This is a genomic window from Rathayibacter sp. AY1H3, assembly GCF_002932015.1.
Map to the genome: position 1 here is coordinate 1 of NZ_PSUU01000027.1, position 53197 is coordinate 53197.

Sequence of the window (53197 nt, forward strand, 5' to 3'; positions counted from 1 at the left end):
ACTCCGCGCCGCAAGCCTCCTCGCCGTCGTCGCACTCGGAGCCGCCACCGCCGCTCCGATCGCCTCGGCCGCCCCTCCCGTCGAGAAGGACACGCCATGCCAGCAATCGTCATCACCGGCGCCCAGTGGGGCGACGAGGGCAAGGGACGCGCCACCGACCTCCTCGGCAGCCGCGTCGACTACGTCGTGAAGTTCAACGGCGGCAACAACGCCGGGCACACCGTCGTGGTGGGCGACGAGAAGTACGCCCTGCACCTGCTCCCCTCCGGCATCCTCACCCCGGGCGTCGTCCCGGTCATCGCGAACGGCGTCGTCGTCGACATCGAGGTGCTGTTCCACGAGCTCGAGGCGCTGAGCGCCCGCGGCGTCGACGTGTCGAAGCTGCTCGTCAGCGCCAACGCGCACGTCATCACCAGCTACCACCGCACCCTCGACAAGGTGACGGAGCGCTTCCTCGGCAAGCGCCAGATCGGCACCACCGGCCGCGGCATCGGCCCGGCGTACGCCGACAAGATCAACCGCGTCGGCATCCGCATCCAGGACCTCTTCGACGAGAACATCCTCCGCCAGAAGGTCGAGGGCGCCCTCGACCAGAAGAACCACCTGCTGGTGAAGGTCTACAACCGCCGCGCGATCCTGGTCGAGCAGGTGCTGGAGGACCTGCTGCAGTACACCGAGCGCCTGCGCCCGATGGTCGCCGACACGTCGCTGATCCTCTCGCAGGCGCTCGACGCCGGCAGGACGGTGCTGTTCGAGGCCGGCCAGGCCACGATGCTCGACGTCGACCACGGCACCTACCCGTTCGTCACCTCCTCCAACGCGACCTCGGGAGGAGCGGCCACCGGCTCCGGAGTCGCACCGAACCGCATCGACCGCGTCATCGCGGTCATCAAGGCGTACACGACCCGCGTCGGCGCCGGCCCGTTCCCGACCGAGCTCTTCGACGAGTGGGGCGAGTACCTCCGCCGGCAGGGCTTCGAGTTCGGCACCACGACCGGCCGCCCGCGCCGCTGCGGCTGGTACGACGCCCCGATCGCCCGCTACTCGGCGCGGATCAACGGGGTCACCGACTTCGTCCTCACCAAGCTCGACGTGCTCTCGGGCCTCGAGACCATCCCCGTCTGCGTCGCCTACGACGTCGACGGCGTGCGCCACGACGAGGTCCCGGTCTCGCAGAGCGACTTCCACCACGCGAAGCCGATCTACGAGGAGTTCCCCGGCTGGCAGGAGGACATCTCCGGCTGCCGCGAGTTCTCGGACCTGCCGCAGACCGCGCAGGACTACGTGCGCGCGCTCGAGGCGATGAGCGGTGCCCGGTTCTCGGCGATCGGCGTCGGGCCGGAGCGCGAGCAGGTCGTCGTGCTGCACGACCTGCTCGACTAGAAGCGGCGAGGAGCCGGGTCGGGCAGACCTCTCGGAGGCGGCCGACGTGGTCACAACGGAGGAAGAACGTCGGGGACCTCGCGGAGTGACGCGGATCCCGGGCCCTCTCGACGAATCCTTCCGCCGGTGTGGACACGCCCGCCGCCGAGCGCGCCGGATAATCGGCGCATGCAGATCTACGCCGACCTCCCGGCCGTCCGCGCGCGGCAGATCATGGCCGACGCCCTCGCTCTCGGCGTGGCCGTCGTGGCGATCGCCGCGGGGATCGCGGTCGGCTCGCTGATCGCCGGCCTGGCCGAGATCGGCCGGCGGCTCGAGAGCGCCGGCAGCGGCTTCGGCTCGACCATGAGCGACGCCGGGACCACCCTCGGCGGCATCCCCCTGCTCGGCGACGCCGTGCGCGCGCCGTTCGACGAGGCGAGCGGGGCCGGCTCCGTGCTGGCCGCCGCCGGACGCGACCAGCAGCAGCTCGCGAGCGCCCTGGCCGTGGTCGCCGGGCTCGCCGTCGGGGGCCTCCCGCTCCTGCTCCTGGCCGTGCTCTGGCTCCGGCCCCGGCTCCGCTTCGCCCGCCGGACCGCCGAGCTGCGCGCCCTCGGCTCGACCGGTGGCGGAACCGAGCTGCTGGCCCTTCGCGCGCTCACCCGGGCGTCCCCCCGCGACATCCTCGCCGCGCACCCGGAGGCCGCCGCGGGCTGGCGGACCGGTGACCCCGCCGTCACCGCCGCGCTGGCGGCCCTCGCCCTCCGCCGGGCGGGGCTCCGGCCCCGCTGACCCCGCAGGACCATCGCGGATCCGCCGGAGGGATGACGCGGCGAGCCACTGCGGACGACGCCGGCGACACGGGTGCCTCCGTAGCGTCGAGGACATGCAGAACCAGACCTCCTCCGTCGTGGCGCGCGTCGAGGGCGTGCGCAAGCTCTACGGCAGCACGCCGCCCGTCGTCGCCCTCGACGACGTCACGCTCTCGATCGAGCGGGGCGAGTTCACCGCGGTGATGGGCCCCAGCGGATCCGGCAAGTCGACGCTCATGCACGTCCTCGCCGGCCTCGACACCGCCTCCTCCGGCCGCGTGTTCCTCGGGGACGCCGAGATCACCTCGATGAGCGACGTCGAGCTGACCGTGCTCCGCCGCCGCAGCGTCGGCTTCGTCTTCCAGGCCTTCAACCTCGTCCCCACGCTCGACGTGCGCGGAAACATCCGCCTCCCGTTCGAGCTCGACGGCCGCTCCGTGACCGGCGACGAGGAGCAGTGGATCGCCCGGCTGATCGAGTCCCTCGGGCTCCGCGAGCGCCTCACGCACCGGCCCCACGAGCTCTCGGGCGGGCAGCAGCAGCGTGTGGCGATCGCCCGCGCCCTCGCCACCCGGCCGCAGCTGATCTTCGCCGACGAGCCCACCGGCAACCTGGACTCGCGCACCGGCCGCGAGGTCCTCAGCCTGCTCCGGGCCTCCACCCGCGAGTACGGCCAGTCGATCGCGATGGTCACCCACGACCCGATCGCGGCGGCCTACGCCGACCGCATCGTCTTCCTCCGCGACGGGGCCGTCGTCGACGACCGCCGCGGGATGAGCGCCGAGGAGATCTCGCGCGCGATGTTCACGATGGAGGGCGCGGCGTGAGCGGCGTGCGCACGGGCTCGAGCCAGGGCGGGGGCGCCATCGTCACCGTCGCCGCACTCGCCGCGGCGTTCGGCGCCGTGCTGGTGCAGGTCATCGCCGACATGGTCGCGGCCTTCGCGGCAGCGGGGATCGACGGCATCGGCCAGGTCGCCCTCATGCTCGGGATGGTCGGCGCCGTCTTCTTCGGCATCGCGGTGTTCGTGGGCGGGATCGTCACGGCCAACGCGGTCTCGACCGTCATCGCCGGGCGCACCCGCGAGATCGCCCTGCTGCGCCTGCTCGGCGCCTCCGGCCGGTCGCTGCGCAGCGGGATCGTCCGCACGGGCCTCCTGCAGGGGCTCCTCGGAGCGGCGATCGGCCTGGTCGCCGGCGTCGCTCTCGTGGCGCTCGCCGCGGAGCTCGCCATCCGGAGCGGCACCCTGCCCCGCTTCGACTACCCGCTCGTCTCGCCCGGCCTCGTGCTGCCGCTGATCGCCGTGGTCGCCTCGACGGTCATCGCCTCGTGGTCCGGATCGCGCCGCGTGCTCGCGGTCGCGCCGTCGCAGGCCGCCGGATCCCCCGCCGAGCCCCGCTACGAGGAGCTGCGCGGCCGCACCGCCCGCAACATCACGGCGATCGTCTTCGTCGTGGTCGGCGCGCTGCTGCTCGCCGGCGGCGTGGTGTTCGGGCTGGCCAACCCCGGCGGCGTCCTCCTCGGGCTGGTCGGAGGCATGGCGTCCTTCACCGGCGTGATCCTCGGGGCGCCCGTCCTGCTCCCTCCGCTCACGGCCCTCGTGGGCCGCGCCTTCGGCCGGGGCCCCGTCGCCCGCCTGGCGTCCGCCAACGCCGTCCGCAATCCGGCGCGCAGCGCCCGCGCCGTCATCGGACTGGTCATCGGAGTGTCGCTGGTCACGATGTTCGCGGTCGCCGCCGCCACCTTCGGCACGATCATGGAGCGCTCGGGCGAGACGAATCCCGAGGTGATCGCGGCGTTCGAGCAGTTCATCCAGGTGAGCACCGCGGTGATGAGCGTCCTGCTCGGCTTCTCGGTCGTCCTGGCCGCCGTCGGCATGGTCAACACGCTGTCGCTCAGCGTGCTGCAGCGCCGGCGCGAGCTGGGCCTGCTCCGCGCGCTCGGCTTCACCGGCTCGCAGGTGCGGTCGATGGTGGTGCTCGAGGCTGCGCAGATGATCATCGCTGCCGCGGTGCTCGGCATCGTGCTCGGGATCGTCTACGGCTGGTGCGGCGCGATCTCGGTGTTCGGCTCGCTGCCGGGCATCGGACTGATCCCGCCGACCGTCCCGGTGCCGATCCTGGTGGCGGTGCTCGTGGTGGGCGTCGTGATCACGGTCGTCTCGGCCGTGCTGCCCGCCCGCCGCGCCACGAAGGTGTCGCCGGTCGCCGCTCTCGCCGTGGCCTGAGAGCCGGCGCCGCGCAGAACCCGCAGCCGGAGGGCCGGCGCCCTCACCACGGAGGACCCGGTGGCCGAAGGGCCGGCGCCGCGCAGAACCCGCAGCCGGAGGGCCGGCGCCCTCACACCACCGAGAACCCCGCGGCGAGGGGCTCCCGCCCGCTCAGCGCGAGCAGGAGCTCCTCGCCGCGTCCGGCTCGAGCGGCCAGCCCACCGGTCAGCGCGATGCACGCCTCGACGGCCTCGGCGGGCAGCACGTGCGGGATCCCGGTGGCCCGCGAGAGGTCGAGCGTGTGCACGACCAGCTCGAGCAGCCGGGTCCGGAGGTACTCGTCCAGCTCGATCGCGTGGCCGCCCACGGCGACGAGGCGGCCGGGACGCTGGGCGGCGACCAGCTCGACCGCGCGGCCCGCCGCCTCCGCCAGCGCCTGAGCCGGCCTGTCGCCGAGCAGCAGCCCCGCCTCGACCCCGCGTCGCGCCACCGCCGCGGGGTCGGCGACGTTCCCGGCCAGCGCGGCGTAGTAGTCGAGCGCGTCCTCGATGGTCGGCTCGGGCGGCTCCGGAGCGAGGAGGTACGCCTCGACCGTCAGCACCGCTCGCGACGCATGGCCCGCGAGGCCGCGGACGTCCCAGACACCGAGCCCCGGCTGCTCCCACTGGTCCTCCCGCACCTGCGCGAGCAGGCCGATGAGGGCGGCGGCGGCGGACTCGAACAGCGCGGCGGTGCTCATGGAGCCATGCTGGCACGGTGCCCCACACTGATCGCATGAGCAGTCCCCGCCGCCCCGGTCCCGTCACGCTCGTCGGCCGCTCGATCGTCCTCGAGCCGCTCGCCGCCGAGCACGTCGAGCCGCTCGGGCGGGCGATCGGGCGTCCGGAGGTGTTCGCCGGCGGCTACGGAGGAGGACCCGCCGGCCTCCCCGGCACCCCGGAGGAGTTCCGCGCCTTCGTCGACCGCTACTACCCCTGGGGCACGGGCCTGCCGTTCGCTGTGCTGCAGGAGGGGCGCGTCGTCGGCACGACCTCGCTGGCCGACTTCGACGAGACGCGCGAGGCGGCCCACCTCGGCTGGACGGCCTACGCGCCCGAGACGTGGGGCACCGTCGTGAACCCGGAGGCGAAGCGGCTGGTGCTCGGGCTCGCCTTCGACAGCGGCTACGAGCGGGTGAAGCTCCAGGCGGATGCGGTGAACGCGCGCTCGCGGGCCGCGATCCTCCGCCTCGGCGCCGTGTTCGAGGGGGTGCTCCGCCACGACCAGCGGCGGGCCGACGGCTCGTGGCGCGACACGGCCGTCCACTCGATCCTCGCGGCCGAGTGGCCGGCCGTCCGCGACGCGCTCGACCGCCGGATCGACGCGGCGCTAGCGCTCCCTCCCTCGACCGCGCAACCGCTGACCGGGCGGCCGCCCGAGGAGTAGGAAGGAGGCATGGAACGCATCCACTACGCCGGCAGCTCCGTGCTGACGGGTACCGCCATCGCGCGGTCGCTGCTGGCCTACGCGGAGGCGCTGGCGCTCACCAAGGGGTCGATCACGGTCGACATCCCGATCCGCCAGGAGTCCGGCCGGCCCGGACGGGCGGCGCTGCTGATCGGACCGGCGAGCCAGCTGTTCTCGGAGTCCGAGGACGACGGAGCCGAGGAACTGCTCGACGAGGAGCTCGTCGAGCGCTTCACCCGCGAGACGGCCCGCCTGGGCGTCTCGCACCCCGTGGCCGAGGAGGACGGCGGCGCCGGGCCCCTCTCCGCCGTCGACACCGAGATCCCGCACTTCCACGGGGAGGACGACTCCTGGTGAGCATCCGGGGCGCCGGTAGGATCGACACTCACGACTCCGCCCGATCCTTCGCGGACGGGCGACTTCCCGAACGGAGAACCGCCTGATGGGGCGACTGATCTACGACTCGACCCTCGAGGCCGACTTCGACGACCGTCTGCTGGCGCACCTGCAGATCGTGATCGGCTCGAAGCTCGCGCGCAACGAGTCCTTCTACTTCTCGTGGAAGGACTCGCAGGCGGTCGGCGACGGACGCACCTCGATCTGGCTGCACCCCGCCATCCCGCTGCGCTTCAAGTACCACGGCGGCCGTGCCCCGAACATCAACCCGGACTGGATCCGCCAGCTGCTCGCCGACTCGCACACGGCGCACGGGCTGCGGATCAGCGAGGAGCCCCACGGGACCGCCCGTCAGAGCGAGGAGAGCATGCTGTGAAGCGCGTCGAGATCATCTACGGCGGAGCGCCGTTCAGCCTGAGCGAGACGTCGGCCGCGGAGGTGCGCGAGAGCATCGACCGCGCCCTGGACGGCTCCGCGTCGCGCTGGATCACGGTGAACCAGGGCGAGGGCGAGCCCCGCGAGACCTCGATCCTGATCACGCCGGGAGTGGCGTTCTCGGTCGCCGACGTCGCGCACTGAGGTCGACGCCGCGGTCACGGTGATCGCCGCCGCTCACGCCGCCGGCCCGGGCCGGGGCGCTCGCACCGCCGGCCCGCCTCGGAACGGCTGCCGACCTCAATGCACCCGCCCCGCTCAGCCCGCCAGCACGCGCGGGAACTCCCCCGGGATCTCGCTCGCGAGGTACCCGGCCGGGCCGATCCGCGCGGAGAGGCGCGAGTCCGCCTCCGTGTGCAGGAACGCGCCCCACGCGGCCGCGCCCATCGGATCGACGCCGCGCCCGCGCAGGCCCGCCGTCGCTCCGGCGAGCACGTCGCCGCTGCCCGCGGTGGCCAGCCCGGGGTGCTCGCCCTCGATCCGCACCGCGTCGCCGTCCGGCGAGGCGATGGTGTTGAACAGGCTCACCACCGCGCCGTAGCGCTCGGCGACCGCGAGGGCGGCCCGTTCGACGTCGTCGACCTCCTCGCCGAGGAGCCGGGACGCCTCCTCCGAGTTCGGGGTCAGCAGGAGCCGGCCCGCGAGCCTCCGCGCGAGACGGCGCTGCCCGGGCAGGACTCCGAGCGGGAAGGCGTCGAGGTGCACGGCCGGCACGTCGTCGAGGAGCGGAGCGAGGGCACGGAGGGTCGCGGCGGTCGCGCGCGGGTCGTCCAGGCCGGGTCCGATCAGGGCGACGTCGGCGGAGGAGAGCTCGCCGGCCAGGACGTCGAGCCCGCGGCCCGAGACGGAGCCGGTGCGCGTCTCCGCGAGCGGGACAACTCCGCACTCCGGCAGCGCGACCGCGGTGGCCGACGCGACCGACTCGGCGACGCAGAGCGTGATGCGACCCGCGCCGGTCCGCAGCGCGGCGATCCCCGCGAGGATCGCGGCGCCGGGCGTCTTGCGGGCGCCGCCGACGACGACCACGTCGCCGCGGGAGTGCTTCGAGCCTCCGGGCTCCGGGAGGGGCCAGCGCTGCTCGAGCAGGGCGCGGGAGACGAGGTCACTCATGAGGGTCTCCTTCTCCGGCTGCGCGGTCGTCGTGCCGGGTGACGGGGGCGCCGGAGCGCTCGAGGTGGGACGTGCGGTTGAAGAGCTCGAGGCGCCACGCGTCGCCGTCGCGGACGAGACGCGTGACGGAGCCGTTGGCGACGGGCGTCGAGGCGCCGATGTCGAGCAGCTCGTGCTCGGAGAGGCCCTCGAGGACGTAGCGGAGGACGAGGACGACCGCGTCGTGGCAGAAGAGGATCGCCGGCCCGGGAGGCGCGGCGACGGCGAGGTGGTCGACGAAGGCGCGGACGCGGAGCGCGAGGTCCGTCCAGGCCTCTCCTCCCGGCGGCCGGTAGTAGAACTTGCCGAGCCACTCGCGCCGCGCCGCCTCCTCGGGCATCCGGGCCCGCACGCCGGCGGAGGTGAGGCGGTCGGTGACGCCGAGGTCGCGGTCGCGCAGGCGCTCGTCGGGGCGCAGCCGCAGGTCGATGCCGGCCTCTCCGAGGGCGAGGCGCGCGGTCGCGGAGGCGCGGCGGTAGGGCGACGTCCAGGCGGAGGCGGGCCGCGCCTCCTCGGCCAGCCAGCGGCCGAGCGCGCGCGCCTGCTCCTCGCCGGCGGGGGAGAGCTCGACGTCGGGGTCGCGGCGGTCGACGGCGATCTCGTGCGCCCCCGAGGCCTCGGCGGCGCTCGCCGCGATGTTGGCGAGGCTCTCGCCGTGGCGGACGAGGAGGAGCTCGGTCGGGCCGGTGGAGGAGGCGGGCATGGCTCCACGCTCCGCCTCGCGGGCCGTAGGCGCCAGGGGGTTCCGCCGCGGCGACGCGGGTTGCTACGGAGTCGTCAGGGGTTCCGCCGCCGTCAGGGCGCCTCTCCGTCGGCGCGCTCCTCCGCAGAGACCGCCGTGACGACCGCGGTGAGCGTCTCGGGGTCGCTCAGGATGCGGAAGTGCCCGCCGGTCTCGATCCGGACGTTGACCGCGCCCTCGAGCATGCTGCCCTCGGGGATGTGCGGATCGAAGAGGCCGAACACGGAGGTGATCCGCGCGTTCGCTCCGGAGCGGCTCGACAGCAGCAGGGTCGTGGCGTCGCGCGGCGAGAAGGCGCGCAGGCTCCGGAGGACCAGGTAGGGCGCGTAGCGGGAGCCGCCGAACGGAGTCGCCACGGCGACCATCCGGTCGACCCGGCCGTCCGGGTCGAGCTCGGTCATCACGTACTTGCCGATCAGTCCGCCCTTGCTGTGGGCGACGATCACCACGTCGCGGAGCCCGTGCTCGGCGAGGTAGGCGGCCACGTCCTCCGCGGTCCGGGCGACCGGGCGGCCGTTGCGGCCGAGGCTCGTCAGCACGTGGAGAGGGTGCCCGCGCTCGTGCAGCGGATCGATGATCGGGCGGAGGAAGGACCAGGTCTCCCAGATCCCCGGCAGGACCACGACGGGCCGCCGGTCGCCGTCGAGGTAGTCGTCCGGGGCGCGGCGCGAGAGGACGCCGCGTACCTGCCAGGCGACGGCGTAGGCGTAGTCGCGGATCCACCAGACGGCGTCGCGCACCAGGCGCCGGAGCCGGCTCATGCGGCGGGCTCCGACCGGAGGGGCAGCGGGGCGGCGGGCCTCTCGCCGAGCGCAGCGGCGAAGCGGAGGATCTCGCGGGCGAGCGCTCCGGGCTCGGTGCGGGGGACGACGTGGCGCGAGCCGGCGAACTCGACGAGCCGCCCCTCGCGCGCGCGGGCCGTGAGCCGCTCGCACCAGTCACGGGTGGCGATCGGATCGTCGCGGCCGCGGGCGACGAGGACCGGCACCTCCAGTCGGGCGACGCGCTCCTGCACCGGATGCCTCAGCATCTCGGGCAGCTGGCGCAGGTACCAGCGCAGGCCGCCGCGCAGGTAGTCGGCCAGCAGGATCGCGTCGACGCCCACCGGCTCGCCGAGGCAGTCCCGCAGCAGCGCGAGCCCCTGGCGGACCGCTCCGGGCCGCTGCGGATCCACCACCGGCCCGATCAGCACCGCGCCGTCGACCAGGCCGGGCGCGCGCAGCCCCAGCTCGACCGCCACCTGCGACCCCATCGAGTGCCCGACGACGACCGCGCGCGAGACGCCCAGTCCGCGGAGGACCTGCTCGACCTGCCGCGCGTGGTCCTCGAGGCCGACCCTCCGCCGCGGTCGCCCGTTCGCGCCGAAGCCGGCGAGGTCGACGCCGATCACCCGGCCGTGCCGCTTCAGGCGGGCGGCGAGCGGCGAGAAGGTGTGGTGCGACATCCCGATCCCGTGGATCAGGACGAACACCGCGCCCGCTCCGGCCGGACCGGTGTCGACCGTCCGCAGCGTGACGCCCTCGACCTCGTGTCGCACGGGGAGGGCGCGGCGGGGCGGTGTCGGCAGCATCGTCCCAGGCTAGGGATCGGCGGCCGGCCGCGCGGGGGGATGCGCCCGCTCCCGCCGTGGTCTAGGCCGCATCCGCCCTGGGGAGGAGCGTTCACCCCGCCGGCCGCCGGCGGTCCCCGCCGAGCGTCCCGTCGTGCCCGCTGTCAAGCGGCTCCTCCGCGGCGGCGCCCCTGCCTAGCCTCGGAGGAGGGGGTCGGCGTACGCCGCTCCCGGAGGGATGACGCCATGCGGATCGCGATCGTCGGGGCGACCGGCAACCTGGGGACGGCGCTGCTGCGGCGCCTGCACGGCGAGGCCGGGGTGGAGGAGATCGTGGGCATCGCCCGCCGGGCCCCTCGGCTCCGCTCGGAGGAGTACCGCGACGTGCGCTGGGTCGAGATCGACCTCGCGTCGAGCGTCGCCCCGCGGCGGCTCCGCGAGGCCTTCGCCGGCGTCGACGCCGTCGTCCACCTCGCCTGGGCGCTGCAGCCCAGCCACGACGAGCCGTTCCAGCGGCTGGTCGACGTCGGAGGCACCGCGGCCGTGCTCGAGGCGGTCGCCGCCGCGGGAGTCGGCCAGGTCGCCGTCGCCTCGTCCGTGGGCGCCTACAGCGCCGCGCCGAAGTCGATCCGGGTGACCGAGGACTGGCCCACGGGCGGCCTGCACACCTCGACCTACAGCCGCCACAAGGCCGCGAACGAGCGGCAGCTCGACGCCTTCGAGGAGCGGCACCCCGAGATCGTCGTCACACGCCTGCGCCCGGGGCTCGTCTTCCAGCGCGGAGCGGCGACGGAGATCGCCGGGCTCTTCGCCGGTCCCCACTACCCGACGCGGTGGCTGAAGGCGGTCCGGATCCCGGTCCTGCCGCTGCCGCGGAGCATCGTCTTCCAGGGCGTGCACGCCGACGACGTGGCCGACGCCTTCTGGCGCGCGCTCGACCGGCGCGCCGGCGGGGCCTTCAACATCGCGGCCGAGCCGGTCCTCACTCCGGAGCGGCTGGCGCACGCCTTCGGCGCCCGCCTGGTCACGGTGCCGTTCGGGCTGCTCCGCTCCGTCGTCACCGCGACCTGGCACCTGCGCCTGCAGCGCACCGACGCGGGCTGGCTCGACATCGCGGGCAACGTCCCGGTGATGTCGACCGAGCGCGCCCGCGCCGAGCTCGGCTGGGCGCCGACCCGCACGGCCGAGGAGGCGCTCGCCGAGCTCGTGGCCGGCCTGGCCGACCGCTCGACCGTCCCGGGCTCGCCCCCGCTCCGGGGATGATCCGGCCGGGAGTCGATCAGAGGCGAGCCCTCCCGGTCAGTCGGCGACGCGGATGAGCACCTTTCCCGTCGTGCCCTGCTCGACCGCGTCGTGGGCGGCCGCGGTCTCCTCGAGCGGGAACCAGGTCAGCGGGAGGCCCGCCTCCTCGCCCACCGGGAGCGCGCCGTCGACGAGCGCCGCGGTGATGTCCTCGGCCGCGGCCTGCAGCGCCTCCTCGCCCACGGTGTAGAGCAGCAGGCCCTGCCAGCGGGCGTTCTTCGCGAAGCTCGCGACGATCGGCACGGTGAACTCGTCGCCGTTGTTGTTCGCGTAGTACCCGATGCTGCCGTGGTTGGCGAGCACCTCGACGTCGAGCGCGGCGTTCTGAGCCGGTGCGACCTCGACCACGTGCTGGACGCCCTCGGGGGCGAGCTCGCGGATCCGGTCGGCGAGCGCGTCGTCCGGGTACTGCAGCACGTGCTGCGCACCGGCCGCACGGGCGAGCCGCTCCTTGGAGTCGCTGCTCACCGTCGCGATGACGGTCGCCCCGGCCCAGACCGCGAGCTGGATCGCGGCGTGCCCGACGGCTCCGGCGCCGCCCTGGACCAGGACGGTGCGGCCGGCGAGGGCGCCGGGGGCGAGGCGGGAGGGGCCGTGCTCGTGCACGGTGAGGGCGCGGTGGGCGGTCATCGCGGGGACGCCGAGGCTCGCGGCGACGTCGGTGCCGACGCCCTCGGGCAGGCGCACGACGTGCTCAGCGGCGAGCACCGCCGACTCCTGCGCGGTGCCGGTGGGGCGGCGGTGCGCGGAGAGGTACATCCAGACCCGGTCGCCGACGGCCAGGCCCTCGACGCCCTCGCCGAGCGCCTCGACGACACCGGCGCCGTCCTGGTTCGGCACGACCTCGTCGAACGCGAGGTCGCCGTCGGCGCGCGCCTTCCAGTCGGTCGGATTCACGCCCGACGCCAGGACGCGGACGCGGACCTCGCCGGCGCCCGGCGCCCGCTCCTCCCGGTCGACGAGGGAGAGGACGGAGGAGTCACCGGTGCGGGAGTAGACGATCGATCGCATACGGAGGGCAAGGAGCGCGGGCGGCGGTGTATTCCCGGCGGCACGACGAAGGGCGGCGGGCCCGGAGGCCCACCGCCCTGTCAGCGCCGACGGATCAGTGCTGCACGTCCTCCTGGACGGCGTGCTTGGCCTCGCGGGCAGAGTCCTTCACGTCGTCGGTGGCGGAGGTGCCCGCCTCCTTGACGTTCTGCGCGGCGTCGGTCGCGGTCTCCTTGACGGAGGCGAAGGCCTGCTGCGCGGGCTCGCGGAGCTCGCTCGCCGCCTCCTTGGCCGCGTCGGTCACCTTGTCGACGACCGGCTGGGCCTGCTCCTTGACGCGGCTCGCCGCCTCCTTCTCCTTGCTGGAGGCGGGGATGAGCGAGGCGACGAGGAGTCCGGCGCCGAGGGCGATGAGCCCCACGGCGAACGGGTTGCCCTCGGCCTTGGCCTTCGCCGAGCCCGCACCGCTCGAGAGCGAGTCGGAGGCGTCGTGCGCCGAGCCCATCACGCGGTCGCGGACGGAGCCCACGGCCGACTTGACCTTGTCGGTCTGACGCTGCGCGATGGCGGACGGGCTGACCTTCTCGGCCAGCGCGTCGACGTCTCCGCCGAGCTCGAGGCGCGTGCGCTCGATGTCCGCCCGGATCTCCTCGGGTGTCTTGTTCTGTCCTGCGTCGTACGTCATCGTCCTGCCCCGTTCGGCTTGAGGGTGTCGGGAATCTTCTTGAGGGAGTCGACCGTCTCGGGAGCGCCGTCGACCTGCTTCAGGCTCTTGCGGCCCACCGCGTAGAGGATCGCGGCCACGATCGCCCAGATGACGGCCACGACCACTCCGGACCAGCCGTTGCCGATCAGAGTGCCCAGGCCCCACCAGAGGGCGATCGAGAGGAAGAGCACGGCCATCAGCGCGGCGTACCCCGCCCCGCCGAGGAGGCCCGCTCCCTTGCCCGCCTTGCCGGCGGACTCCTTGAGCTCGGCCTTGGCGAGGGCCATCTCCTGGCGGATCAGGGTGGAGAGGTCGCGCGAGACCTCGCCGAGCAGATCGCCCAGCGACGTCGACCCGGCCCGCTGGTCGGGCGTCTCCGTCGAGCGGTGGACGCCCGTCGGGTCGGTCACAGCCGGCCGCCGTTCGGGAAGCCGCCGTCGAGCGGGTCGGCGACGGGCTCGGTCGGCGCGTAGTCGCGCTCGAGGGAGCTCGATCCGACGGTGCCGTAGGCGGACGCGACGGGCGCGTCGTACGCGGAGGCGTCGGAGTACGCGGTGGTCGAGGCGGGGGCGTCGAACTCGGGCCCGTCGGTGCGGGTGCTCGTCGCCTCCTTCTCGTCCTTCGCCTCGGCGGTCAGGGCGCGGATGAGGCGCCCGCCGACGAGTCCCGTCGCCGCGGCGATGAGGATGAAGGCACCCGGGCGGCGGCGGGCGAACGCGCGGACGTCGTCGAGGAGCTCGGACGGGTCGCGGTTCTCGAGCCACGAGGCCACACCCTGCACGCGGGTGGCCGCCTGGGAGACGAGCTTCGCGGCGGCGTTGTCGCTGCCGCCCTCGCCGTTGGCCAGCGCGGTCAGGTCGTCGCTGAAGGCGCGGGCGCCCTTGGCGGCGTTCTCCTTCTGGGCGTGGGCCTGCTCGGTGAGCTGGGTGCGGCTCTGGTCGTAGAGGTCCTTGACCTGGACCTTGGCCTCCTGGACCACGTTGGCGGCCTCGTCCTTGCCGGTCGAGAGCACTTCGCTCGCGGCCTGCTTGGCGTCGCCGGCGACGGCGCCGGCCTGGTCCTTGGCGGTGCCCGCGGCGGCGCTCGCCTTCTCCTTCGCGGAGTCGGCCGTGCTGCCCGAGGAGGAGCCGGAGGAGGTGTCCGTGGAGGCGACGTGCGCCCCGCTGTCGATGGGGGTCTCGGTCGCGCCGAAGTTCGCGGCGCCGTCTCCGAACGGAGGTGAAGCGGGATCGATGTTCGACATCGTCTGTCCCTTCCAGGATCGAGTGGGGAATGAATGCGTGCCGGCGTCGCCAGTCTGTTCGGGCCCTCGAGTACCGGGAAGGGCATAGCGGCTGACCCCCCGATGGGGCTACCATCCCGCGCCCATGAGGGCGGGGCCCGAGAGCCCGTGGATCGACTGCTCCGCCACCGCGTCAAGCCCCTTCTGACCCGCGAACAGGGCTCCCTACCGTCGAGAGGACAGACATCGGACGTCCGCACCCGGATCCGCCCGGCTACCCCGGAAAGGCAACCAGTCATGTTCTTCCACCGTCAGGAACTCCAATTCACGTCCACGCCCTCGAAGCCCGACGCGGTCTTCGCCCGCCGCTTCCAGGAGGTGCTCGGCGGCCAGTACGGCGAGATCACCGTGGCGATGCAGTACGGCTTCCAGGCCTGGAACGCCCACGACCCGGGCAAGTACCGGGACCTGCTCTTCGGCATCGGCGCCGAGGAGTTCGGCCACGTCGAGATGATCGCCGTGATGATCGCCCAGCTGCTCGAGAAGGCCCCGGTCGAGCAGTCCGAGGACGCGATGAAGAAGGACCCCGTGCTCGCGGCGGTCATCGGCGGCTCCGACGTGCAGCACGCCATCGTGGCCGGCGCCGGCGCGCGCCCCGTCGACAGCATGGGCAACCCGTGGCAGGGCTCCTACATCACCGCCAGCGGCAACCTGCTGGCCGACTTCACCGCCAACGCGAACGCGGAGATGCAGGGCCGGCTCCAGGTCGCCCGGCTCTACCACATGACCGACGACCACGGCGTGCGCGACCTCCTGTCGTTCCTCCTGGCCCGCGACACCATGCACCAGAACCAGTGGATCGCGGCGGCCGCCGAGCTGCGCGCGGAGGGCCGGGAGGACCTGCCCGTGCCCTCGAACTTCCCGATCTCGAAGGAGGAGCGCTCCGTGTCGTACGAGTACATCAACTTCTCGGACGGAGCAGCGGCCTCCGAGGGCAGCTGGGCCTCGGGCCCGACCCCGGACGGCAAGGGAGAGTTCAGCTACCGTGTCGCGGAGCCCGGCGGCAACGTCCCGATGCCCCCGCCCACGCAGCCGGACGAGCGCCTCTACGGCACCGACCCGAAGCCGAACATCGTCGAGAAGGCAGTGGGGGCCGTCAAGGACGCGGTGACGGGCAAGTGAGCGCCGCACGGGTCCTCGGGGCGCTCGGCGCCTCCGCTCTGACGATCGGCCTGCTGGCCGGCTGCACCGGCGACGCCCAGACGCCGTACCAGTCGGGGAGCGCGGTGCCCACCAGCGCCGACGACGGATCGTCGCAGACGCCCACGAACGCGCCCTCGCAGTCCGCTCCGTCCGAGTCCGCCACCCCGGCGACCTGATCCCGCGCCCTCGGCCGGCCGGCCCCGGTCGAGGGCGCGAATCATCGCAGTCCAGCGGGCACCCGGGCAAGCCCCTTCCCGCTCCCAGGAAGCGGGCAGTTCCCGGTCCTACGGTCGTGCCAACGATCAGCGAAGGAGGCACCACCATGGGGCTCGATGACAAGATCAAGAACGCCGCTCAGGACATCGCCGGCAAGGCGAAGGAAGCCCTGGGCGACCACAAGAACGACGACAGCCTGAAGGCCGAAGGCCAGAAGGACCAGGCCGCGGCCTCGGCCAAGAAGGCCGGCGAGGACGTCAAGGACGTCTTCAAGTAGGTCTCGGCAGTACCGCGAAGGCGGCGCTCCCCTCGGGGGGCGCCGCCTTCGCTGTTCCCCGGCTAGGGGTGCAGGACGACCTTGATGCAGCCGTCCTCCTTCTTCTGGAAGGTCTCGTAGAGGGCCGGAGCGTCCTCGAGCGGCGCCCGGTGGGTCACGAGGTCCATCACGCCGAGCGGATCGGAGGAGTCCTCCACCAGCGGCAGCAGGTCGTCGATCCAGCGCTTCACGTTGCACTGGCCCATCCGCACCGTCACCTGCTTGTCGAACATCGACTTCAGCGGCATCGGGTCGGCCTCTCCGCCGTAGACCCCGCTCAGCGACACGGTGCCGCCGCGGCGCACCAGGTCGAGGGAGGCGTGCACTGCGGCGAGGCGGTCGACGCCGACCGTGTCCATCGCCTTGCGGGCGATCGGGTCGGGCAGGAGCCCCGCCATCGACTGCGCGAACGAGCCGACCGGCGAGCCGTGCGCCTCCATGCCGACCGCGTCGACGACGGAGTCGGGGCCGCGCCCGTCCGTGAGGTCGCGCAGCTGCGCGGCGATGTCGTCGGACAGGTCGAACGTCTCCACGCCGTACCGCTCGGCCATCGCGCGCCGCTCGGCGACGGGCTCCACGGCGAGGACGCGGTAGCCGCGGTGGGCGCCGATCCGCGCCGCGAACTGGCCGACAGGGCCGAGTCCGAAGACGACCAGGGTCCCGCCGTCGGGCACCTGCGCGTACTCCACGCCCTGCCACGCGGTGGGCACGATGTCGCTGAGGAAGAGGTAGCGCTCGTCCGGCAGGTCCGTGCCGACGACGATCGTGTTGTAGTCGGCCAGCGGCACGCGGAGCAGCTCGGCCTGCCCGCCGGGGACCTGGCCGTACATCTTCGTGTAGCCGAAGAGCGCCGCTCCCGAGCCGTACTCGGTGACCTGCGTCGTCTCGCACTGCGACTGCAGCCCTCGGCGGCACATGAAGCACTCGCCGCAGGCGATGGTGAAGGGCACGACGACCCGGTCGCCGGGCTTCAGGGTGGTGACTCCGGAGCCCACCTCCTCGACGACGCCCATGGGCTCGTGGCCGAGCACGTCCCCGCGGTCGATGTAGGGCCCGAGGAGGCGGTAGAGGTGCAGGTCGGAGCCGCAGATCGCGGTCGAGGTGATCCGGACGATCGCGTCGGTCGGCTGCTGGATGCGGGGGTCGGGGACGGTCTCGACCGAGACCTTCTCGATGCCCTGCCAGGTGAGTGCTCGCATGCTCGTGTCCGTTCTCCGGCTCGCGCCGGTCGGGGTCGGTGTCCCTCCACCGCACACCCGGAGGGCGCCGAGGGGGAGGGGCTTGACGCTCCCCGGAGCGTTCCCGAGGGGGATTCCCGGGAGAACGCACGGACGTGCATCCCGCGTTCACCCGACTCACGGCGGCCGAGTGGTGGGATGGGGGGATGGATGCTCTCTACACCGCCATCGCCCACGCCTCCGGTGGAGGACGCGACGGCCACGTCCGCACCGAGGACGACCGTCTCGACCTCGACACCCGCGCCCCGCAGGAGCTCGGCGGCTCCGGCGAGGGGACCAACCCCGAGCAGTTGTTCGCGGCCGGCTACTCCGCCTGCTTCCTCAGCGCCCTGCACGGAGCCGGTCGCCAGCTGAAGATCGACACGACCGACGCGGCCGTCTCGGCCAGCGTCTCGATCGGGAAGAACGACTCCGACGGCTTCGGCCTCTCGGTCGAGCTCGACGTCTACGTGCCGAAGGCGAGCTCCGAGGACGCGCAGAAGGTCGCCGACGCGGCGCACCAGCTCTGCCCGTACTCCAACGCCACCCGCGGCAACATCCCCGTGCAGATCAACCTGGTCGACTGACCGGGCCCTCTCGACGGCCCCTCCCGGACTCCGGGCAGGGGCCGTCGTCGTGTCCGGGGGCGGTCCGTTAGGGTCGGGGCATGACCGAGGAGCTGTCGCACGAGGAGCCGTCGCACGAGGAGTCCCTGGCGCGGGCCGAGCTCGTGCAGATCCGTCAGAGCATCGACAACATCGACGCGGCGCTGATCCACCTGCTCGCCGAGCGCTTCAAGTTCACGCAGAAGGTCGGCCGGCTGAAGGCCGCCCACGGGCTGCCCGCCGCGGACCTCGAGCGCGAGGCCCGCCAGATCGCGCGGCTGCGGGCGCTCGCCGAGGAGTCGCACCTCGACCCGGCGTTCGCCGAGAAGTTCCTCGGGTTCATCGTCGCCGAGGTCATCCACCACCACCAGCGCATCGCCGACGGCGCCGAGGACTGAGGCTCAGCCCTCGATCCGCAGCAGCCCCGCCGTGCGCTCGCGCAGCACGCCGAGCAGCAGCGGGTAGTCGGGGAAGAGCTGGTCGCGCCGCAGCGTCGGCACCCGCAGCCCGAGGGGGACCTCCGTGATGCGGCCGTTCGTCTCGGTGAGGGTCAGGCGGAGGCTATGGCTCCCCGTCGGGCTCGAGGCGACGACCGAGCGCAGAGCCTTGAGCGGGAAGATCAGCCCGTCGATCTGGATGGCCGACTCCGACACCACGATCGAGCCCGGCAGCCCGGGCCGCAGCGCCAGCCGCGCGGCGACCAGCCCGAGCGGGAGGGAGAGCGCCACGACGACCGCCCCCAGCGCGATCTGCGCGCGGTCGCCCGACGGGGATCCCGCGAGGGCGACGGCCAGGACGCCGGCGGCGAACGCCTCCGTGGCGACGACGACCAGGGCGACCGCCCGGCGCTGGAGCGGAGCGCGGTGCGGCCGGAAGCGGACGGCCGAGGCGGGCCCGGCCAGAGCGGGCGGCAGAGCGTGGCGGACGCGGGCGGCGGCGCCGAGGTCGGCGAGCAGGGCGGCGAGGTCCTCCGGGCGGAAGTGGCCGCAGCGCACCTCGACTCCGTCGCCGCGGCACCAGGCGACGAAGCCGTCGCCGTCGGCGGACTCGAGGAAGCGGACCGACCGGCGGGGCCACTGCTCGCGGCGGCGGCGGCCGCGCATCAGCACGACCTGCGTCTCGGTCGTCATCACGCGGGTGGGGGAGACGACGAAGAGCGAGACCGCCGAGGCCAGTCCGATGACGACGGTGAGGGCGAGGAGGCCGAGCGCGAGCACCGACTCGTCGAGGACGCCGCGGCGGTCCGCGAGGACGGCGAACGGGATGAGCACGGCCGCGAGGCCGGCGCCGAGGAGCCGCAGGAGGAGGGCGCGGAGGCGTCGCAGGACCGATGGGCCGTACACCCGTCGCGTCCGGATCGCCATCGGTTCCGACTCCATCGCGTCAGGCTAGCCCCGGCCGGGGCCGGTCGCCCGGAGAGGCGCGGCGGTGGCGCGATCCTCGCGCCACCCGTCCCCGGTTCGGGGGAGGAGTGGCGCGAGGCGCGGCCTACGCCTCCGCGGTGCGGTGCAGGGCGCGGACCGAGACGACCCGGCGTCGGGCGATCGCGGCGACGGTGAGCAGCAGGCCGAACAGCAGCCAGATCACCAGGCCGACGACGGCGCCGGCCGTGCCGTCGGTGCCCTCGACCACTCCGGACAGCGCGTTCTGCGCCGCCGAGAGCGGCAGGAACCCGAGCACGTCGTCGAACAGCCCGGGGACCGTCGAGATGATGCCCGCGCCGAGCGCGATCACCGCCGCGACCATCGCGAGGAAGCGGCCGATCCCTCCGAGCAGGGCGACCAGCCCCTGGTTCACCGCGGCGAACGAGGCGCCGGTGAGCATCGCCAGGAGGGCGAAGCCGACCCAGCGGCCCGGCTCCAGGCCCGCGACCCCGCTCATCACGATCGCGACCGCGAGTCCCTGCACCACGCCGATCACGAGCGCAGGCACGTAGGAGGAGAGGGCGAGCGCCGCGGAGGAGCGGGTCGAGGAGAGTGCACGGTGCGAGAACGCCGCGAGCACCAGGAACGTCGCGAGGGCGCCCAGCCAGAGGGCGATCGTCGCGAAGAACGGGACGCTGGAGGCTCCGAACAGGTCGGTCGCGCTGCTCGCGTTCTCGACCGGGTCCGAGACGACGTCGGCGAGGTTCGTCGACTCCGACTCGGTGTAGGTCGGGAGCTGCGCGACCGCGGCGTCGAGGCCGGTCGCGAGCGTGCGGGTGCCGTCGGCGAGCTGCACGGCGCCGTCCGAGACCCCGCTCGCGCCGTCGGCGAGCTGGTCGGCGCCGTCGGCGGCGGAGGAGGCTCCCGCGGCGAGGTCGGCGGCGCCGCCCGCGGCCGTGGTCGCGCCGGTCGCGAGGTCGCGGGCACCGGCCGCGGCGGTGGTGGCGCCGGTCGCGAGCTGCGCCGACCCGGCCGCCGTGGTGTCGAGGCCGTCGGCGAGCTGGGACGCTCCGCCCGCGGCGTCGTCCGCGCCGTCGGCGAGCTGCGTCAGGCCGCCGGACAGCTGTCCGATGCCCCCCGAGAGAGTGCGCGCGCCGGTGGCGGACTGCCCGACCGCGTCGATCAGCGAGGGCTGCCCGTCGCCGCCGAGGCGGATGCCCGCGTCGATCCCGGCGACGGCTCCCGCGGTCGTCGTGGCGAGGGTGGTCGCGCCGGTGGGTCCGTCCGCCGAGGCGATGACGGCGCGCGCGGCGAGGCACTGCGTCGTCTCGCAGCCCTCGAGCGCGGCGCTGAGCGCCTCGAAGGTCCCCGCAGTGGCGGCGGCGGCGCCGGCGCTGAGGGCGGCGACCTGCTGGGTCCCGTCGCCGGTCCTCACCACTCCCTCCCTCAGCTGGTCGAGCCCGTCGGCCAGGTCGGAGGCGCCGCCCTGCAGCGCGGTCGCCCCGGTCGCCGAGTCCCGGGCGCCCGTCGCGAGCTGTCCCACTCCGCCGGAGAGGCCGCGCGCACCGGTGGCCAGCTGCGCGACTCCGCCGGACAGATCGGAGGCCCCGGTGCCCAGCTGCCCCACGCCGTCGGCGAGGGACGAGGCTCCGGTGCCGATCTGCCCGACGCCGTCCGAGAGCGAGGAGGCGCCGGTGGCGAGCTCGTCGATCCCGTCGGCGAGGCTGCTCGTGCCGTCGGCGAGGGTCGAGGCGCCGGTGCCGAGCTGGTCGGCGCCGTCGGCGAGCGTGCCCGCGCCCTCGGCCGCCTGGCCGATCTGCTCGTTGAGGGTGTTGAAGCCGACGTAGACGTTCTCGAGGTAGGCCGTGGTCAGCTGCGTGTTGAGCAGCGACGTGGCGGTGCTGGTCACGGTGGCCGAGATGGCGTCGTCGACGAGCTTGGCCTTCTCGCTGGTGGCGATGTCGATGGTCGCCTTCGTCGCCTCCGCGGCGTCGCCGGAGTACGAGGTGGCGGCGGCGGAGAAGGAGGAGGGGATCGTCACGACGGTCGCGTAGCTGCCGTCGGCGAGGCCCTTGGCGGCGTCGTCCTTGTCCGTGAGGACCCAGGTGAAGTTGCCCGTCGAGTCCGAGCCGGAGACGTTGGGCACCGGGGTCGTGCTCGCGGACGGCGTCGCGCTCGCCGAGGGGGTGGAGGAGGGGGCGTCCGAGCTCGCGGAGTCGGTGCCGCCCGTCACCAGGCCGGCCGCGAGCTGGCGCCCGAGCGGCACGGTCTGCCCGTTGATCTCGACCGGGGTGTCCTCGTTGACCACGGCGGCCGTGATCGTGTCGAGGCGCTCGGTCGGGTTCCAGAGCGCCCACACCAGGAGGCCGCCGATGACGAGGGGGACCAGGACGATCCCGAGAAGGGTCAGCCAGGACACCTTCTTGACGCCGCGGGGGCGTTCGAGGGAGAGGAGAGCCATCTGTCAGAGGACCTTTGCGATCGCGCGGCGCTCGGCCGCGGGCGAGACCGCGAGCACGCCGCGGTCGGAGGGGAGGAGGTCGTCGAGCGCCTCGGCGTCGACGGAGGAGGCGACCACGGTGAACGCGTCGTCGGCGGCGCGGGCGGCGTCGAGCTCGGCCCGGATCGCGCCGCGCAGCTGCGGGTCGGTGACCGTGTCGAGGTCGTCGAGCACCAGGATCGGCGGAGCCGACTCCAGGGCCGACCGGACGTCGGCGACGGGGTCGGCGGCTCCGGCGAGGCGCACCAGCCCGACCCGGCCGCGCACGGCGGCGGAGCGGATCGGCACGACCAGGCCCGCGACCTTCAGGCGCCCGGAGTCGGGGGCGAGCCGACCGGCGATGCTCAGCAGCAGCGCGGTGCGGCCGGAGCGGTGCGGCCCGTGGACCACGAGGGAGGAGCCGGGAGCGACCCGCAGCGAGACGCCGCTGTAGACGGGACCGTCGGGTCCGTCGAGGCGGAGGTCCTCGGCCGCGATCACGTCCGTGGATCCGGGCTCCGGCCAGTCGGCCAGCGCGAGCTCCTTCGTGAGGCCCTCGCCCTCGACGTCGAAGGACGGGAGGATGCGGTCGAGCCAGCGCGGCATGTGCCAGGCGCGGTCGCCGAGCAGGTGCAGCACGGCGGGCACCAGCGTCATCCGCACGATGAACGCGTCGACGAAAACGCCCACGGCGAGCCCGAGCGCGATCGGCTTGATGTTGGTGTCCCCCTCCGGCACGAAGGCGGCGAAGACCGAGAACATGATGACCGCGGCGGCCGTGACCACCTTGGCCGAGCCGACGAAGCCCGACTCGACAGCGGCGCGCGCCGGCCTCCCGTGCACGTAGTCCTCGCGCATCCGCGAGACCAGGAACACCTCGTAGTCCATCGCGAGGCCGAAGAGCACGCCCATCAGGATGATCGGCATGAAGCTGATGATCGGGCCCGTCTTGTCGACGTGCAGAGCGTCCGAGAACCATCCCCACTCGAACACCGCCGCCACGGCGCCGAAGGACGCACCGACCGACAGCAGGTAGCCCAGCGTCGCCTTGATCGGCACCCAGAGCGAGCGGAACACCATCGTCAGCAGCACCAGCGACAGGCCCACGACGAGCAGGCCGAACGGCAGCAGGGCCTTGGCGAGAGTGTCCGAGATGTCGATCCCGACCGCGGTCTGGCCGGTCACTGCGAGGTCGACGCCGTACTCCTGCTGGAAGTAGTCGTGCTTGTCGCGGATCTCGGCGACCAGCGCCTTGGTGGCCTCGGAGTCGGGGCCGCCCTCGGGAATGACCTGGATGATGCCGGTGTCGGCGGTCTCGTTGGGCGTCGCGAGCGGCACCGAGGCGACTCCGTCGAGCTTCTCGATCTCGCCCTTGAGGTCGTCCATCAGGCCGAGCGGATCGGTCGAGCCGATGATCGTGCCGGTGACGATGAGCGGGCCGTTGTAGCCGGCGCCGAAGTTCTCGGCGAGCAGGTCGTAGGTGGTGCGCGCGGGAGTGCCCTCGGCCTGGTAGCCGGCGTCCGGCAGGGCGAGGCGGAGGCTGAGCGCCGGGATGCTCGCGACGCCGAGCACGCCGATCACCGCGATGATCGTCACGATCGGGAAGCGCGTGACGACCCGGACCCAGCCGCGGAAGAACCCGCGCGGGACCTCGGCGTGCACGTGGCCGCCGGGGGAGGCGGTCGCCGCCTCCTCGTGCGCCTCGGTGTCGACGTGGGTGCCCGCGGCGGCGGCCTTCGCGGCCTTCTTCTTCGCGCGGCGCTCCTTCGGGCGCAGCCGCGCGCCGGCGAAGCCGAGGAGGGCGGGGGTCAGGGTGAGCGCGATGACCACGGCGATCGCGACTCCGCCCGCCGCTGCGACGCCCATCGTGGTGAGGAACGGGATGCCCGCGACCGAGAGGCCGACGAGCGCGATGATCACGGTCAGGCCCGCGAAGACGACGGCGGAGCCCGCGGTCGCGGTCGCCCGCGCGGTCGACTCCTCCGGGTCCATGCCCTGCTTCAGCTGGTCCTGGTGGCGGCTGATGATGAAGAGGGCGTAGTCGATCCCGACCGCCAGGCCCAGCATCAGCGCCAGGAGCGGCGTGGTCGAGGAGATCGAGGCGAAGCGGGTGGCGATGAAGATGGCCGACATCGAGAGGGCGACGCCGAGCAGTGCGGTGACCAGCGGCATGCCGGCGGCCAGGAACGAGCCGAAGGTGAGCACGAGGACGACGAGGGCGACCACGAGGCCGATCGCCTCCGTGATGGTCACGCCGGGGAGGTTCTGGGCGAAGAGATCGCCGCCGAGCGAGACCACGGAGCCGGCGGGCAGCGCGTCCTGGAGGGTCGTCGCCTCGGCCTTCAGCGCGTCGCGGCTCTCGGGGCTCGTGGTGGTGGCGGAGCCGTCCATCTGCGCGGTGACGACGAGAGCGTTCCCAGCGTCGGAGATCGTGCCGGACACGCTGTCGGAGTAGGGGTCCGTGACGGCCGCGACCTCGTCGACGTCGCCGAGCGCGGCGACCGCGTCGCTGACCGGGCCCTTCACGTCGGCGTCCTGGACGCTGCCTCCGTCGGGCGCGACGACCACGTACCGCGCGGACGTGCCGCTGACCTGGGGGAAGGTGCGCTCGAGCTGGTCGAGGGCGGTCTGCGACTGCGTGCCCGGGATGGAGAACGTGTTGTCGGTGCCCTGGTTGAGCAGCAGCGCTCCTCCTCCGCCCGCCACCACGATCAGCAGCCACAGGACGGCGACGAGGCGGTGGGCGCGGTACACGCGACGACCGAGACGGTAGAGCAGCGACGACACGCGGTCTCCTGACGATGGGTGGGGAGGGTGGCGATACGTCTCTGTACCAGGGCGGAGCCGGGCTCCGATACACGAGCGTATCCGATACAGGACCGTATTCGATACGTGAATGTATCGGATAAGGTGAACGGCGTCGAAGGTGTTGACAGGGCGGGCAGGAGGCTGGTGATGACGGCGATCGACTCCACCCCTCCCGAGACCTCCCGCCGAGGCCGCACCCGCGAGCGCCTGCTCGACGCGGCCTACGACGTCTTCGCCGAGACCGGCGTGCACAGCGCGTCCGTCGAGCAGATCTGCGAGCGCGCCGGGTTCTCGCGCGGCGCCTTCTACTCCAACTTCTCCACCAAGGAGGAGCTGTTCTTCGCGCTCATGGAGCGGGAGAACGGCGCCCGGGTGACCGCCCTCGTCGAGCAGATGGACCGTACGATCCCGCGCGTCGTCTCGGCCGACGAGCCGCTGACGGCCGAGACGCTGGCCGTGGTCATCCTCGACTTCCTCCAGGGTCCTGCCACCGACAACCGCCGCTGGTGCGTGGTCGAGTCGGAGTTCGAGCTGCTCGCGCTCCGCGACCCGCGGATCGCTCCGCAGTACCGCGACTTCCGCGCCGGCTTCGACGCCTCGCTCGTGCAGATCGTGCACGGGGCGCTGCGCCAGGTGCGCCGCGAGTTCTCCCTCGAGCCCACGACCGCCGTGCGCCTGCTGGTGGCGGGCTACGACGACGCGGTCAAGCAGTCGATCCTCGAGGACGAGTCGGAGCCCGAGTCGCTCGAGCGCCTGCGGGCGACGCTGACGGCGATCGTCCTCGCGATCTCGTCCGCCGACGCCTGAGCCGGGCCGGCTCTCGCGACGGCGGCCGCCGTACCCGCCGGCCGAGTCCGCACCCGGCGGCCGAGCGGCCGCTGGGGAGTGCCGGGTCCGGTCCCCGCTCCTCCGCCCGCGCGACGAGGATGGACCCATGGAACTGCGTCAGCTCGAACACTTCCTCGCCGTCGCGAAGGAGCAGCACTTCACCCGCGCCGCGAGCGCCCTGCAGATCTCGCAGTCGGGCCTCTCGGCGTCGATCCGTGCGCTCGAGAGCGAGCTGGGCAGCCCCCTCTTCACCCGCAGCACGCGCCGGGTCGAGCTGACGCCGGCCGGCCGGGCGATGCTCGCGGAGTCGGAGCGCTCGGTCGCCAGCGCGCTCGCCGCCCGCGACGCGGTTCTCGCCGTGCAGGGGGTGCTCCGCGGGAGCCTCGCGGTCGGCACGGAGGAGTGCCTCGGCGGCGTGCACCTGCCGCGCGAGCTCGCGACCTTCCGCGAGCAGCACCCGGGAGTCGCGCTCCGGCTGATCCACGAGGGGTCCGGCACGCTGCTCGACTCCGTCGCCGCCGGCCGCCTCGACCTGGCGCTGGTCGCCGACATCGGAGCCGTGCCGGGCGGCGTGCGGACGATGCCGCTGGCGAGCGAGGGCTTCGCGGTGCTCGTGCGCCCGGGTCACCCGCTCGCGAGCCGCGTCGGCTGCCGCATCCCGGACCTGGCGGGCGAGACGATCGTGGGGCTGCAGGAGCACTGGGCGGCGAGTCACCTCGCGGCGCGGGCGTTCGCGGCGCACGGTCTCGCGTTCGAGGTCGAGCTCGAGGTGAACGACGTGCACACGCTGCTCGACCTGGTCGAGTACGGCATGGGGATCGCGGTCGTGCCGGCGCACTTCGCCGAGAAGCGCCCGGCCGGGCTGCGGGCGGTGGCGCTCGCCGATCCGCTCCTGGTGTGGCGGACGATGGTGGCGGTGCCGGAACGGCCGAGCGCCGCGGCCCGCGCGTTCGTCTCGGCCCTCCCGCAGCCGCTGCAGGACGCGGTCTGAGTCGGATCGCGCTCGCAATGGAGGAGGGACCAGCGCCGAGATCCCGCGATCCGCGCCGGACCGGTGCCTCGACCGGATCCCTCCTCCGTCATGAACGGGCTCAGTCGAGCGAGGCCAGCTCCTCGGGCGTGAGCTCCAGGTCGGCCGCCGTCGCGGAGTCGCGGATGCTCTCGGGGCGGGAGGCGCCCGGGATCGGCAGCACGACCGGGGCCTTCGCCAGCTCCCAGGCGAGGCAGACGACCTGCGGCGTCACGCCGCGGGCCTCGGCGACCGCCGCGAACGCGGAGTAGCGCGAGCCGAGCTCGCCCGCCGAGGAGATGCCGCCGAGCGGGCTCCACGGCAGGAACGCAAGTCCCAGCTCGGCGCAGAGCTCGAGCTCCGGCTCGCTGGAGCGGAACGACGGCGAGAACTGGTTCTGCACCGAGACCAGGCGCTCGCCGAGGATGCCGTGCGCCTCGCGGATCTGGTCAGGGTCGGCGTTAGAGATGCCCGCTCGGAGGACGACGCCCTCGTCGAGCAGCTCGGCCAGCGCTCCGATCGAGTCGGCGTAGGGGACCGCCGGGTCGGGCCGGTGGTACTGGTAGAGGCCGATCGCGTCGACGCCGAGGCGCTTCGCGGACGCGCGGGCCGCCTCCTTGAGGTACTCGGGGCGGCCGTCCTGGTCCCAGGGGCCGGGCTCGCGCCGCAGGTGGCCGCCCTTGGTGGCGACGAGCACGGCGGAGGTGTCGCCGCCGTAGCTGCGCAGCGCCTCCGCGATCAGCAGCTCGTTGTGGCCGAGGTCGTCCTGGGTGGCGAGGTGGTAGGCGTCGGCCGTGTCGATCAGGGTCACGCCGGCGTCGAGGGCGGCGTGGATCGTGGCGATCGAGCGCTCGCGGTCCGGGCGGCCCTCGATCGACATCGGCATGCCGCCGAGTCCGATCGCGCCGACCTGGAGGTCGCCGAGAGTGCGCTGCTTCATGAATGCTCCTTCGCAGTGGGGTGGGTGGTCACCAGGCGTAGTCCTCGGGGGCTGTCCGGTGGCCGGGGAAGATCTCGTCGAGGCGCGCGAGGGCCTCGGCGTCGAGGGTGATGTCGACGGCGGCGACGGCGCTCTCGAGCTGCTCGAGCGTCCGCGGCCCGGTGATCGGACCGGTGACGGCGGGCTGGTGGAGGAGCCACGCCAGCGCCAGCTCGCCGGGCGCCTCGCCGCGCTCGCGGGCGAACGCCTCCCACTGCTCGAGCGCGGGACGGTGCTCCTCGATCGCGGCGAGGGTGCGCTCGGAGGAGCGGCGCCCGCCCTCCGCGGTCTTCTCGAGCACGCCGCCCAGCAGTCCGCCCTGCAGCGGCGACCAGGGGATGACGCCGAGCCCGTAGTGCAGCGCGGCGGGCAGGACCTCGCGCTCGACGTCGCGGACGAGCAGGTTGTAGATCGACTGCTCGGAGGCGAGGCCGGTGAAGTGGCGGGCGCGCGCCGCCTCCTGCGCCTGGGCGAGGTGCCAGCCGGCGAAGTTGCTGGAGCCGACGTAGAGGACCTTGCCCTGCTGGACGGCGACCTCCATCGCCTGCCAGATCTCGTCCCAGGGCGTCGTCCGGTCGACGTGGTGGAACTGGTAGAGGTCGATGTGGTCCGTCTGCAGGCGGCGGAGGCTCTCGTCGAGCGCGCGGCGCAGGGTGAGCGCCGAGAGGCGGCCGCCGTTGGGCCAGGAGTCGCGGCCGCGCTCGGCTCCGGGAGCGGCGAACTCGCCCATGTCGCCGAAGACCTTGGTCGCGAGGACGGTGCGCTCGCGGCGCTCGCCGCCCTGCGCGAACCAGCGGCCCACGATCTCCTCGGTGGCGCCGCGGCCGGCCTCGCCTCCGTAGACGTTGGCGGTGTCGAAGAAGTTGACGCCGAGCTCGTGCGCGCGGTCCATGATCGCGAACGAGTCGGACTCCTCGGTCTGCATGCCGAAGTTCATGGTGCCGAGGACGGCGCGGGAGACGGACAGGCCGGTGCGGCCGAGGTGCGTGTACTGCATGGTCCCAGTCGACTCCGGTTCGGGCCGCGTGTCCAACAGGTGCTCGGCATGGGTGCGATCGACGGGGGAGGTCAATCGGGGGCGCGCCGTCCAGGGGCCACCCCGCGCCCCGCCTCGGGCCTGCGCGTCGGCCGGGTCCAGCGGCCTCGACCGGATCGCCCGCAGCCCGCTGGGCGCGGTGGCGCCCGGCCGCCCGGGTGCCGGGTTAGAGTCGCGGAATGGTCCGGACGACGCAGCGCCTCGTGATCGCCCTCTCCGCCGTGGTCCTGCTCGCCGGCTGCACGGCGGAGGCGACGAGCCCCGCCGCCCCACCCGCCGAGCCGACCGCCTCCACCGCACCGCCCGCCGCCGGAGCCGAGTCCACGCCGCGGCCGGTGCCGAGCGCCTCGACCACTCCCGCACCCGTCGAGGACGTCTCGGGCGAGTGCGTCGTCCAGGCGCTCGACGAGGGGACGCTCGACGGCGTCGACCTCGAGCGCGTGCGCGACCGCGGCACCCGCGTCGGCGCGACCGGGACGGCGAGCACCGCCTCCGACGGCGCCCCGGCCTCCTACCTGGTGGCAGCGGGCGACATCAGCGAGCGGATCGCGGACCGGTTCTGCATCAGCTCCGACTACCTCTCCGCGCTGAACTCGGTGCGCCGCGACGGCGTCGACATCGACAGCCTGTACGGCGGCGACACCCTCAACCTCCGCCCGACGACCGTCCTGAGCGTCGGCGACCAGAACGGCCGCGTCCTCGACAACGCCGAGCCCGACGACCTCCCCGCGCAGACCGGCTGACGCCGCTGACGCCCGCCGCCACTCCTCCCGCCTCGCAGCAGCACGCGACCACCGCGGAAGGCGCGGATCCGACGGCACGTGCGCGGCGCTCAGCCCAGGACGCCGATCAGGACCGCCGACACGGCGACGGTCGCCGCGAGCCCGGTCGTCCGCGAGCGGCGGCGCGCCGGGTCCTCGAACCACGGCAGCCCGTCCCAGCGCAGCACGGCGCCGGCCGCCCCGGCCGCGGTGAGAGCCACCAGCGCGGCCCAGGGGAGCAGCGTCAGCGCCGACCAGTCGACGAGCGCCCGCCCGAGCAGCAGCACGGCGACGGCCTCGACGCCGCGGGCGAGCGTCCGGACGCGGTCGCGGTCGAGGAGCCCGGCCGCCCGGCGCCGGGGGACGCTCCCCAGAGCGAAGCGGCCGACGGTGAACGCGACGACGAGCAGGACGAGGATCGAGGCGATCATCACGACTCCTCCCCGGCGCGCTCCAGCAGGCGCAGGCCGAGCTCGTCGACCGAGCTCGCCGTGTCCCCGTTGACGAACACGGCCACGCCGCGCTCCCGGTCCATCGCGAGCATCGTCGAGTAGCCGGAGGTCCCTCCGTTGTGCCAGGTGACGGATCCGCCGTCCTCCGACTCCGAGGTGAACCAGCCGAGGCCGATCCGCGCCCCGTCGGCGTCGAATCGGGGATCCAGGACGCTCGCCGCGGGCACGCCCAGCGCGGGGTCGTCGGTGAGGAGGGCCTGCGCGTAGCGGGCCATGTCCGCCGCCGTGGAGCGGACGCCGCCCGCCGGCGCGTAGCCCGCCATCGTCCACGCGTCGACGGACCGCCCGCTCGCCGAGAAGCCGGTCGGCGCGTCGGCGGGGAGGGCGTCCGCGGTCTCCGGGACGGAGGTCGCGGACATCCCGAGCGGAGCGAGGACGCGCTCGCGGAGGAGGTCGGCGTAATCGCGGCCCTCGGCGCGGGCGAGCGTCTGGCCCAGCACCGCCGCACCGAGGTTCGAGTAGGCGTGCACGTGCTCGCCCTGGTCCGCCTCGGCGGCCTGCCGGAGGACGTCGTCGGCCGACCAGCCCGCGTAGGGGTCCGTGCCGCGCAGCTGGGCGACCAGCGTCGAGGCGAGGTCGCCGACACCGGTGGGGAGGCGCGGCAGGCCGGAGCGGTGGGTCGCCAGCTCCTCGAGCGTCCCGGTGAAGCCGCCGACGTCGGCGTGCTCCGCGGCGGGGTCCTCGAGCCCGACGGTCCCGTCGGCGACGCTCCGGGCGAGGAGGAGCGCGGTCATCGTCTTGGTGACCGATCCGATCTCGACCTCGGTCCGCTCGTCGGCTCCGAGTCCGCCGTAGCGCACGCCGTCGGGCGTGATCACGGCGGCGACGAGGTGGTTCCGCGCGCCGTCTCCGACGTCGGTCCGGAGCCACTCGGCGATCTCGGCGTCGCCCGTCGCCTCGGTCGAGAGGGTGGGAGCGGAGGGGCGGAGCAGCACTCCGCCGAGCAGGACGACGGCCGCGGCGGAGGCGGCGGCGAGGGCGAGGCGGCGGCGGGTCATCGGGGTCCTCCGGAGGCGAGCAGGATCACGAGCAGGGGGACGAGGCGCTCCGGCGGGACGCCGTAGCGGCCGCGGCCGCGCGCCTCCAGCCAGCCGGCGGCGACCAGCTGATTGACGTGGTGGTAGATCTGTCCGGTGGTACCCGCGCCCTCGCTCTCGGCGAGCTGCGCGACGGTCTCGACTCCGCCGGCCACCGCCTGCAGGAACCGCAGGCGCACGGGGCTGCCCAGCGCGGCGAGCGCGGTCGGCCCGGGGCTCGCTCCCCAGTCGCGCTCGAAGAACGCGTCGGTGCTGAGGCCGTACTGCCACTCGACGGGGCCGGCCGGAGTGGCGACCGAGCCGGCGAAGACGACTCCGCCGGGAGAGGGCAGGCGCTCGCGGAGAGCGGTCAGGGCCCAGAGCGGATCGTCGGCGGCGGGCGCGGCGGGGGTGTCGGCGCGCTCGAGGCGGTCCAGCCGCGCTCGGAGCTCGTCGACCTCGCCGGCGAGGTCTCGGGAGGAGGTCATGGCTCCACTATTGCAATTATTCCGTAATCACGGAACTCCGGAGCGGAGCCGGTACCGCAGAAGTCGCGGTGGTCCAGCTCGACCACCGCGACTCCTGCGGACTCGGATCGCCCGGAGGCTCAGCCGAAGTGGCGCGGCAGCACGGCGCCGTTCACCGAGCGCAGCTCGTCCAGCGGCAGCGTGAAGAGGCCCTGCACCTCGACCGCGGGGGTCGCCGCGTCGGTCACGCCGATGCGCAGCACCGGGTAGCCCCGGCCCTCGCAGAGCCCGCGGAACTTCACGTCGTCCTCGCGCGGCACCGACACGAGCACGCGGCCGGTCGACTCCGAGAACAGCGCGGCCGTCGCGTCGACGCCGTCGCGCTCCATCAGTTCGTCGAGCCAGATGCGGGCCCCGACGCCGAAGCGCAGCGCCGACTCGGCCAGCGCCACCACGAGCCCGCCGTCGGCGAGGTCGTGAGCGGAGGCGATGAGCGACTCCTTCGCGCCCGCCGAGATCAGCTCGGCCAGCGCGCGCTCGGCGGCCAGGTCGAGCTGCGGGGGCAGCCCGCCGAGGTGGTCGTGGATGGTGCCGGCCCACGCGGAGCCGTCGAGCTCGTCGCGGGTGGTGCCGAGGAGGTAGAGGTTGTCGCCCTCGTCCTGCCAGCCGGAGGGGATGCGGCGCGCGACGTCGTCGATCACGCCGAGGACGCCGACGACGGGGGTCGGGAAGATCGGCACGTCGCCGGTCTGGTTGTAGAACGAGACGTTGCCGCCGGTGACGGGGATCTCGAGCTCGAGGCAGGCGTCGGCGAGCGCGCCCACGGCCTCGCGGAACTGCCACATCACCTCGGGGTTCTCGGGGCTGCCGAAGTTGAGGCAGTCCGAGACGGCGACCGGGGTCGCTCCGGTGACGGCGACGTTGCGGAACGCCTCGGCCAGCGCCAGGCGGGCGCCCTGCGCCGGGTCGAGCTGGCACCAGCGCCCGTTCGCGTCGGTCGCGACCGCGAAGCCGAGGCCCGACTCCTCGTCGACGCGGACCATGCCGCCGTCGTCCGGGTAGCTGAGCGCGGTGTTGCCCAGCACGTAGCGGTCGTACTGCGAGGTGATCCAGCTCTTGTCGGCGAGGTTCGCCGAGCCCAGGAGCGCCAGGGTCTCGGCGCGCAGCGCGTCGCCGCCGGTCGAGCGGGGCAGGCGGGAGGAGGAGTCGGCCTGCAGCGCGTCGAGCCAGGAGGGGTACTCGATCGGGCGCTCGTAGACCGGGCCGTCGACCGCGACGGTGCGCGGGTCGACGTTGACGATCTCCTCGCCGTGCCAGTTGATGATGAGGCGGCCGGAGTCGGTGACCTCGCCGAGCACGCTGGTCTCGACGTCCCACTTGCCGACGACCTCGAGGAACGCGTCGAGCTTCTCGGGCGTGACGACGGCCATCATCCGCTCCTGCGACTCCGACATGAGGATCTCCTCCGCCGTGAGCGAGGGGTCGCGCAGCAGCACCGAGTCGAGCTCGATGAACATGCCGCCGTCGCCGTTGGAGGCCAGCTCCGAGGTGGCGCAGGAGATGCCCGCGGCGCCCAGGTCCTGGATGCCCTCGACGAGGTCCTTGCGGAACAGCTCGAGGCAGCACTCGATGAGCACCTTCTCGGCGAACGGGTCGCCGACCTGCACCGCGGGGCGCTTGGTCGGTCCGCCGTCGGCGAAGGTGTCGGAGGCGAGGATCGACGCGCCGCCGATGCCGTCGCCTCCGGTGCGCGCCCCGAAGAGCACGACCTTGTTGCCGACACCGCGGGCGTTCGCGAGGTGCAGGTCCTCGTGGCGGAGGACGCCGACGGCCAGCGCGTTGACGAGCGGGTTGCCCTGGTAGACCGAGTCGAAGTAGGTCTCGCCGCCGATGTTCGGCAGGCCGAGGCAGTTGCCGTAGAAGGAGATGCCGGCCACGATGCCGTGGACCACGCGCGCGGTGTCGGGGTCGTCGATCGCCCCGAAGCGCAGCGCGTCCATGACCGCGACCGGCCGGGCGCCCATCGAGATGATGTCGCGGACGATGCCGCCGACCCCCGTCGCCGCACCCTGGAAGGGCTCGATGTAGCTCGGGTGGTTGTGGCTCTCGATCTTGAAGGTGACGGCCCAGCCCTCGCCGACGTCGACCACTCCGGCGTTCTCGCCCATGCCGACCATGAGGTTCTTCTTCATGGCGGGGGAGACCTTCTGCCCGAACTGGCGGAGGTACATCTTCGACGACTTGTAGGAGCAGTGCTCGCTCCACATCACCGAGTACATCGCGAGCTCGCCGCTCGTGGGGCGGCGGCCGAGGATCTCGCGGATGCTCGCGTACTCGTCGGGCTTGAGTCCGAGGGCCGCGTAGGGCTGCTCCCGCTCGGGCGTCGCCTCCGCGTTCGCAGTGGTGTCGGGAACGGCGGTGCGGCTGTCTGCCATGTGCTGGAGGCTCCAGGGGAGGGGGACGGGATGCGCGTCGATCCTACCCGCCGCGGTCGCCGGGGCCCGGGCCCTCCGGTGGAGCGGTGCGGGCACCGGCGCCTAGGATCGGGCGGGTGAAGCGGGCGGCTCTGATCGGGACCGTGCTGTGGGGGCTCTACCAGTGCTTCGGGAACCTCGGAGCGGCGAACATCTCGTCGGACGAGCCCGTGTACCTCGCCGCGGGCTGGGACTACCTGCACGGCGACGTGAGCGCGAACCTCGAGCATCCGCCGACGGCGAAGTACCTGATCGGGCTCGCGCAGGTGCTGCTCGGCGAGGGGCTGCTCGCGGGCAGGATCGCCGCCGGCGCGGCCGCATTCCTCACCGGGGTGGTGCTCTGGCTCTGGTTCCGGCGCGAGCTCGGCCCGACGCTCGCGCTCGTCCCGGCCGGCCTGTTCCTCCTCCTCCCGCGCACCGCCGTGGGCGCCGGCACCCGGATCGACCGCCTCGCGCTCCTGGAGCCGTTCATGGTGCTCTTCGCCGTCGCGGCGATGGCGGCGGCGTGGACCTGGTCGCGCGCCTCGCCGGGCAGGCGGAGCGGCTGGCTGATCGCGCTGGCCGGTGCGCTGCTGGCGCTGTCGGTCACCTCGAAGCTGACCACCGCGGTCCTCGCGCCCGTGCTCCTGCTGCCGCTGCTGTGGTCGGGGAGCAGGGCCCGGGCTCTGCGGGGCGGCCTCGCCCTCTCCGTCGCGTTCGTCGTCACCGGGGTGCTCGCCTACCTGCCGGTGCACCCGGTCGAGGCGATCCGGTACCTGCTCGAGTTCCAGTCCGAGCACAACGCCGACGGCCACCTGATCGAGGTCGCCGGGACCGCGTACGTCTTCCCTCCGTGGTGGGCGAACCTCTGGTTCATGGTCGTCGGCATCGGGCCGGCGGCGCTCGCCGTGCTGCTCCTCGGGACCCTGCTGGCCCTGCTCGCTCCGCGGCGCCGTGCGCTGGTGCTCTACCTGGGCGCCGCGACGCTGCTCCTCCTCGTGTTCCACCTGGCGATCAGCTCGGTCGCGCTGCCGCACTACTACGCGGCGTGGGCGTGGCTCCTCTGCGCGCTGGCGGGCATCGGCATCGCGGAGGCGCTGCGCGGCGGGATCGTGTTGCCCGCACCCCTCGCCCGCGGCGCCGGCGCGGTGCTGCTGGCCGCCTCCCTCGTGATCGCGATCGCCACCTCAGCGGGGATCGCCCAGGAGCGGCCGACCGGGATCGCGCGGGTGGCCGACGTGCTGCGCGAGCGCGGCCTCGACGGCGGACTTGTCCTCGCGCAGGGCATGTCCTCGGGCGTCTACGTGCCCTACATCGGCGACCGGGTGACGACCGATCCGTCGTCCGCCGGGATCGTCGCCATCGCGATCGAGCGGTCGGCGCGCTTCCCCGTCGATCCGCGCGTGTCCGCCTACCTCGAGTCGGCGCGGCCCGAGACGGTGCGGCTCGACGACCTCACCCTCGTGCTGGTCGACGGACCGCTGCCGTGACCGCTCACTTCGAGCGGCAGGCCCCCGGATCGACGGCGTCCGTCAGCGAGGCGGCCTGCTCGACCACGGGAGTGAGGACCGAGAGCGGGATGGCGTAGCCGACGTTGTCGACGGAGGCGGCCTTGCCGAAGACGACGCCCGACACGGTGCCCTCGAGGGAGAGCAGCGGGCCGCCCGAGTTGCCCTGGTTGACGACGGCGGCGAGGGTCAGCACCTCCCGTGAGGTCGGTGCTCCGTCGACCATCAGCGAGACCGTGGCGTCGGAGGAGATCTCGGCCGAGCCGAGGGTCAGCGGGCCGCCGAAGGGGTAGCCCGCGACCACGGCGTCGTCCCCGGCGGCGACGGCGTCGTCGAGCGGGAGCGGAGAGGCGTCGAGCCCGTCGACGGCGATCACGGCGAGGTCGGCGGCCGGGTCCAGGTAGACGACGCGGCCGGTGCGCGGGGCCTCACCCGGCGCCTCGACGACCGGCTGCGAGACTCCGCCGACCACGTGCGCGTTGGTGATCACGCGGTCGTCCGAGACGACGAAGCCGCTGCCCGTCACTCCGACGTCGCAGGCCCAGGCCGTGCCGGAGACGCGCACGACCGAGCGGGTGGCGGCGGCGACCTCCGGGTCGTCGGTCGAGACGTCCGGGATCGCGGGCGCCTGGGTGGGAGCGTCGAGCGCCTCGACGACCCAGGACGTGCCCTCGTCGACCACGGTCGACTGCAGCTGGGCGAGGAAGGCGCGGACGGGGGAGGGGGTGAGGTCGTCGATCGTGCGGATGACCGTCGATCCGGCGACCGAGGTCGTGACGAGGGGGACGCCGAGGAGGGAGACGGCCGAGGTGACGGCGATCCAGACCAGGCCGGAGATCGCGACGCCGGCGACGCCGCCGGCGAGCCGGTCGAGCAGGCCGAGCTTCACGCGGTCGGCTCCGCGGCCGATGACCGCGCCGAGCGTCGCTCCGATCGCGTAGCCGACGCCCAGCAGCAGCACGGCGGTGCCGATCACGGCGAGCAGGCGCCACTCGCTGCCGGCCGTCCACGACGAGACGGCGGGCACGGCGAACGAGGCGCCGATCGCGCCTGCGACGATCCCGGCGAGACCGCCGAGGGTCCGGAGCAGGCCGCGCCGCAGACCGTCGACGAGCGCGCCGATGAGGCTCAGCACGACGATGACGTCGACGATCACGGATGCACCCACGCGGAACTCCTGCCGGTGTCGGGGACGGGTCCTCCAGCATGACCGACGCGGGATGCGCGGACGCCCGGAGGCGGCTGGCAGTCCGCGGCGGCCGCGGATGCGCGAGGGCGGCGGCGGCACGGGAGTCGGACACCGCCGGCCGCGCGCTGCCGCCGAGAGGGCGGTGCCCCCTGGAGGGCGGTGCCCCCTAGAAGAACGAGATGCAGTACGGCGTCGCGATCGGCGCGAACAGGCGGTCCATCCGCCCCGCCTCGCCCGTGACGCGCGCGAGCCCGGCCTTCGCCAGGATCGACGGCCGCACCGAGCCCAGCAGCAGCGAGCCCAGGTCGGCCACGTCCAGCGCGAGCTCGGCCTCGTCCCCGGTGCGCTCCACGGTGGCGGAGCCGCCCGAGGCGGTGAGGCGGTAGCGGCCGTCGGCGAGCCCGAGCCCGTCGGCCACCTCGACGACGACCGAGCCGTCAGCGGTCCACGGCCGGGCCGAGAACGCGGCGGCGACGTCGAGGATCCGCAGCCAGATCAGGTCGCCCACGTGGCTCACCTGCACCACGCGCGCGTCGCTGAGCGCCCAGGTCAGCGGATCGTCCACCGGCGCCATGTCCCAGGTCACTGCGGAGGCGAGGTCGACCGCGCCGAGGTAGCCCCAGAGCGCGAGGTAGGCGTCGGCGCCGGGGGCGACGAGGTCGACGATCTCGAGGGTCTTGTCGTCCTCGGGCCCGACCGCGCGGTAGGTCACGAAGCCGTCGAGCGTCCCCTCCTCGTCGAGGTGGACGGCCGAGCGGACGTCGAGGCCGGGCGTGGTCTCGCCGGACGCGGTGCCGACGGAGTTCGCCTCGTAGCGCGACTGGCGGGTCAGCGAGCCGGGGGTCGACGCCTGGAACGCGGCGAACACCGCGGGGATGCGCGGCTGCAGCCAGCTCGTCGCGACCACCTCGACGCGGCCGGCGGGCTCGGTCTGCAGGCCGAAGCGCGGCCCGGTGTCGACGCGGATGGAGCGGGTGAAGGCCGAGCGGCCGAAGCCGAACCGGCGGTAGATGGAGGCCTCGCTCGCCGTGAGCGCGGCGACCGGGGTGCCGGCCTCCTTCGCCAGGCGCAGGTCCTCGGTGATCATCGCGCGCAGGATGCCGCGGCGCCGGTGCGTGGGCCGCACGGTCACCTGCGACACCAGGTGCGCCGGCAGCTCGCGTCCGCCGCCGACCTGCAGGGCCCCGGGGAACGCCGCGTAGGTGCCGACCGGCACGCCCGCGCCGTCGAGTCCCTCGGGGGCGGAGGAGTCGACGACCGCGGTGAGCACGCGCTGATCGGCGACCATGTGCTCGGCCCAGTCGCGCAGCTTCTCCGGCGTGAACTCCTTCTCGTGGAAGCCCGCGTTGATCGCGGTGGCCCACGCGGCGGTGGCGGCATCGGGACCGCCCTCGTCGTTCAGGGCGGCGGGGAAGCGGCGGAGGTCGAGACCGGTGAGAGGCATCCGTCCAGCCTATTCACCCGGGGTGCGCGGGGGCTGAACCGGTGCGCGAACGGTCACCGCGACGGGCGCGCCCGTAACGCGGACCGCCGTCAGAGCACGGTCCACCGCTTCTCGAGCGCCGCGTCCACCGCCTCCGCGAGCTCGTCCAGCCGCCGGGAGTCGAGGCGCCCCGGGTCCGCGGCCGCCCGGATCCGCCCGCTCATCGCCGCGATCGCCGAGCGCCGCCGCGGCAGGGTCGCGGTGAACGCGCAGTCGCGCAGCAGCACCAGCAGCTCGCCCGCCCGGCCCTGCGCCTCCGCGAGGACCTCGAGCCGCCGCTCGAACGGCGACTCCGGGACCGTCACGCGCAGGAACCCGTCCGGATCCTGGAACGCCGCCGGCGGATCCGGGACCCGCGCGAGCAGCGCCAGAGCGGCGCCCAGCTCGTCCAGACCGCCCTCGTGCGCCAGCTCCCGCAGCCGCGAGTCCAGGTCCTCGGCCGGCCCCGCCCCGAGCTCCACCGTCCGCAGCACGAGCGCGTCGAGCCGGCGCTCCTCTTCCTCGCCCGGGACCGACGGAGTCGCCGACCACCACGAGAGCACCGGAGTCGCGGCCACCGCGTGCTCGCCGATCCGCCGCTCCAGCGCGATCAGCAGGTCCTCCCGCGCGGCGAGCGCCACCAGCGCGTCCACGTCGACGTGGAGCAGGGTGCCCGAGGCGGGCGGCGCCACCAGCCGGCGTCCGGAGGGAGGGACGGTCTCCGCCCGCGTCCTCGCCCCGGGTCCGCGCTCGCTCGCCCGCAGGATCTCCTCCTCGAGGGTCCGCCGGGGTCGTCGTCGTCCGCTTCCGCGCGCCATGCCGTCACGCTACCGTCGGCCGCATGACCCGGTTCCTCGCCCTCCTCCGCGGAGTGAACGTCAACGGCCGCACCGTCCGCAGCGCCGAGCTCGCCGAGACGGTCGCCGGGATCGGCGTGGACCGGGTGCGGACGGTCCTCGCGAGCGGCAACGCGGCCTTCGACTCCGACCGCCCGGCCGCCGAGCTGAAGCCCGCGCTCGAGGCGGCGCTCGCCGAGCGGTTCGGCTACGACGCCTGGATCGTGCTCGTGACGCAGGAGGCGCTCGCCGCGGTGCTCACCGCCTACCCGTTCCCGCGGATCGACGAGGAGGCGCATCCGTACGTCGTCTTCGGCTCGGACGAGGAGGCGCTCGACGCCGCGCAGGCCGCGATCGGCGAGCCGGATCCGGCGGTCGAGCTCGTCGCCCGGGGTGCCGGTGTCCTCTACTGGCGCTGCCCGCGCGGCTCCTCGACGGACACTCCGGTCGCGCGGATCCTCGCCCGCTCCGCCTACCGCTCGAGCACCACGACCCGGAACCTGCGCACCGTCGAGAGGCTCGCGACGGCCTGACGTCCGCGGCCGTGGCAGGGCCGTCTCCGGGCTCGGCGAGCGGCACCTCGGGGCGCCTCCGACCTCGGGAGGCGAGGAATCGGGGCTGAGAGCACGCACATTCTTTGGTTAGGCTGTCCTTAGTGGCGGTCCACTCGGACCCTGCGCCGCCTCCCGCACAGCCTCTCGAAAGGGACCCATGCCCCGCGCCACCACGCCCCTCGCCCTGCTCGCCGCCACCGCGCTGACGATCGGCCTCGCCGGCTGCAGCGGCTCGGCCGCCGGAGACGACGCCGCCGCCGACAGCGGCTTCACGCCGATCACGATCGAGCACGCTCTCGGCACCACCACCATCGAGTCGGCGCCCGAGCGCGTGGCGACGGTCAACTGGGCCAACCACGAGGTCCCGCTCGCGCTGGGCGTGGTCCCCGTGGGCATGGCCGCCGCCAACTTCGGCGACGACGACGGCGACGGACTCCTCCCCTGGGTGAGCGAGAAGCTCGACGAGCTCGGCGCCGAGACCCCCGTCCTCTTCGATGAGACCGACGGCATCGACTTCGAGGCCGTCTCGGACACCGACCCGGACGTCATCCTCGCCGCCTACTCCGGCCTCACGCAGGAGGACTACGACACCCTGAGCGAGATCGCCCCCGTCGTCGCCTACCCCGAGACCGCCTGGGGCACCTCCTGGCGCGACATGATCACGCTGAACAGCGAGGCGATGGGCAGGGCCGACGAGGGCGCCGCCCTGATCACCGAGCTCGAGGGCGAGATCGAGGAGAAGGTCGCCGCGCACCCGCAGCTGGCCGGCACCTCGGCGATGTTCCTCACCCACGTCGACCCGACGGACCTCAGCCAGGTCAGCTTCTACACCTCGCACGACACCCGCCCCGCGTTCTTCGAGGACCTCGGCATGGCCACCCCGGGCAGCATCGCCACCGCCTCCGCCGCGACCGACAAGTTCTCGCTCACGCAGAGCGCCGAGCAGGCCGACGCGTTCAGCGACGTCGACGTGATCGTCACCTACGGCGACGACGAGCTCGTGAGCACCCTCAAGGCCGACCCGCTGCTCTCGCAGATCCCCGCGGTCGCCGACGACGCCATCGTGCGCCTGCCCTCCACCCCGCTCGGCACCGCCGCCAACCCGACGCCGCTCTCGATCTCGTGGGTCCTCGACGACTACCTGGACCTGCTCGACGAGGCCGCCGCCAAGGCCGCGCAGAGCACTCCGGCCGCCTGAGCCGGGATCCGACCCGCGTGACCCTCGCCGCTCCTCCCGCCGCCTCGGGCGTCGCCGCCGTGCGCCGCCCGAGGCGGCTGCGCGCCCTCTGGCTGGTCGCGGCCGTGGCCGTGCTGCTCGCCGCCGCCGTGGTCTCGGTGCTGGTGGGGTCGCGGGAGGTGGCGTGGAGCGACGTGGTCGCCGCGTTCGGCGGGTCCACGGACGGATTCGCGCAGGCCGCGGTCGCCAAGCGCATCCCGCGCACCGTGCTCGCCGCGATCGCGGGCGCGGCCCTCGGCGTCGCCGGCGTGCTGATGCAGGGGGTGACCCGCAATCCGCTGGCCGACCCCGGCATCCTCGGGGTGAACACCGGAGCCTCGCTCGCGGTCGTGACGGGCATCGTCTTCTTCGGGCTGACGAGCTCCGCCGCCTACGTCTGGGTCGCGATCGGCGGGGCCGCGGTCGCCGCGGTCTTCGTCTACACGGTCGGTTCGCTCGGGCGCGGCGGCGCGACTCCGCTCAAGCTCGCCCTGGCCGGCGCCGCCACCTCGGCCGCGCTCGTCTCGGTGATCAGCGCGATCGTCCTGCCGCGCGCCGACATCGCGGGCGGCATCCGCTCCTGGCAGATCGGCGGAGTGGGCGGCGCGACGTCCGCGAGCATCGCGCAGGTGCTCCCCTTCCTCCTGGCCGGCCTCGTCCTCTGCGTTCTCTCGGCCAAGAGCCTCAACACCCTCGCCCTCGGCGACGAGCTCGCCGCGGGCCTGGGGGAGCGGGTCGCCCTCGCGCGCGGCGGGGCCGCCCTGGGCGCGGTCGTGCTCTGCGGAGCGACGACCGCGGTCACCGGGCCCATCGGCTTCGTCGGCCTGGTCGTCCCGCACGCCTGCCGCCTCCTCGTCGGCGTGGACCACCGCTGGCTGCTGCCGTTCTCGGCGGTGACCGGCGCCGTGCTCCTGATCGCCGCCGACATCGTCGGCCGCGTCGTCGCGCGCCCGAGCGAGATCGATGTGGGCATCGTCACCGCGCTGGTCGGCGCCCCGGTGTTCATCGCGATCGTCCGCCGCCAGAAGGTGCGCGAGCTGTGACCGCGCTGCTCGAGGCGCCCTCCGCCACCGCCCGCGCCGTCGCGGCCGGCCGCCGCCGCCGCGGGGCCCGCCGCCGGATCGTCGTCGCCGTGCTCGCTGTCCTGATCGCGGCCGTCCTCGCCGTCTCCCTGCTGGTCGGCCAGACCGTCTACTCGCCCGACGAGGTGCTGCGCGTGATCCTCGGCGAGCAGGTCCCCGGGGCGAGCTTCACCGTCGGGCGCCTCCGCCTCCCGCGCGCCGTCCTCGCCCTGCTGGTGGGCCTGTGCTTCGGGCTCGGCGGAGTGAGCTTCCAGACCATGCTCCGCAACCCGCTCGCCAGCCCCGACATCATCGGGATCAGCGCCGGGGCGAGCGCCGCCGCGGCCTTCGCGATCGTGACGCTCTCGCTCGGGGCGGCGCAGGTCTCGGCCCTCGCGATCGTCGCGGGACTCGTGGTCGCCCTGCTCGTCTACGCCCTGTCCTACCGCAGCGGAGTCGCCGGCACCCGGCTGATCCTGATCGGCATCGGGGTCGCCGCGATGCTCGACTCCCTCACCGCCTACGTGCTCTCGCAGGCCGCCGCGTGGGACCTGCAGGAGGCGTCCCGCTGGCTCACCGGGAGCCTCAACGGCGCGAGCTGGAGCGAGGTCGTGCCGGTCCTCGCCGCGGTCGTCGTCCTCACCCCCGTCCTGCTCTCGCGCTCGCGCGACCTCTCCGCCACGCAGCTCGGCGACGACACCGCCTCCGCGCTCGGCATCCGCGTGAACGCCACCCGCCTCGTCGTGATCGTCGCGGCGGTCGGGCTGATCGCCTTCGCGACCGCCGCCGCCGGCCCGATCGCGTTCGTGGCCTTCCTCTCCGGCCCGATCGCCGCCCGCCTGATCGGGCCCGGCGCGTCGCTCCTCATCCCCTCGGCCCTCGTCGGCGCGCTGCTCGTGCTCGTCGCCGACTTCGTCGGGCAGTTCGGGCTGGGCCTGCGCTACCCGGTCGGAGTGGTCACCGGCGTCCTCGGGGCGCCGTACCTCGTCTACCTCATCGTCCGCAGCAACAGAGCGGGAGGCTCACTGTGACCACCGCGCACACCCTGACGGCCGAGGGGGTCACCCTCGGCTACGGCGACCGGACGGTCGTCGACGGCCTCGACCTCGTCGTCCCGCCCGGCCGCATCACCGCGATCGTCGGAGCGAACGCCTGCGGCAAGTCGACGCTCCTGCGCTCGATGTCGCGCCTGCTCGCGCCCCGCTCCGGCGCCGTGCTGCTCGACGGCAGGGCCGTGCACCGGACGCCGGCGAAGCAGCTCGCCCGCACGCTCGGCCTCCTCCCGCAGTCGCCGATCGCCCCGGAGGGCATCACCGTCGCGGATCTCGTCGGCCGCGGCCGCCATCCGCACCAGGGGATGCTGAGCCGTTGGAGCGCCCACGACGACGAGGCCGTCGCGACCGCGCTCGACGCGACCGACACCGCCGCCCTGGCCGACCGCTCCGTCGACGAGCTCAGCGGCGGGCAGCGCCAGCGCGTCTGGATCGCGATGGCCCTCGCGCAGGAGACCGACGTGCTGCTGCTGGACGAGCCGACCACCTTCCTCGACGTCAGCCACCAGATCGAGGTGCTCGACCTGCTCGTCGACCTCAACCGCACCCGCGGGACGACGGTGGTGATGGTGCTGCACGACCTCAACATGGCCGCCCGCTACGCCGACCACCTCGTGGCGATCGCGCACGGCGCGGTGCACGCCTCCGGCACCCCGGCCGCGGTGCTCACCGAGGAGACGGTGCTCGCCGTGTTCGGCCTCGACAGCCGCATCATCACCGACCCGACCTCGGGCACTCCGCTGATGCTCCCCCTCGGGCGGCACCGCCTCGCCCCCGAGCGGATCGACGCCCCCGGCGGCGCGCAGATGACGGACGTGTAAACGGTTCCACACGGCGGCCGGGGGGCGTATACGATACCTGCAGTCCGCGGCGGACGACCGTCATCGGCGGAACCGCCGAACGCCTGCCCCCGATCAGAGGTCCTCCCCGCCGTGACTGCATCCCCGACGCGCCCCGACGCCTCCGCCCTCCGCGGCGTCCGCGCGCTCCTGTTCGACCTCGACGGCGTGCTCACGCCGACCGCCGACATCCACATGCAGGCCTGGTCGCGGCTGTTCACGGAGTACCTCTCCTCGCGCGGGATCGCCGAGGGCTACACCGACGCCGACTACTTCCGGTACATCGACGGACGCCCGCGGTACGACGGCGTCCGGGCGCTCCTCGCCTCGCGCGGCATCACCCTCCCCGAGGGCGCGCCCGAGGACGACCCGTCGCTCGAGACCGTCTGCGGGCTCGGCAACCGCAAGAACGACGCCTTCAACCGCACCCTCGCCGAGACCGGCGTCGCTCCCTACCCGGGCTCGCTCCGCTTCGTCGACGCCGCGATCGCCGCGGGCGTGCAGGTCGCCGTCGTCACCTCCTCCCGCAACGGCGTGCCGGTGCTCGAGGCGGCCGGCCTCCGCGACCGCTTCGAGGTCGTCGTGGACGGGCTCCTCGCCGCCGAGCGCTCGATCGCCGGCAAGCCCGCGCCCGACACCTACCTCTACGCGGCCGAGCTCCTCGGCCTCCCGGCCGCCGAGTGCGCCGTCCTCGAGGACGCGCACTCCGGAGTCGCGGCAGGCCGCGCGGGAGGCTTCGGCCTCGTCGTCGGCGTCGACCGCGGAGTCGGGGCCGACACCCTGCTCGAGCACGGCGCCGACCTGGTCGTGGACGACCTGGCCGAGCTGCTCCCCTTCCTCCCCACCGCTCCCGCCCCCGAGGACGCCGCATGAACCCCATCACCTCCGACCCGCTCGACCGGAACCGCTTCCCGATCGACGAGTGGGCCCTCGTCGAGACCGAGTTCGCCTCCGAGCTGCAGGGCCGCACCGAGACGCTCTTCGCCACCGGCAACGGCTACCTCGGCCTCCGCGGCAACGTGGAGGAGGGGCGCGACGGCTACGCCTACGGCACCTTCATCAACGGGTTCCACGAGACCTGGCCCATCCGCCACGCGGAGGAGGCGTTCGGCTTCGCCCGCGTCGGCCAGACCATCGTCAACGTGCCGGACGCCAAGATCATCCGCCTCTACGTCGACGACGAGCCCTTCGTGCTGAGCGAGGCCGACGTCCTCGCCTACTCGCGCCGCCTCGACTTCGCGAACGGCGTGCTCACCCGCGAGCTGGAGTGGCGCACCCCCTCCGGCAAGCGCGTCCTGATCCGCTCGCGCCGCCTGGTCTCGTTCACCGACCGGCACCTCGCGATCCTCGACTACGAGGTCGAGATGCTCGACCACGACGCGTCCGTGCTGATCTCGAGCCAGATCCTCAACCGCCAGGACGGCGTCGACGAGTACCACGCCCCCTCCGGCAGCGAGGGGGCCGGCTTCGACCCGCGCAAGGCGGAGTCGTTCGAGGACCGCGTGCTCCAGCCGCGCCTCAAGCGCGTCAGCGGCACCCGCTACCTCCTCGGCTACCGGACCACCAACTCCCAGATGACCGTCGCCTGCGGCGCCGAGCACCAGCTCGAGACCGAGAACGAGTGGGACCAGACCTCCCAGATCGACGACGACCTCGCCAAGCACGTCTACCGCGTGAAGGCCAAGGCCGGCCGGCCGGTCCGCCTGGTCAAGACGCTGACCTACCACACCTCCCGCGGCGTGCCCGTGCGCGAGCTCGCCGACCGCTGCGACCGCACGCTCGACCGCGCCCGCGAGACGCCGGTCGAGGAGCAGTTCGTCAAGCAGCGCGAGTGGCTGGACGACTTCTGGACCCGCTCCGACGTGCAGCTGGACGGCCAGCCCGCGATCCAGCAGGCCACCCGCTGGAACCTCTTCCAGCTCGCCCAGTCCACCGCCCGCACCGACGGCGGCGGAGTCGCGGCCAAGGGCGTCTCGGGCTCCGGCTACGGCGGCCACTACTTCTGGGACACCGAGGTCTACGTCCTCCCGTTCCTCAGCTACACGGCGCCCCTCGTCGCCCGGAACGCCCTGCGCTTCCGGCAGAACATGCTCGAGGCCGCCCGGGCGCGCGCCTCCGAGCTCAACCAGCGCGGCGCGCTCTTCCCCTGGCGCACCATCAACGGTCAGGAGTCGTCGGCGTACTACGCCGCCGGCACCGCTCAGTACCACATCGACGCCGACATCTCCTACGCGCTCATGCAGTACGTGGGTGCCACGGGCGACGACGACTTCCTCGCCCGCGGAGCGATCGACATCCTCGTCGAGACCGCGCGGATGTGGGCCGATCTGGGCTTCTGGCGCAGCAACGGCGACGATCACTTCCACATCCACGGAGTGACGGGGCCGGACGAGTACACGACCGTCGTCAACGACAACCTGTACACGAACGTCATGGCCCGGGCGAACCTCCGCTCGGCCGCCCGCGCCGTCGAGCTGCTGAAGGCCGTCGAGCCCGCCGCGTACGAGCGGATGGCCGACCGCCTCGCTCTCGACGAGGGCGAGGTGCTCGAGTGGGCGCGCGCCGCCGAGAAGATGCACATCCCCTTCGACGCGCGGGCGGGCATCCACCCGCAGGACGCGGCCTTCCTCGAGAAGGAGCTGTGGGACCTCGAGAACACCCCCGCGAGCAAGCGCCCGCTGCTGCTGCACTTCCACCCGCTGGTGATCTACCGCTTCCAGGTGCTCAAGCAGGCCGACGTCGTGCTCGCGCTGCTGCTGCAGGGCAACGAGTTCACCGCCGAGCAGAAGCGTGCCGACTTCGAGTACTACGACGCGCTGACCACCGGCGACTCGACCCTCTCGGCCGTCGTGCAGTCGATCATCGCCGCCGAGGTCGGCTACAGCGACCTGGCCCGCCACTACTTCCTGTCGGCGCTGTTCGTCGACCTCGCCGACCTGCACCGCAACACCGCGGACGGCATCCACGTCGCCTCGACGGGCGGCGTCTGGAGCGCCCTCGTCTACGGCTTCGGCGGGATGCGCGACCACGGCGGCCGGATCACGCTCGATCCGCGCCTTCCCGACGACTGGGACCGCCTCGCCTTCCGCATCACCCTCCACGGCACGCGCGTGCGCGTCGAGGTGACGCAGACCGAGGTCCTGCTGACGGTCGAGACCGGCGACTCCGCCGCGATCACCGTCCGCGACGAGCGCGTGCACGTCGCCGCCGGCAGCCCCGTGCGCGTCCCGCTCACCCACCAGGGCCGCCGCCTGCACGGCGCGCCGACCACGTCCGACATCGAGGGCACCCGCCGCTCCGACGGCACCGTGATCACCGCCTCGATCCCCACCATCTCGATGACCCCCGAGCCCGAGGTCCTGACCGGGCCCTGAGCGGCGCCGCGAACATCGCCCATCACGCACGAGACCCCCGGCCGGAACCGGGGGTCTCGTGCGTCGCGGGCGGGCGGAGCCGGCCGGATCGGATGCGTCAGGCGGAGGCGAGCAGCGAGCGCAGCGCCGACGTGAAGAACGTCAGCCCGTCCACACCCGAGCGCATCGCGGCGGCCGTGTCGGGCCCGAAGCCCTCCTCGACGGCGTGCTCCGGGTGCGGCATGAGCCCCACCACGTTGCCGCGGCGGTTGCTGATGCCGGCGATGTCGTTCATCGAGCCGTTCGGGTTGTGGCCGAGGTAGCGGACGACGACGCGTCCCTCCGCCTCGAGCTCGAGCAGCGTGTCGGCCGAGGCGATGTAGCCGCCCTCGCCGTTCTTCAGCGGGATCGTGATCTCCTGGCCGGGCTCGAAGCCGTTCGTCCAGGCGGTCTCGGTGCTCGCGACCATCAGGCGCTGGTCGCGGCAGACGAAGGATCCGATGTCGTTCGCGATCAGGCCGCCGGGCAGCAGGTGCGCCTCGGTGAGCATCTGGAAGCCGTTGCAGATGCCGAGGACCGGGGTCCCGGCGTTCGCCGCGTCGACGACCTCGCGCATGATCGGGGAGTGGGAGGCGATGGCGCCGCAGCGCAGGTAGTCGCCGTAGGAGAAGCCCCCCGGCAGGACGATCGCGTCGACGCCGTCGAGGTCGTGGTCGCCGTGCCACAGCGCGACCGGCTCCGCACCCGCGAACCGGACGGCGCGCTGGGCGTCGCGGTCGTCGAGCGAGCCGGGGAAGGTGATGACGCCGATCCTCATCGGGCGGCCTCCGCCGGGTAGTGGATCCCGACGACGTCCTCGATCACCGAGTTCGAGAGCATCTCGTCGGCGATGCGCTGCACCGAGGCGCGCACCTCGTCGGTCACCTCGTCGACGGTGATCTCGAAGCGCTTGCCCACCCGCACGCCGTGGAGGGCGGAGTGGCCCAGCCGCGCGAGCGCGCCGGCGACGGCCTTCCCCTGCGGGTCGAGCAGCTCGGCCTTGGGCATGACTTCAACGACGATCGTGGGCACCGTGTTCTCCGGAGTCTCGGGGGAGTGCGGTCTTCCGCGCGACCATCGTACCCGCGGGGGTCCCCGCGGTCGGCGGCGCTCAGGAGGTCGTGACGCGGATCGCGTTCGCCCAGGGGTCCTCGAAGGCGAGGGTGCGGCCGTCGTCGCGGGTGGCGACTCCGGAGCGGGCCAGCCGCTCGCCGAGCGCGCCGAGGTCGTCGGCGCCGGGCACCACGATCTCGACCTGTCCGAGGCCGAGGGCCTGCTGCCGGCGTCCGGCGCCCGCCGAGTTCCAGGTGTTCATCGCCATGTGGTGGTGGTAGCCGCCCGCCGAGACGAAGAGCGCCTGCCCGCCGTACGCGATCGTCGTCTCGAAGCCGAGCCGGTCGACGTAGAACTCCTTCGCGGTGGCGACGTCGCCCACGCTCAGGTGCACGTGGCCGACGGAGGCGCCGCCGAGGCGCGGCTGCGCGATCGACTCCTCGGTGAGGTGCTCCTGCAGGAACGCGTTCGGGTCGAGGAAGAGCGTGCTCATCTCGATCCGCCCGTGCGTCCACGACCACTGCGTGCGGTCGCGGTCCCAGTAGAGCTCGACGCCGTTGTGCTCGGGGTCGTCGAAGTAGAAGGCCTTGCTGACCAGGTGGTCGGAGCTGCCGGTGAAGGAGCCGGGGTGCCGGGTCGCGACGCTGTACACGGCCGCGGCGAGCGCCGCCTCCGATTCGAAGAGGATCGCCGTGTGGAAGAGGCCGGCGCTGCGCGGCGAGGCGTGCACCAGCTCGGGCGCGTGCTGGAGGATCACGGCCGGCACTCCGCCGCGGCCGAGCACCGCGACCGGTCCGTCGTGCGAGAGCAGCTCGAGCGTCACGGCGTCGCGGTAGTAGGCGATCATCCCGTCGAGGTCGGCGACGCGGAGGGTCACCGCGCCCATCGCGGTGTCGGGAGCGAGCAGGTCGGGGGAGGAGGTGGTCACGGCGGAGACGCTACCCGCTTTTGGTTGAAGCTACAACCATTCAGAGGGGCGAGCGCTCATAGGAACCGCATAAGCATCGTCCAGGCGGCGCGGGGAGGCCGGGCGTGGAATGGGAACCGGTCGCCGTCAGGGGCGGCCCCGGCACGAGGACGACACCATGAACGAGCGACACGAATCCGACGAGCGAGAGCTCACCGACCAGCCCGCCATCACCGAGGCGACGGGCGCCGACGAGGTGCGCGCGCTGCGCGCGGACGACCGTCGTCGTCGTCGTCGGGCGCTGATCGCCGGCGGCCTCGGCCTCGCCGTGCTGATCGGAGTGACAGCAGGCGGAGTCGCCACCGCCGGCCGCACCGAGGCGGCCTCCTCCGCCTCGGCCGGCGCCGCCACGATCGTCTACCCCGGCGGCTCGCGGGGATCCTTCGGCGGCGGGTACGTGATCGTCCCCTCCTGGGGCGGATCGACGCAGGGCGGATCGACGCAGGGTGGCTCCTCCGCGTACGGGTCGATGCAGGGCGGCTCCTCCGCCTCCGAGCCGGCCACCGGCGCGACCGACGCCGTGGCCGCGAGCACCGCGCAGACCGCCGGCGTGGTCACGATCACCTCCGAGCTCACCTACCAGGGCGCCCGCTCGGCCGGCACCGGCATGATCCTCACCTCCGACGGCATGATCCTCACCAACAACCACGTCGTCGAGGGCGCCACCGCGATCTCGGTCACGGTGGAGTCGACGGGCCGCAGCTACACCGCCCGCGTCGTCGGCACCGACGCGACGAACGACGTCGCCGTCCTGCAGCTGGAGGACGCCTCCGGCCTCACCCCCGCCTCGCTCGACACGGACGGGGTCGCTGTGGGCGACACCGTGACCGCCGTCGGCAACGCGGGAGGGACGGGCGACCTGGTCGCCGCCACCGGCACGGTCACCGGTCTCGATCAGCAGATCACCACCCGCTCCGAGTCGGGGATCTCCGCCGAGACGCTGACCGGGCTGATCCAGACGGACGCAGACATCGTCTCCGGCGACTCCGGCGGCCCGCTCGTCGAATCCGCCGGCCGCGTCGTGGGGATGGACACCGCCGCCTCCAGCGGAACGGCCGACATCACCGGCTTCGCGATCCCGATCTCGAAGGCCCTGGACATCGTGGCCACCATCGAGGCGGGCGCCGACACGGCCACCGTCGAGATCGGCTATCCGGCCTTCCTCGGCGTCTCCCTCTCCTCCGGCACCGCGTCTCCGACTTCGCGCGCGCTCGCGACCACCGCGTCCGGCGCCGTGATCGGCGGAGTCGTCGAGGGCGGGCCGGCCGCGCAGGCGGGCCTCGAGGCGGGGGACGTCGTCACCGCGGTCGACGGGGTCGCCGTCGCCTCGGCCGATCAGCTGTCCGCCTCGCTCGCGCAGCGCGAGCCCGGGGAGTCGGTGACGATCTCGTGGACCGACTCCGCGGGCGCCGCCCGCTCCGCCCAGGTCGTGCTGGTCGAGGGTCCGGTCGCCTGATCGGAGCCTCCGCGTGGCCGCCGGAGCGTTCCCGGCCGTTCACCCGGGCGAGCGCGCCACGCCGCCCGTTGTTTTGATCCGCTCAAGACAACTCGGGTAGTGTCCTCGGCATGACGACAGTGGACGAGCGGCTCCGAGCCTCCGGGCTCAAGGTCACCGCCACCCGGCGCGCGGTGCTCCTCGCTCTCGAGGAGCACCCGCACTCCGGGGTCGACGCGGTCCTGGCCCGAGTGCGCGAGGGCCTCCCCGAGGCTTCGGCCCAGGCCGTCTACGGAGTGCTCTCGGCGTTCACCGACGCCGGGATCGTCCGCCGCATCGAGCCGGAGGGCCATCCCCGCCGGTTCGAGCTGCGGGTCGGCGACAACCACCACCACGTGGTGTGCCGGCGCTGCGGGGCCGTGGCCGACGTCGACTGCGTCGTCGGGGAGGCGCCGTGCCTGCATCCGCAGACCGCGAGCGGCTTCGCCGTCGACACCGCCGACGTCACGTTCTGGGGCACCTGCCCCGACTGCCTGGCCCTGGCCCACTGACCGACATCCGCTACACCGCAGCGGCGGGCCCCGTGCCCCTCGCCGACAGGAGGAACATGACCGAGGAACGATTCACCACCACGAACTCCGGAGCACCGGTCGCGAGTGACGACCACTCGCTGAGCGTCGGAGCCGACGGACCCCTCGCGCTCCACGACCACTACCTCGTCGAGAAGCTGGCCCAGTTCAACCGTGAGCGCATCCCGGAGCGGGTCGTCCACGCCAAGGGCGGCGGAGCCTTCGGACATTTCACCACCACCGCCGATGTCAGCGCCTACACGCGTGCCGCGCTCTTCCAGCCCGGAGTCGAGACCGAGATGCTCGCGCGGTTCTCCACTGTCGCCGGCGAGCAGGGCTCGCCCGACACCTGGCGCGACCCCCGCGGCTTCGCGCTGAAGTTCTACACGAGCGAGGGCAACTACGACCTCGTCGGCAACAACACCCCCGTCTTCTTCATCCGCGACGGCATCAAGTTCCCCGACTTCATCCGCTCGCAGAAGCGCCTGCCCGGCAGCCACCTGCGCGACCACGACATGCAGTGGGACTTCTGGACCCTCTCGCCCGAGTCGGCCCACCAAGTCACATGGCTCATGGGCGACCGCGGCCTCCCCTCCTCGTGGCGGCACATGGACGGCTTCGGCTCGCACACCTACCAGTGGATCAACGCCGCCGGCGAGCGCTTCTGGGTCAAGTACCACTTCAAGACCGACCAGGGCGTCGAGATCCTGAGCCAGGAGCAGGCCGACCAGATCGCCGGGGAGGACGCGGACTTCCACATCCGCGACCTGTCCTCCGCCATCGACCGCGGCGACTTCCCCTCGTGGACGCTGTCCGTGCAGGTCATGCCGTACGAGGACGCGAAGAGCTACCGGTTCAACCCGTTCGACCTCACCAAGGTCTGGCCCCACTCGGACTACCCGCTGATCCAGGTCGGCACCATGACGCTCGACAGGAACCCCGAGAACTACTTCGCGCAGATCGAGCAGGCGGCGTTCGCCCCCTCGAACTTCGTGCCCGGGATCGCGGCCAGCCCCGACAAGATGCTCCTCGCGCGCATCTTCAGCTACGCCGACGCGCACCGCTACCGCGTGGGGACCAACCACGCGCAGCTGCCGGTGAACGCGCCGAAGTCGCCCGTGCACTCGTACTCGAAGGACGGCCCCATGCGGTTCGACTTCCAGAAGTCCGAGGAGCCCGTCTACGCGCCGAACACGATGGGCGGCGCCCACGCCGATCCCGCCCGGGCGGCGGAGTCGGCCGGCTGGGAGACCGACGGCGAGCTGACGCGCGCCGCGGCGACCCTCCACCCGGAGGACGACGACTTCGGTCAGGCGGGGACGCTCTACCGCGAGGTCCTCGACGACGACGCGCGCGCCCGCCTGGTCGCGAACATCGCCGGCCATGTGTCGAAGGTCACCCGTCCGGAGCTGCGGCAGCGCGTGCTCCAGTACTGGGCGAACGTCGACTCGTCGCTCTCGCAGCGCGTCGCCGAGGCGCTCGAGCCCTCGGCTCCCGGTGCGGACGTCTCCCCCGAGGCGGTCGGCATCGGGGCGTAGTCCCGGCATCCCCTCGAGGAGCGCGCGGTACCGGAGCGATCCGGGTCGCGCGCTCCTCGTCGTTACCGGGGAGGGTCCTTCCACTCGGTGGAGTCGGATCCCGCGCGCGCGGGTGCCCGCCTCGGTCCGATGCAGCCGGCTCGGACCCCGGATCCGCCCGCGGAACCGGGCGCCGACGGGGAGGACCCCTGATCCCGACACGCCCGGGATGTGCGATTTCGGCCCGTCGTTTGACAGCACCGCGATCGCTGCGTAACTTATTCCGAGTCGCCACAAAGGCCGCAGGGAAACGGAAAGAGCAGCAGCTCCTACGTCCCGGCCTCAATCGGGACCATCCACTCGGCAAGACAGCTTTTCGGAGCAGGTCTGCCGCACGGATGTAAAGCCTTCGCAGGATTCCTCGGATCCAGCAACTTCGCCGCCCGGCGCAGGACTCAGGTCCTGAACCGAGCAACGTCGGAGCGCCTATGAGCGTGACGGCATCGCGAAGAAGCCGGATTTGACACGGCCTGCGGATGTGCTAAGTTATACAAGTTGCCACGGCGACAGGGAGAAAGAAACTTCTCCTAGTCTACCGAGAAGACGCGTATGACGCAAGCAACATGATCTTCGATCACTTTCGTTGTGAAGCACCGTTCTGGTGTGGAGGCGGGATGTGTCCGATTCTTGAGAACTCAACAGCGTGCACTATGTTCAATGCCAATTTTATACCCCGGCCTTGATCTTCGGATCGGGTTGGGATTCCTTTGGAAATTGATGTCAGCTTCCGGCTTTCGGGTCGGAGAGATGTCTTATTTGCTAGAGGTCAAACTTGACTCTCCTTCTCTTCGGGGTTGGGGGTCGTAATTTTTTTACGGAGAGTTTGATCCTGGCTCAGGACGAACGCTGGCGGCGTGCTTAACACATGCAAGTCGAACGATGAAGCCCAGCTTGCTGG

General features: G+C 73.3%; 53 protein-coding genes and 1 rRNA gene. 29 read left to right on the plus strand and 25 right to left on the minus strand.

Annotation, left to right across the window (positions count from 1 at the left end; all coding sequences use genetic code 11):
- Window positions 1-96 precede the first annotated feature (96 nt).
- The 4 genes from C5C33_RS11390 (at window position 97) to C5C33_RS11405 (ending at window position 4401) form a co-directional block, all read left to right on the plus strand.
- Window positions 97-1383, plus strand: a complete 1287-nt coding sequence (locus tag C5C33_RS11390; protein ID WP_104234282.1) for an adenylosuccinate synthase — start codon at window positions 97-99, stop codon at window positions 1381-1383.
- Window positions 1384-1551: 168 nt separating this feature from the next.
- Window positions 1552-2154, plus strand: a complete 603-nt coding sequence (locus tag C5C33_RS11395; protein WP_104261165.1) for a hypothetical protein — start codon at window positions 1552-1554, stop codon at window positions 2152-2154.
- 94 nt (window positions 2155-2248) lie between these two features.
- Window positions 2249-3001, plus strand: a complete 753-nt coding sequence (locus C5C33_RS11400) for an ABC transporter ATP-binding protein (RefSeq protein WP_104261166.1) — start codon at window positions 2249-2251, stop codon at window positions 2999-3001.
- A complete protein-coding gene (locus tag C5C33_RS11405) occupies window positions 2998-4401 on the plus strand; it encodes an ABC transporter permease (RefSeq protein WP_104261167.1) in 1404 nt (467 codons plus the stop codon). Before C5C33_RS11400 ends, C5C33_RS11405 begins: the two co-directional genes overlap by 4 nt.
- 112 nt (window positions 4402-4513) lie before the next feature.
- Here C5C33_RS11405 and C5C33_RS11410 read toward each other — a convergent pair whose 3' ends face one another.
- Window positions 4514-5122, minus strand: a complete 609-nt coding sequence (locus C5C33_RS11410; RefSeq protein ID WP_104261168.1) for a maleylpyruvate isomerase N-terminal domain-containing protein — start codon at window positions 5120-5122, stop codon at window positions 4514-4516.
- Between the two features lie 35 nt (window positions 5123-5157).
- Here C5C33_RS11410 and C5C33_RS11415 point away from each other — a divergent pair, with 35 nt between their 5' ends.
- The 4 genes from C5C33_RS11415 (at window position 5158) to C5C33_RS11430 (ending at window position 6804) form a co-directional block, all read left to right on the plus strand.
- Window positions 5158-5808: a GNAT family N-acetyltransferase gene (locus C5C33_RS11415; protein WP_104258044.1), complete on the plus strand. Its 651-nt coding sequence runs from the start codon at window positions 5158-5160 to the stop codon at window positions 5806-5808.
- Window positions 5809-5817: 9 nt separating this feature from the next.
- A complete protein-coding gene (locus C5C33_RS11420) occupies window positions 5818-6186 on the plus strand; it encodes a hypothetical protein (RefSeq protein ID WP_104222777.1) in 369 nt (122 codons plus the stop codon).
- Between the two features lie 85 nt (window positions 6187-6271).
- Window positions 6272-6601 (plus strand): ATP-dependent DNA ligase, encoded by a 330-nt coding sequence (locus C5C33_RS11425; RefSeq protein ID WP_104222776.1) that lies wholly within the window; start codon window positions 6272-6274, stop codon window positions 6599-6601.
- Window positions 6598-6804 carry a hypothetical protein gene (locus tag C5C33_RS11430; protein WP_104222775.1) on the plus strand — a complete coding sequence of 69 codons (207 nt, stop codon included), beginning with the start codon at window positions 6598-6600 and terminating at the stop codon, window positions 6802-6804. The genes C5C33_RS11425 and C5C33_RS11430 overlap by 4 nt, the downstream gene beginning before the upstream one ends.
- A gap of 114 nt (window positions 6805-6918) precedes the next feature.
- Here C5C33_RS11430 and C5C33_RS11435 read toward each other — a convergent pair whose 3' ends face one another.
- The 4 genes from C5C33_RS11435 to C5C33_RS11450 all read right to left on the minus strand — a co-directional run bounded on the left by C5C33_RS11435 (window position 6919) and on the right by C5C33_RS11450 (window position 10121).
- Window positions 6919-7770, minus strand: coding sequence for an NAD(P)H-hydrate dehydratase (locus C5C33_RS11435; protein ID WP_104234278.1), 852 nt, complete (start codon window positions 7768-7770; stop codon window positions 6919-6921).
- Window positions 7763-8512 carry a histidine phosphatase family protein gene (locus C5C33_RS11440; RefSeq protein WP_104250670.1) on the minus strand — a complete coding sequence of 250 codons (750 nt, stop codon included), beginning with the start codon at window positions 8510-8512 and terminating at the stop codon, window positions 7763-7765. The genes C5C33_RS11435 and C5C33_RS11440 overlap by 8 nt, the downstream gene beginning before the upstream one ends.
- Before the next feature lie 92 nt (window positions 8513-8604).
- Window positions 8605-9312: a triacylglycerol lipase gene (locus C5C33_RS11445; RefSeq protein WP_104239324.1), complete on the minus strand. Its 708-nt coding sequence runs from the start codon at window positions 9310-9312 to the stop codon at window positions 8605-8607.
- Window positions 9309-10121, minus strand: coding sequence for an alpha/beta fold hydrolase (locus C5C33_RS11450; protein ID WP_104261169.1), 813 nt, complete (start codon window positions 10119-10121; stop codon window positions 9309-9311). The genes C5C33_RS11445 and C5C33_RS11450 overlap by 4 nt, the downstream gene beginning before the upstream one ends.
- Before the next feature lie 225 nt (window positions 10122-10346).
- Here C5C33_RS11450 and C5C33_RS11455 point away from each other — a divergent pair, with 225 nt between their 5' ends.
- Window positions 10347-11363, plus strand: coding sequence for an NAD-dependent epimerase/dehydratase family protein (locus C5C33_RS11455; protein ID WP_104222770.1), 1017 nt, complete (start codon window positions 10347-10349; stop codon window positions 11361-11363).
- Between the two features lie 36 nt (window positions 11364-11399).
- Here the strand turns inward: C5C33_RS11455 and C5C33_RS11460 are convergent, their stop codons facing one another.
- The 4 genes from C5C33_RS11460 to C5C33_RS19015 all read right to left on the minus strand — a co-directional run bounded on the left by C5C33_RS11460 (window position 11400) and on the right by C5C33_RS19015 (window position 14341).
- Window positions 11400-12413 (minus strand): NADPH:quinone reductase, encoded by a 1014-nt coding sequence (locus tag C5C33_RS11460; protein WP_104261170.1) that lies wholly within the window; start codon window positions 12411-12413, stop codon window positions 11400-11402.
- A gap of 94 nt (window positions 12414-12507) precedes the next feature.
- Entirely contained in the window at window positions 12508-13077 is a 570-nt protein-coding gene (locus tag C5C33_RS11465) for a DUF3618 domain-containing protein (protein ID WP_104222768.1), read from the minus strand.
- The gene (locus tag C5C33_RS19010) at window positions 13074-13508 is read right to left on the minus strand and encodes a phage holin family protein (RefSeq protein ID WP_104222767.1); all 435 of its coding nucleotides are present in this window, start codon (window positions 13506-13508) and stop codon (window positions 13074-13076) included. The genes C5C33_RS11465 and C5C33_RS19010 overlap by 4 nt, the downstream gene beginning before the upstream one ends.
- On the minus strand, window positions 13505-14341 hold the full coding sequence (locus C5C33_RS19015) for a hypothetical protein (protein ID WP_104261171.1): 837 nt from the start codon (window positions 14339-14341) through the stop codon (window positions 13505-13507). Before C5C33_RS19015 ends, C5C33_RS19010 begins: the two co-directional genes overlap by 4 nt.
- A 276-nt stretch (window positions 14342-14617) precedes the next feature.
- Between C5C33_RS19015 and C5C33_RS11480 the strand changes: the two genes are divergently transcribed.
- From C5C33_RS11480 to C5C33_RS11490, 3 genes are all read left to right on the plus strand, one after another.
- Complete coding sequence (locus C5C33_RS11480; RefSeq protein ID WP_104222765.1) at window positions 14618-15502, plus strand: manganese catalase family protein; 885 nt, start codon at window positions 14618-14620, stop codon at window positions 15500-15502.
- Entirely contained in the window at window positions 15499-15699 is a 201-nt protein-coding gene (locus tag C5C33_RS11485) for a hypothetical protein (protein WP_104222764.1), read from the plus strand. The genes C5C33_RS11480 and C5C33_RS11485 overlap by 4 nt, the downstream gene beginning before the upstream one ends.
- Window positions 15700-15845: 146 nt before the next feature.
- Window positions 15846-16016 (plus strand): CsbD family protein, encoded by a 171-nt coding sequence (locus C5C33_RS11490; protein ID WP_104222763.1) that lies wholly within the window; start codon window positions 15846-15848, stop codon window positions 16014-16016.
- Between the two features lie 62 nt (window positions 16017-16078).
- Here the strand turns inward: C5C33_RS11490 and C5C33_RS11495 are convergent, their stop codons facing one another.
- Window positions 16079-17254, minus strand: coding sequence for a zinc-dependent alcohol dehydrogenase (locus tag C5C33_RS11495; RefSeq protein WP_104222762.1), 1176 nt, complete (start codon window positions 17252-17254; stop codon window positions 16079-16081).
- 185 nt (window positions 17255-17439) lie between these two features.
- On the opposite strand from C5C33_RS11495, the gene C5C33_RS11500 reads away from it, so the two are divergent.
- A complete protein-coding gene (locus C5C33_RS11500; protein ID WP_104222761.1) occupies window positions 17440-17859 on the plus strand; it encodes an organic hydroperoxide resistance protein in 420 nt (139 codons plus the stop codon).
- Window positions 17860-17939: 80 nt separating this feature from the next.
- Window positions 17940-18275, plus strand: coding sequence for a chorismate mutase (locus tag C5C33_RS11505; RefSeq protein WP_104222760.1), 336 nt, complete (start codon window positions 17940-17942; stop codon window positions 18273-18275).
- A gap of 3 nt (window positions 18276-18278) precedes the next feature.
- Here the strand turns inward: C5C33_RS11505 and C5C33_RS11510 are convergent, their stop codons facing one another.
- The 3 genes from C5C33_RS11510 to C5C33_RS11520 all read right to left on the minus strand — a co-directional run bounded on the left by C5C33_RS11510 (window position 18279) and on the right by C5C33_RS11520 (window position 24507).
- Window positions 18279-19256 carry a hypothetical protein gene (locus C5C33_RS11510; RefSeq protein ID WP_146084420.1) on the minus strand — a complete coding sequence of 326 codons (978 nt, stop codon included), beginning with the start codon at window positions 19254-19256 and terminating at the stop codon, window positions 18279-18281.
- A gap of 109 nt (window positions 19257-19365) precedes the next feature.
- The gene (locus C5C33_RS11515; protein WP_104261173.1) at window positions 19366-21702 is read right to left on the minus strand and encodes a YhgE/Pip domain-containing protein; all 2337 of its coding nucleotides are present in this window, start codon (window positions 21700-21702) and stop codon (window positions 19366-19368) included.
- A 3-nt stretch (window positions 21703-21705) separates the two neighbouring features.
- The gene (locus C5C33_RS11520) at window positions 21706-24507 is read right to left on the minus strand and encodes an MMPL family transporter (RefSeq protein ID WP_104261174.1); all 2802 of its coding nucleotides are present in this window, start codon (window positions 24505-24507) and stop codon (window positions 21706-21708) included.
- Between the two features lie 168 nt (window positions 24508-24675).
- Here C5C33_RS11520 and C5C33_RS11525 point away from each other — a divergent pair, with 168 nt between their 5' ends.
- Together C5C33_RS11525 and C5C33_RS11530 are read left to right on the plus strand one after the other, a co-directional pair.
- A complete protein-coding gene (locus C5C33_RS11525) occupies window positions 24676-25335 on the plus strand; it encodes a TetR/AcrR family transcriptional regulator (protein ID WP_104225692.1) in 660 nt (219 codons plus the stop codon).
- Between the two features lie 127 nt (window positions 25336-25462).
- Window positions 25463-26347 (plus strand): LysR family transcriptional regulator, encoded by an 885-nt coding sequence (locus tag C5C33_RS11530; protein WP_104222755.1) that lies wholly within the window; start codon window positions 25463-25465, stop codon window positions 26345-26347.
- Between the two features lie 100 nt (window positions 26348-26447).
- On the opposite strand, the gene C5C33_RS11535 is transcribed toward C5C33_RS11530, so the two are convergent.
- The gene (locus C5C33_RS11535) at window positions 26448-27305 is read right to left on the minus strand and encodes an aldo/keto reductase (protein WP_104239446.1); all 858 of its coding nucleotides are present in this window, start codon (window positions 27303-27305) and stop codon (window positions 26448-26450) included.
- A 28-nt stretch (window positions 27306-27333) separates the two neighbouring features.
- The gene (locus C5C33_RS11540; RefSeq protein WP_104261175.1) at window positions 27334-28341 is read right to left on the minus strand and encodes an aldo/keto reductase; all 1008 of its coding nucleotides are present in this window, start codon (window positions 28339-28341) and stop codon (window positions 27334-27336) included.
- Window positions 28342-28559: 218 nt separating this feature from the next.
- On the opposite strand from C5C33_RS11540, the gene C5C33_RS11545 reads away from it, so the two are divergent.
- On the plus strand, window positions 28560-29123 hold the full coding sequence (locus tag C5C33_RS11545; protein WP_104261176.1) for a hypothetical protein: 564 nt from the start codon (window positions 28560-28562) through the stop codon (window positions 29121-29123).
- 89 nt (window positions 29124-29212) lie between these two features.
- On the opposite strand, the gene C5C33_RS11550 is transcribed toward C5C33_RS11545, so the two are convergent.
- From C5C33_RS11550 to purL, 4 genes are all read right to left on the minus strand, one after another.
- On the minus strand, window positions 29213-29572 hold the full coding sequence (locus tag C5C33_RS11550) for a hypothetical protein (RefSeq protein ID WP_104261177.1): 360 nt from the start codon (window positions 29570-29572) through the stop codon (window positions 29213-29215).
- Complete coding sequence (locus C5C33_RS11555; RefSeq protein WP_104261178.1) at window positions 29572-30651, minus strand: serine hydrolase; 1080 nt, start codon at window positions 30649-30651, stop codon at window positions 29572-29574. The genes C5C33_RS11550 and C5C33_RS11555 overlap by 1 nt, the downstream gene beginning before the upstream one ends.
- Complete coding sequence (locus C5C33_RS11560; protein ID WP_104222749.1) at window positions 30648-31157, minus strand: helix-turn-helix transcriptional regulator; 510 nt, start codon at window positions 31155-31157, stop codon at window positions 30648-30650. The genes C5C33_RS11555 and C5C33_RS11560 overlap by 4 nt, the downstream gene beginning before the upstream one ends.
- A 119-nt stretch (window positions 31158-31276) precedes the next feature.
- On the minus strand, window positions 31277-33571 hold the full coding sequence (purL, locus tag C5C33_RS11565; RefSeq protein WP_104261179.1) for a phosphoribosylformylglycinamidine synthase subunit PurL: 2295 nt from the start codon (window positions 33569-33571) through the stop codon (window positions 31277-31279).
- A 116-nt stretch (window positions 33572-33687) separates the two neighbouring features.
- Here purL and C5C33_RS11570 point away from each other — a divergent pair, with 116 nt between their 5' ends.
- Window positions 33688-35079: a glycosyltransferase family 39 protein gene (locus tag C5C33_RS11570; protein WP_181133898.1), complete on the plus strand. Its 1392-nt coding sequence runs from the start codon at window positions 33688-33690 to the stop codon at window positions 35077-35079.
- A gap of 4 nt (window positions 35080-35083) precedes the next feature.
- On the opposite strand, the gene C5C33_RS11575 is transcribed toward C5C33_RS11570, so the two are convergent.
- The 3 genes from C5C33_RS11575 to C5C33_RS11585 form a co-directional block, all read right to left on the minus strand.
- The gene (locus C5C33_RS11575) at window positions 35084-36265 is read right to left on the minus strand and encodes a MarP family serine protease (RefSeq protein ID WP_244230541.1); all 1182 of its coding nucleotides are present in this window, start codon (window positions 36263-36265) and stop codon (window positions 35084-35086) included.
- Between the two features lie 187 nt (window positions 36266-36452).
- Window positions 36453-37730, minus strand: coding sequence for a GNAT family N-acetyltransferase (locus C5C33_RS11580; protein WP_104261181.1), 1278 nt, complete (start codon window positions 37728-37730; stop codon window positions 36453-36455).
- Window positions 37731-37819: 89 nt separating this feature from the next.
- Window positions 37820-38566 carry a DUF2254 family protein gene (locus C5C33_RS11585; RefSeq protein ID WP_104261182.1) on the minus strand — a complete coding sequence of 249 codons (747 nt, stop codon included), beginning with the start codon at window positions 38564-38566 and terminating at the stop codon, window positions 37820-37822.
- A 23-nt stretch (window positions 38567-38589) separates the two neighbouring features.
- On the opposite strand from C5C33_RS11585, the gene C5C33_RS11590 reads away from it, so the two are divergent.
- From C5C33_RS11590 to C5C33_RS11620, 7 genes are all read left to right on the plus strand, one after another.
- Complete coding sequence (locus tag C5C33_RS11590) at window positions 38590-39117, plus strand: DUF1697 domain-containing protein (RefSeq protein WP_104250654.1); 528 nt, start codon at window positions 38590-38592, stop codon at window positions 39115-39117.
- 178 nt (window positions 39118-39295) lie between these two features.
- On the plus strand, window positions 39296-40336 hold the full coding sequence (locus C5C33_RS11595) for an iron-siderophore ABC transporter substrate-binding protein (protein ID WP_104222743.1): 1041 nt from the start codon (window positions 39296-39298) through the stop codon (window positions 40334-40336).
- A 17-nt stretch (window positions 40337-40353) separates the two neighbouring features.
- Window positions 40354-41397, plus strand: a complete 1044-nt coding sequence (locus tag C5C33_RS11600; protein WP_104234258.1) for an iron ABC transporter permease — start codon at window positions 40354-40356, stop codon at window positions 41395-41397.
- A complete protein-coding gene (locus C5C33_RS11605; RefSeq protein ID WP_258060555.1) occupies window positions 41394-42446 on the plus strand; it encodes an iron ABC transporter permease in 1053 nt (350 codons plus the stop codon). The genes C5C33_RS11600 and C5C33_RS11605 overlap by 4 nt, the downstream gene beginning before the upstream one ends.
- A complete protein-coding gene (locus tag C5C33_RS11610; protein WP_104222740.1) occupies window positions 42443-43288 on the plus strand; it encodes an ABC transporter ATP-binding protein in 846 nt (281 codons plus the stop codon). The genes C5C33_RS11605 and C5C33_RS11610 overlap by 4 nt, the downstream gene beginning before the upstream one ends.
- 111 nt (window positions 43289-43399) lie before the next feature.
- Window positions 43400-44179, plus strand: a complete 780-nt coding sequence (locus tag C5C33_RS11615) for an HAD family phosphatase (RefSeq protein ID WP_104261183.1) — start codon at window positions 43400-43402, stop codon at window positions 44177-44179.
- Window positions 44176-46680: a glycoside hydrolase family 65 protein gene (locus tag C5C33_RS11620; protein WP_104222738.1), complete on the plus strand. Its 2505-nt coding sequence runs from the start codon at window positions 44176-44178 to the stop codon at window positions 46678-46680. Before C5C33_RS11615 ends, C5C33_RS11620 begins: the two co-directional genes overlap by 4 nt.
- A gap of 97 nt (window positions 46681-46777) precedes the next feature.
- Here the strand turns inward: C5C33_RS11620 and purQ are convergent, their stop codons facing one another.
- The 3 genes from purQ to C5C33_RS11635 all read right to left on the minus strand — a co-directional run bounded on the left by purQ (window position 46778) and on the right by C5C33_RS11635 (window position 48637).
- Window positions 46778-47476, minus strand: coding sequence for a phosphoribosylformylglycinamidine synthase subunit PurQ (purQ, locus tag C5C33_RS11625; protein WP_104234257.1), 699 nt, complete (start codon window positions 47474-47476; stop codon window positions 46778-46780).
- Complete coding sequence (purS, locus tag C5C33_RS11630) at window positions 47473-47730, minus strand: phosphoribosylformylglycinamidine synthase subunit PurS (RefSeq protein ID WP_104222736.1); 258 nt, start codon at window positions 47728-47730, stop codon at window positions 47473-47475. Before purS ends, purQ begins: the two co-directional genes overlap by 4 nt.
- A 79-nt stretch (window positions 47731-47809) precedes the next feature.
- The gene (locus tag C5C33_RS11635) at window positions 47810-48637 is read right to left on the minus strand and encodes a VOC family protein (RefSeq protein WP_104239376.1); all 828 of its coding nucleotides are present in this window, start codon (window positions 48635-48637) and stop codon (window positions 47810-47812) included.
- A 199-nt stretch (window positions 48638-48836) separates the two neighbouring features.
- Here C5C33_RS11635 and C5C33_RS11640 point away from each other — a divergent pair, with 199 nt between their 5' ends.
- The 4 genes from C5C33_RS11640 to C5C33_RS11655 form a co-directional block, all read left to right on the plus strand.
- On the plus strand, window positions 48837-50174 hold the full coding sequence (locus tag C5C33_RS11640; RefSeq protein ID WP_258069228.1) for a S1C family serine protease: 1338 nt from the start codon (window positions 48837-48839) through the stop codon (window positions 50172-50174).
- 110 nt (window positions 50175-50284) lie between these two features.
- Window positions 50285-50704, plus strand: a complete 420-nt coding sequence (locus tag C5C33_RS11645; protein WP_104222735.1) for a Fur family transcriptional regulator — start codon at window positions 50285-50287, stop codon at window positions 50702-50704.
- Window positions 50705-50760: 56 nt separating this feature from the next.
- Window positions 50761-52260 (plus strand): catalase, encoded by a 1500-nt coding sequence (locus tag C5C33_RS11650; protein WP_104261184.1) that lies wholly within the window; start codon window positions 50761-50763, stop codon window positions 52258-52260.
- Window positions 52261-53110: 850 nt separating this feature from the next.
- Window positions 53111-53197: ribosomal RNA gene (locus C5C33_RS11655) — 16S ribosomal RNA — on the plus strand; the annotation flags it as partial.

Excerpts from the sequence above, each read along its gene's own strand:
- C5C33_RS11550 (WP_104261177.1), bottom strand. The coding sequence starts at position 29,572 with ATGATCGCCTCGATCCTCGTCCTGCTCGTCGTCGCGTTCACCGTCGGC.
- C5C33_RS11460 (WP_104261170.1), bottom strand. The coding sequence starts at position 12,413 with ATGCGATCGATCGTCTACTCCCGCACCGGTGACTCCTCCGTCCTCTCC.
- C5C33_RS11415 (WP_104258044.1), top strand. The coding sequence starts at position 5,158 with ATGAGCAGTCCCCGCCGCCCCGGTCCCGTCACGCTCGTCGGCCGCTCG.
- C5C33_RS19015 (WP_104261171.1), bottom strand. The coding sequence starts at position 14,341 with ATGTCGAACATCGATCCCGCTTCACCTCCGTTCGGAGACGGCGCCGCG.
- C5C33_RS11560 (WP_104222749.1), bottom strand. The coding sequence starts at position 31,157 with ATGACCTCCTCCCGAGACCTCGCCGGCGAGGTCGACGAGCTCCGAGCG.
- C5C33_RS11455 (WP_104222770.1), top strand. The coding sequence starts at position 10,347 with ATGCGGATCGCGATCGTCGGGGCGACCGGCAACCTGGGGACGGCGCTG.
- C5C33_RS11530 (WP_104222755.1), top strand. The coding sequence starts at position 25,463 with ATGGAACTGCGTCAGCTCGAACACTTCCTCGCCGTCGCGAAGGAGCAG.
- C5C33_RS11445 (WP_104239324.1), bottom strand. The coding sequence starts at position 9,312 with ATGAGCCGGCTCCGGCGCCTGGTGCGCGACGCCGTCTGGTGGATCCGC.
- C5C33_RS11510 (WP_146084420.1), bottom strand. The coding sequence starts at position 19,256 with ATGGAGTCGGAACCGATGGCGATCCGGACGCGACGGGTGTACGGCCCA.
- C5C33_RS11450 (WP_104261169.1), bottom strand. The coding sequence starts at position 10,121 with ATGCTGCCGACACCGCCCCGCCGCGCCCTCCCCGTGCGACACGAGGTC.
- C5C33_RS11590 (WP_104250654.1), top strand. The coding sequence starts at position 38,590 with ATGACCCGGTTCCTCGCCCTCCTCCGCGGAGTGAACGTCAACGGCCGC.
- C5C33_RS11440 (WP_104250670.1), bottom strand. The coding sequence starts at position 8,512 with ATGCCCGCCTCCTCCACCGGCCCGACCGAGCTCCTCCTCGTCCGCCAC.
- C5C33_RS11515 (WP_104261173.1), bottom strand. The coding sequence starts at position 21,702 with ATGGCTCTCCTCTCCCTCGAACGCCCCCGCGGCGTCAAGAAGGTGTCC.
- C5C33_RS11540 (WP_104261175.1), bottom strand. The coding sequence starts at position 28,341 with ATGCAGTACACGCACCTCGGCCGCACCGGCCTGTCCGTCTCCCGCGCC.
- purL (WP_104261179.1), bottom strand. The coding sequence starts at position 33,571 with ATGGCAGACAGCCGCACCGCCGTTCCCGACACCACTGCGAACGCGGAG.
- C5C33_RS11640 (WP_258069228.1), top strand. The coding sequence starts at position 48,837 with ATGAACGAGCGACACGAATCCGACGAGCGAGAGCTCACCGACCAGCCC.
- C5C33_RS11580 (WP_104261181.1), bottom strand. The coding sequence starts at position 37,730 with ATGCCTCTCACCGGTCTCGACCTCCGCCGCTTCCCCGCCGCCCTGAAC.
- C5C33_RS11585 (WP_104261182.1), bottom strand. The coding sequence starts at position 38,566 with ATGGCGCGCGGAAGCGGACGACGACGACCCCGGCGGACCCTCGAGGAG.
- C5C33_RS11650 (WP_104261184.1), top strand. The coding sequence starts at position 50,761 with ATGACCGAGGAACGATTCACCACCACGAACTCCGGAGCACCGGTCGCG.
- C5C33_RS11395 (WP_104261165.1), top strand. The coding sequence starts at position 1,552 with ATGCAGATCTACGCCGACCTCCCGGCCGTCCGCGCGCGGCAGATCATG.
- C5C33_RS11390 (WP_104234282.1), top strand. The coding sequence starts at position 97 with ATGCCAGCAATCGTCATCACCGGCGCCCAGTGGGGCGACGAGGGCAAG.
- C5C33_RS11635 (WP_104239376.1), bottom strand. The coding sequence starts at position 48,637 with ATGGGCGCGGTGACCCTCCGCGTCGCCGACCTCGACGGGATGATCGCC.
- C5C33_RS11425 (WP_104222776.1), top strand. The coding sequence starts at position 6,272 with ATGGGGCGACTGATCTACGACTCGACCCTCGAGGCCGACTTCGACGAC.
- C5C33_RS11400 (WP_104261166.1), top strand. The coding sequence starts at position 2,249 with ATGCAGAACCAGACCTCCTCCGTCGTGGCGCGCGTCGAGGGCGTGCGC.
- C5C33_RS11500 (WP_104222761.1), top strand. The coding sequence starts at position 17,440 with ATGGATGCTCTCTACACCGCCATCGCCCACGCCTCCGGTGGAGGACGC.
- C5C33_RS11410 (WP_104261168.1), bottom strand. The coding sequence starts at position 5,122 with ATGAGCACCGCCGCGCTGTTCGAGTCCGCCGCCGCCGCCCTCATCGGC.
- C5C33_RS11645 (WP_104222735.1), top strand. The coding sequence starts at position 50,285 with ATGACGACAGTGGACGAGCGGCTCCGAGCCTCCGGGCTCAAGGTCACC.
- C5C33_RS11525 (WP_104225692.1), top strand. The coding sequence starts at position 24,676 with ATGACGGCGATCGACTCCACCCCTCCCGAGACCTCCCGCCGAGGCCGC.
- C5C33_RS11545 (WP_104261176.1), top strand. The coding sequence starts at position 28,560 with ATGGTCCGGACGACGCAGCGCCTCGTGATCGCCCTCTCCGCCGTGGTC.
- C5C33_RS11505 (WP_104222760.1), top strand. The coding sequence starts at position 17,940 with ATGACCGAGGAGCTGTCGCACGAGGAGCCGTCGCACGAGGAGTCCCTG.
- C5C33_RS11480 (WP_104222765.1), top strand. The coding sequence starts at position 14,618 with ATGTTCTTCCACCGTCAGGAACTCCAATTCACGTCCACGCCCTCGAAG.
- purQ (WP_104234257.1), bottom strand. The coding sequence starts at position 47,476 with ATGAGGATCGGCGTCATCACCTTCCCCGGCTCGCTCGACGACCGCGAC.
- C5C33_RS11465 (WP_104222768.1), bottom strand. The coding sequence starts at position 13,077 with ATGACGTACGACGCAGGACAGAACAAGACACCCGAGGAGATCCGGGCG.
- C5C33_RS11555 (WP_104261178.1), bottom strand. The coding sequence starts at position 30,651 with ATGACCCGCCGCCGCCTCGCCCTCGCCGCCGCCTCCGCCGCGGCCGTC.
- C5C33_RS11620 (WP_104222738.1), top strand. The coding sequence starts at position 44,176 with ATGAACCCCATCACCTCCGACCCGCTCGACCGGAACCGCTTCCCGATC.
- C5C33_RS11595 (WP_104222743.1), top strand. The coding sequence starts at position 39,296 with ATGCCCCGCGCCACCACGCCCCTCGCCCTGCTCGCCGCCACCGCGCTG.
- C5C33_RS11420 (WP_104222777.1), top strand. The coding sequence starts at position 5,818 with ATGGAACGCATCCACTACGCCGGCAGCTCCGTGCTGACGGGTACCGCC.
- C5C33_RS11435 (WP_104234278.1), bottom strand. The coding sequence starts at position 7,770 with ATGAGTGACCTCGTCTCCCGCGCCCTGCTCGAGCAGCGCTGGCCCCTC.
- C5C33_RS11495 (WP_104222762.1), bottom strand. The coding sequence starts at position 17,254 with ATGCGAGCACTCACCTGGCAGGGCATCGAGAAGGTCTCGGTCGAGACC.
- C5C33_RS11490 (WP_104222763.1), top strand. The coding sequence starts at position 15,846 with ATGGGGCTCGATGACAAGATCAAGAACGCCGCTCAGGACATCGCCGGC.
- C5C33_RS11535 (WP_104239446.1), bottom strand. The coding sequence starts at position 27,305 with ATGAAGCAGCGCACTCTCGGCGACCTCCAGGTCGGCGCGATCGGACTC.